Raw genomic sequence first — 41,419 nt, forward strand, 5'->3', positions numbered from 1 at the left:
GAAAATCTCGATCGCTTCATTGCCTGTCTCCTCATCCGAGGAACAGGCTAACCTCAAACCGAGGACATTTCAGGGGAGCACGTCAGCAAGGTTGTTGATGCCGCGTGGAGTACCAACGTGGCCGCGGCGCGGCAAGCGCTCGCCACGCACACGGGAATATTGAAAGCATTGAATGGCGACTACCGTCGCGCCACTGCACTTGTGCGGACTATTTTGGTAGCCCCTAGCGCGCCTGCGGCGGAGATAATGGGTCTCCTCGACATTCTGATGAAGGGCCAGGCGGCCGCAGCAAAAGTGCGCGAAGGCGACGCCTTTGGCCGTTCCGCCTTCGGAGCCGATTGGCGCGGGGAGAGATCGTCTTCGGCACCACTCCAGGCCTTAGTGGAGTGGATGCGCACGCTGAGGGGACTTGGCTCGGAACCGCGAATTATAGCCGGGCGGATGGCGGAGCGCTCTGAAGCGGGCGCGCGTGCGGTCCGAGTTCGTAAGGTGATCGACATCGGTCAGCCGATTATCGAGGGGTTCTGGAACGATTTAGGCCACCTTGCGTCATCCATGCTAGGTGACGTGGCTTCCGCCGAGCGGGCCTCGCTGCAACTGATGGAAGCGAAGGCAAGCACTGTAGCTCAAGCCGATGACGCGTCACGACAGGTTCTGACTGACGTTCCAGATCTGATCAGTGAGCGGGTGGAGATACTGCGCCGACTAGGCAGACTACAAGCGCTTGCTCAAGAGATCGACGACGGGGAAAGCCTTGGCAAGTTCGCATTCGGCTCGTCGTGGCTCGGTCGAGGATCCGATTGGGCCGCTCTCGCGCAAGCCGAACTTTGGCTGAGAGAAAATGGCTCAATCCGGCATTTGGCTGCGCGGTTGCCTGAAAGAAAAGAGATCGCAAACTTGGCGCGTTCAGCGCGTGAAGCGGCCCAAGCGGCAGCGCGGGAATTGAAGGCGCTTGCAGGGGATTTGAAAGCCGATGCTCCCTCCTTGTTTGGAGTAGACGATTTTCCAGACGTCGCGATAGTCGAGGTTGTTTCTCGACTGGCGGGGTGGCTCGATCATCAGGAACAGCTCTCGAAATGGGTTGCCTATGAAGAGCGATCCGAAACGGCCCGAAAGGCTGGACTGGGACAGTTGATAGACGGCCTAGCCGACGGCCAGATTACAACAGGATCGGCGCGATCAGTCTTCGATATGGCCTACTACGAACGAATGTTTCTAGCGATGGCGACCGATGAGCCGGAGCTGGCAAGGTTCGACGGGGAACTGCATTCCAGGGCTGTACGTGACTTCGCGGATCTGGACCGACAGAGGATCAAGGCCGGTGCCATTGAAGTTGTGACGGCTCATCACCGAAAAATTCCCTCAAGAGACGGCGGAGCTGGACCAGTCGGACTGCTTCGTTCTGAGATGGCGCGCAGACGGGGCCACATGCCTATCCGGCAGTTGATGCAGAAGGCAGGGCCTGCCATCCAGGCACTCAAGCCAGTGTTCATGATGAGCCCGCTTTCGGTGGCCCAATTCCTGTCGCCCGGCAGGATGTCCTTCGATCTGCTTGTGATGGACGAGGCGTCTCAGATACAGCCTGTGGACGCGCTTGGCTCGATCGCCAGGGCCAATCAGGTGGTCGTTGTTGGCGACGAACGCCAACTGCCACCCACGACATTCTTCGCGAAGATGACAGGCTCGCAGTCTGAAGATGACGAGGGTGAGGGCGCGCAGGTCGCCGACATCGAAAGCATCCTCGGCCTGTTCACGGCCCGCGGCTTGCCGCAGCGTATGCTCCGCTGGCACTACCGTAGCCGTCACCAATCTCTGATCGCCGTATCGAACAGCCAGTTCTACGAGAACCGGCTTTTCATCGTGCCAAGCCCCTATACCCAAGAGGCAGGCATGGGGTTGCGGTTTCATCATGTGCCGGAGGGGGTCTTCGATTCCGGTGGCACAGGAGCCAATCCGGTAGAGGCGAGAGCAGTAGCCGAAGCGATCATCCGTCATGCGAAGGTGAACCCGCAAGAGACTCTAGGCGTTGCAACATTTTCGGTTAGCCAACGCCGCGCGATCCAGGATGAACTCGAAGCGCTGCGGCGACTAAATCCCGATACGGAGGAGTTCTTTCACGCGCATCCCAGCGAGCCATTCTTTGTCAAGAACCTTGAGAATGTTCAAGGCGATGAGCGCGACGTGATCATGATCTCGGTGGGGTATGCCAAGAATGCGCAGGGATACATGGCCATGCGTTTCGGCCCTCTTGGTGCGGAAGGCGGCGAGCGTCGGCTCAACGTCCTCATAAGCCGAGCCAAGCGCAGCTGCGAAGTATTCGCGTCCATCACAGACGAAGACATCGACCTGGAGCGTGGCAAAGGGAAAGGCATCTTCGCCTTCAAGCTCTTCTTGCACTACGCGAGAACAGGGCGAATTTCGCTTGCCCAGGCCACGGTTCGCGAAATGGATTCGATCTTTGAAGAACAGGTAGCCAACGCGCTGATCGAAAAAGGTTATCAGGTTCATGCTCAGGTGGGCATTGCCGGTTTCTTCATCGACCTCGCGGTTGCGGATCCAGAGAGGCCAGGCCGGTATATACTCGGCATCGAATGCGATGGTGCAGAATATCATTCGTCGCGCTCGGCCAGAGATCGAGACCGGCTACGGCAATCCGTCCTTGAGGATCATGGTTGGATTATTCATCGGATCTGGAGCGCTGACTGGTTCCAACGACCTCATGAGCAGCTGGAGCGAACCATACTAGCGATTGAGGCTGCCAGAAAGGAACTCGATGAGCGGGCCGAATTGGGGGTTCAGAGAAATCGTGCTGTAGCCGTTCAGGTTGTTATGGTCGACCGGGGCAACGTGACGGAAATCGGTCTCGAGAGCACAAACGGATCCGAGACTCCCAATCGAGCCTACGAAGAGACTCAGCTAAGGCGACCGGGATCGTTCGAACTCCACGAGACGCCCAGCGGAATCATGGCCGGGCTGGTCGAGCAGGTCGTGGCTACAGAAACACCAATCCATGTCGACGAAATAGTTTCGCGTATTCGGGACGCGTGGGGTCTGCAGCGGGCCGGTGGCAGGATTCAGGATGCAATCGAGCGAGGTGTAGGCATAGCACAGAGAGGTGGTGCAGTAGCCCGTCGAGGCAACTTCTGCTTCAAGCCGGGTGCTCCTGTTCGTCTTAGAGAACGCAGTGCGGTCGTGTCCCCTGGATTGCGTAAGCCCGAAATGATTGCGCAGGACGAGGTCGCCCAAGGCGCTATGGAAGTCGTGAAATCCAATCTCGGTGCGACAGAGGAAGAAATTGCCACAGGCGTTGCGAGGATGCTGGGCTTCAAAGCCACAAGCGCACAATTGAAGCAGCTAATTTCGGCCGCGGTCGCCGATTCAGTTGCCAAGGGATTGTTACGGTCCCAAGACGGCTTGTTGGTGGTCGGCGACTGCACGAGCGAGAAATTAGCCGAAGTGTAATGGGGCGTTGCAGCGACCTCGCTGCAATTTCAGTCGAGCTCAGAACACCTCTTTCCCTGGCGGAGGCCGAATGGCATTTCGATTCGTACACACGGCCGATATTCATCTCGACTCGCCGCTTCGTTCGCTGGCGATGCGAAATCCCGATCTTGCCGGGCTCGTGGGCGACGCCAGCCGCCAGGCATTCGTTTCGATAGTGGATCTCTGCCTTGAGGAACGAGTCGACGCGTTGGTCATTGCTGGCGACCTATACGATGGCGAGCAGACCTCGATGAAAACTGCGCGGTTTCTGGCATCGCAAATGACACGCCTGCACCAGACCGGCATCAGGGTTTTCAAGATCCGCGGCAATCATGACGCCTTGTCGCGGATTTCCAAACAGCTGGTGTTTCCCGACACCGTTACCATCTTCGGCGGTCGTGCTCAGTCGGTATTGCAGACAGCCGGCGGTCTGGACATCGTTTTCCACGGTTTGAGCTTTGCGAACCCAAAGGCCCCGGACAGCCTGCTGACCAAATATCCGGCTGCTCGTGAAGGGGCCGTCAACATAGGCATCATGCATACCAGTCTGGCTGGATCGCCCGGTCACGACGTTTACGCGCCCTGCAGCATCGCTGACCTGCACGCCCACGGTTTCGACTATTGGGCCCTCGGCCACATTCATGTTCGTCAAGTCTATTCCGGCGCAAGCACCGTGGTGATGCCGGGAATACCTCAGGGGAGGGATATTACCGAGGCGGGTGAGAAATCAGTCACCCTGGTGACGGTGCGCGACGACCGTTCGGTGGAGATCGAGGAACGGCTGACCAGCGTTGCGCAGTTCGAACGGGTGAGCGTCGACCTTACCGGGGCGGTGGAGTGGCCCGAGGCCGTCGCGCGTATTCGTTTCGCGCTCGAAGAGATGCGGGCCACCGTCCGATCGCGTCATGCTGTGGCCCGCGTTGGCCTGAGAGGGACGTCACCATTGTTATGGGCGCTGATCCGCGACAGGGACCTCCTTCTTGCCGAAGCCGAACAGGCTGCGGAACAGCTGGGCCATACGTGGGTGGAGAAGCTCGAGCTTGACCTCGCGCCGCCTCGGACGGAGACCGCCGAGGATATTGCTGATCCGATTTTCGAACTCGGGCAATCAATGCGTGCCGATGCCACCTCGGAGGCCTTCCGCGCTGAGGCGAGGGCGTTCGTCCAAAAGATGGTCGCCGACCTTCCGGCTGACGGACGGGATTTTGCTGGGAAGGACGAAGCCGGGCTGGAGCAGTTCCTCGATCAGGTGCTTTCCAAGGGTGCGGACTTGGTCACTGCCCGCCTTAAGTCCGGTGGATCGTCATGAGGTTGCGGCGACTTGACCTCATTCGCTATGGAAAGTTCACCAATAGTACGATCGACTTCGGACCCAAACCGGAATCCGGACCTGACCTGCATATCGCGTTCGGCCTGAATGAGGCCGGCAAATCGACCGCGCTTTCCGCCTACTTAGACTTGCTGTTCGGCATCGAGGAACGGAGCCGCTACAACTTCCTGCACGAGTACAGCGCCATGCGCATTGGCGGCGTGCTGGAACTGGCCGGCTCCCAGCACACGTTCACGCGTACGAAACAGCGTACTAATTCGCTATTGAACGCGACGGGCCAACCGGTGAGCGACGTGGCGATCACGGCGCATCTCGCCGGACTGTCGCGTGACGCTTACACGACGATGTTCTCACTCGATGACGAGACGCTGGAAGCGGGCGGGAAGTCGATTCTGGAGTCGCGGGGCGACCTCGGCAAGCTCCTCTTCACGGCAAGCGCCGGTCTTGGGAACGCAAGTGATACGTTGAACACCCTCGAGGCCGAAGCAGACGCTCTGTATCGGAAGCAGGCGCATGGCACCGAACTGGCGCTCCTGAAGAAGCGCCTTGTTGACGTGAAGTCGCGCAGGGATGCGATCGATACCCTTGCATCAACCTACGAGGGCCTGGAGGCCGAACGTCTCGATGCAGCGCAGCAATACGACCGGACCATCAGTGACCGAGCGGTGCTGGTGGCCAGGCTGGATACCATTGCTCGTTACGTGCGTGCTGCGCCGATGCGGGCGGATATCCGGCGCAAGATTGCCCGGCTGAATGAGCTGCCGGACATCGCCTCCCCAGCTCGCACGTGGACGGGTAGTGTCACCGGACTCATCGATGACGATGCCAGCCTCAGAACGCGGCTGTCCGCAAACATCGACGAGGTCCAGCGCTTGGCGGCAAAAGTCACTGCGGTCGATGAGGATGAATCGATCCTGTCGATTTCCGAACGAATCCGCGGGCTTGCGGAGAGCAAAGTGCGCCATACCGCGGCTGGCTTTGACTTGCCCACTCGCAGGATGGGGCTGCAAATCCTCAACAACACCGTGGCAAGCTGCCTAGCCGCCTTGGGTCGATCTTCCGAGCCGGATCCTGCCGCGCTGCTTCTGCCTGCCGTCACCGTTGGCGTCGTTCGCGCTATGGTCGAGCAGAGGTCCGGGATTGCTACCGGGGTGCGCGCCGCCCGCGACGAGGCGGCGGCAGCACTCGATGCGCTGCAGGCGGCAAGGCAGCGGGTCGGCGAGGAAAGGGCAGTGCCCGAACCTGCCAGGGCAAGGCTGGGCTCGGCTTTGTCGAAAGCGCGAGCAAGCGGACACCTGGCGGAGATCAGGACGGCTCGCGAGGCAGAAGATGCGGGAACAATTCGATGGGAGGTGTCGCTCACGCGCTTGCGTCCATGGAGAGGAGATGCCCTTGCTCTCGCCAACGTCGCGGTTCCGAGCGCCGGGCACATTGCCGCCTGGAAGACAGTAGCGTCAGAACTGGCAAGAAACACCGCCGTACTTGCCGAACGCCTCGCCGAATACGAGGGCAACCATGCCATGCTCAAGGCTGGATTGGATGCCCTTCGTCCCTCGGTCGACGTTGTCGACGATGATGGGGCTGCCGCGATCCGCCGTGTCCGCGATGATGCGTGGGCAACGCACCGCGCAGCGCTGACCGGTGACACCGCTGACGATTTCGCCGTGGCACTGGCGCGCGATGACATTGCCAGCGCGGGCCGGCTGGCCGGCGCGGCGGATCTTGCCGAGATCCGGGCAACGACTCGCGAACTGGCCGAGGTCGCGGCCAACCTGTCACGCAACGGCATCCAACGCACACAGCTCGGCAAGGATGTGGATACCCAATTGTTGGAAATCCGCGCGGCCGCCAGAGACCTGCTCGGAGACGCCGTGGAACCTTCGTCTGAGCGCCTGATCGAAAGGATCGAGGATCAGATCGAGGCGCGCAGCGATGCGCTCGCTGCCTGGGAGCAGATCGAACTTCTCCGCAGGAAGGCGGAGCGAGCCGCTGACGCCGGCGAGCAGATACGCTTGGAAATGAGAGCAGCGCTGGAAAGCGTCGGCATAGTATCAGAGCCCGGCGACACCCTCGAAGCAATCATGGCCATCGCTGAGCTGTTTCTGGATCGGCAGCGCAAGGTGGACGCAGAGTATGCCGAGGCGCTCAGAATGGTGGGCTCCAAGGAAGAGGATCTAGCGGCCCGACGGGTTGCCGTAGGCGTGGCGGAGCGTCGCGAGGAGGAATGGCTGGCCGGCATTGTCGAAGCACTCAAGGGAACTTGGCTCGAAAGCGGGCTCTCAGCATCCGGCGTCGGCACTGTGCTCGATCAATTGGCCGAACTGTCAAGAAGCCTGCAGGAACGGGACGATCTGCAGCTGCGTATCGACAAGATGGCGGCCGACAGGGCTAATTTTCTGGTCGAGGTCATCGCCGTAGCGGTTGAAGCCGACGAGCCGACGGAGGATGGCGAGCCGGAGCAGTTGGCCATCCGCCTTGCCGAGCGCCTGGAGCGCGCCGAGCGGACACGCGAAACGAAGGCAAGCCTCGGCCACGACCTGAAGCGCCTGAAGGAGGCGCGCGACATCCTCGACAATGAGATTTCGGCGCACGAACGCCGCAAGAACGAAGTGCTGGGCGTTTTTTGCGTCGCCACTTTGTCCGAGGTAGTCGAACGCGATGAGCTGCTGCGCGAGCGGGATGGATTGCGCGCTGCCGTCGCTGACCTTGAGGAACGGGTAGTGGCGGAACTTGCAGTCGACGGATTCGAGGAGGCACGCTCGATCCTGGACGCGATCGATTTCGACAGCCTCACGGTCGAGAAGGCTGAGGGCGAGCAGCGGCTTCGCCAGTTCGATGAGATGATCCAGCAACAGCTGATCCGGCAGACACGCGCGGCCGATAAGCTGGACGCCATCGGCGGCGACAGCGCGGTTGCACACCTGGATGCCGAACGGCGCACAACCCTGTTGGAAATCGAGGAGAAGGCCGTTCGTTACATCGAGCTGAAGCTCGGCATCATGTCGGCTGGAAATGCTTTGCGGATCTACCGTGAGAACCACCGTTCGGGGATGATGGCGCGTGCATCAGACGCATTCAAGCTAATGACCCGTGGGCAGTATTCAGGCCTTACAACCCAGCCCGTGAAAGGCGGGGAGGTTCTCATCGCGGTGCAGCGCGACGGGCAATCCAAGCTCGCTGACGCGCTTTCGAAGGGCGCGCGCTTTCAGCTCTACCTGGCACTGAGGCTCGCCGGTTATTACGAGTTCGCGCAATTCCGGCCCTCGGTTCCCTTCATCGCCGACGACATCATGGAAACCTTTGACCATATTCGCTCGGAGGAGGTTTTCAGATTGTTTGGGGAGATGGCGAACACAGGTCAGGTCATCTATCTCACGCACCACAAGCACCTATGTGAAATCGCCAAGGCTGTTGTGCCACAATCTACCATTCACCAGCTGGATTAGGCTCGATTAGAATTCGCCTCAAAACGGTTCAACTAACCAACTCGTCTGACATAGGAACTTTCGATCGAATCCGTCATGACGTCCCATAGAGGTTGAGAAATGCCTATTTTGTTCTGCAATGTTGCGTGGATGAACGACTACGCCGGGCGGAGCGCGGATGACCCGCCTCTCGGTGGCGGGGCATTTCCGAGAAAGCAGGGTTATTGCGCGGAAGAATGCAACTTTGTTGCAGCCGATGACGGGTACGTTTACGGCTCTTCGAGACGATTAAGGGCGAATTGGATCGGCAGGTGCGCATCCAGAATCTGGGTTCAGGCAAGCACGACGAATTTGTCGACGGGATCGACATCGTTTGGACGGCTCCGGAGGAAGGCAAAGATCCGCGCGTGGTGGTCGGGTGGTATCGCGGTGCGCGACTGTATCGCCACCGCCAGCACTTCAAGGGGCGTAACCCTTCCGCCCAGCATTACAAGGATAAGATCAGGTCGTTCAGGGCTAGGACACTCGCCGAAAATGCATTCGTGCTGCCCCCGGAGGATAGGCACCGTGGCAAAGGGTGGAGTGGCCAGGCAAGCTGGTGGTATGCGAACGATACGACAGATCGATCCGCCAGAGCATTCGTCAAGAGAGTAAAGGCATTTATCGAAGGCGAGCCAGTCGCTCCCGTCGGGGCATCGCCCGATCATGATGGAGGTCGTGGCCGACCGGCTGGAGCGGCAGCGTCCGACGTCTACAAACGGTATGTGCGGAAGTACGAGATCAATGTCCATCCTCAGCATGACAGTCTGCACAAACAGTTCGTAGCGTTTCTCAGCGAGCGATATCCGCGGATTGATTTTCCCGCTTGTTTTCGCGACGACCTTCGGTTGCGGTTGACGCAATGCCGGAAGTGATGGTCGAGATCAAGCCTGCTGATGCGGCTACGATGCGCTTCGCGATTCGCGCCGCGACCGGCCAGTTGCTCGACTACCGCCAGCATCAGCGGTGGACTGGCCGACAGGTAATTCTCGTCGGTGCGAAGGTGACGAGAAAGAACGATCTAAGTCTGGCGTTTGACAGCGGCTTTGGCCTGGCCTGGCCCATTGGAACCGGCGGATTCGAGATCCGCTGGCCCGACGGCGCTGGTTGATTGGCAAGCAAGCGCCGAACGTCCGGAGGCTAAAGCTCAGGGTCGCGATGGATCGGCATTGCTGCTTTCGGTGCCGAACCCAATCTCTCATGTGGGGATATCGCAGTCCTCCAAACGATGCTCAAGTCGGTAGTAATGGTCCCTCATGCTTCGCAATCGTGCAATCAGTCCTTACTCGCCGGCGCGCAGAGCTGTGACGAACTCGTTTTCCTCCGCGAACCTGCTTGGGAGAGATCGTATCGCGTACGTACGACATCGATGTTTTGCGCCAGCTCAGTGCGGCCAATCGGCGAGGCGCTTGCGCTGGTCCATGAGTAGTCGTGCGGAGGACCGCGCCGTGCATCGCATCTCTCGTGCCGCTTGCGCTGCTGAGGCCTCTTCTGTCAGGCGGTCTAGGTTTCGCGCTTCGGGCCGAGCAGGAACACTGTCAGGGCGGCGGCGAACGTGGCAACAGCACTGTAGGCAATGGCACTGGTAATCCCGGCATTGTCCACCAATACTCCGCCGAAAATCGCGCCGGCTGCGATTGCCACTTGGAATGCTACGACCATCAGCACACCGGCGCTTTCGGCCTGCTCGGGAACGGCCCGCCGCACCATCCACGTCTGTAATCCCACCGGCACGGCGCCGAAGGCAAAGCCCCACCCGGCAACCGCAATCGCCGAGGCGAAGGCCGATGCTCCCGCCATCAGCAGCGAAACAGCGGCTATCGCTATGAGCAGCGGTGCAAGGGCCGCGACTGCCTTGAGACTGTACTCGGCCAGAAGCCCGCCGGCCAAATTGCCGAAGAATCCCCCGATGCCAAAAGCAAGCAACACAAGCGAAATCGTTTCGACGTCCAGAGCGGGAACCTTCTCGAGGAAGGCGCGGATATAAGTGATTCCGGCGAAGTGGCCGGAACCGACAAGCAGGACGACCACAAGCGCGACCTTGACCATCGGAATCTTAGCCACATCCAGCAGGCTGCGGAAGCTAGCCACTCCAATCGGAGGCAGTCTCGGAATGGTTATGAGTTGCACCAGCAGTGTAGCCGCGCCGCCGACTGCGGCGAGCATGAAGGCACTTCGCCATCCCCAGATATCGCCGACATAAGCGCCGATTGGAGCTGCGCAAACGGTAGCCACGGAAACGCCGGTGAGGATGATCGCCATAGCGCGCGGCAGGAGGTGGCTTGGAACGAGCCGCATCGCCAGTGCTGCCGACATCGACCAGAAGCCTCCGAGCGCTATGCCGAGCACGACGCGTGCAGTCAGGAGAACCGCCAACGACCACGCGCCGGCCGCCAGAACGTCCGACAGGATCAGCAGCAGCGTCATCGCCCACATGACGAGCCTGCGGTCCAGGCGCTTTGTGATGATAGCCACTGTCGGCGCCGAGATCGCCCCGACGATAGCGGTCGCCGTCATCGCCTGTCCAGCCGCACCCTCGGTGACACCGAGATCATGCGCGAGGGGCGTGAGCAGGCTGACAGGCAGAAACTCTGCGGTCACCAGCCCGAAGGTGCCCAAGGAAAGCGAAATGACCGCACCCCATGCGGGACCAGACGGTGGGACGGGCTTTTCTGGGTCGTGCAGAACAGCGTCCACAACGCCTGCCGCGGATTGGGTCATGAACGAAGTCTCCACTTTGATGCAATGCAACCTGATGTTGGCTGCCTTGACCCAAATTTAAAAACACAAGCGCATTTCCCGGCGGCGTTGCACGGAGGAGGGGATGTTCATTGCTTCGCGATATTTTGTGACGGTGCGGCGCGCAACATCGATGCCGGTTTCCTTCAGCCGGGCAGCGATGTCCTCGTCGGAAAGCACGTCGCCGGGAGATTCTGCGGCAATTATCGCTTTGATCCGATGGCGGACAGCTTCGGCGGAGTGCGCATCGCCGCCTTGGCAGGACGCGATCGCGACGGTGAAAAAATACTTCAGTTCAAAGACGCCGCGCGGGGTAAGCATGTACTTGTTCGAGGTCACCCGGCTTACCGTCGACTCGTGCACGCCGATCGCGTCAGCGACGGTTCTGAGATTGAGAGGCCGCAGGTGGGCGACGCCATGTTCCAAAAAGGCATCCTGCTGACGCACGATTTCAGCCGCAACCTTAACGATGGTCTTGGCGCGCTGATCGAGGCTGCGGATTAGCCAGTTCGCGTTTTGCAAGCATTCGTCGAGAAATGCTTTATCCTTCGCACTTTGGGCAGTTTGACGCGAGACTTCGGCATAGTAGCTTTGGTTGATCAGCAGCTTTGGCAGTGTGGCGGGATCGAGTTCGATCTGCCACCCCCCTTGCGGTGAGGGCGTGACCCAGATGTCGGGTATGATTGATTCAGACGCACCGGATTGGAATCGGTTCCCAGGCTTGGGATCGAGCGCCCGAATCTCATGCATCATGTCGAGAAGGTCTTCTTCATCGACTCCGCAATGCTGCTTCAGTGCCTCAAAATCGCGCCGCGCAAGCATTTCAAGATGGGCAACCAAAGCTGCCATTGCCGGGTCGAGCCGGTTACGCTGGCGCAACTGGATCTCGAGGCATTCTCTGAGACTTCGCGCAAAAACTCCCGGTGGATCAAATTGCTGCAAGGTTCCGAGAACCCGTTCCACAACAGCCTCACGGACATTCAGGCTCTCGGCCAGCTCCAAAAGGTTTGCCCGAATATAGCCAGTGTCTTCCAGATCGGCGGCAAGCTGGCCAGCGATCAGCCGCTCCTGTGGTGTGAACGCAGTGAGGGCGATCTGACGAGCGACATGGTCGTGCAATGTTTCGGCGAGGGTGGCAAACTCGTCGAGGGAAGGGCCATTGCCCGGCGGGTTGTTGGTCGTGTTGCGAAGTGATTTCCATTGCCCGAGCCGTTCAGGCGACCCGCCCCCGGTCGGTCCGTCAACGGCGTTTGCGCGTGGGCCGATAGGCTGATCCGCTCCCGAACTCGAAACATCGCCAAAAGGCCCGCCATCGTTTGACGCAGATTCCAAGAGCGGGTTCTTCTCGATTTCCCGCTCCACGAACTGATGCAGTTCAGTATGCGCCAGTTGCAGCAAGCGAATCGACTCAATGAGTTGAGGCGATGCGACCATGGATTGCTTCTGGCGCTGAAGCAGGCTTGCTGAGGATTGCATGGTGAGCGCGATAATCCTGTCGAGGGAGCCTCTTGGGGCGGGCAATGGCACCAGTGAGACGTTTTCTAGGTCATGCGGCGGCTTTCAGCGTTTCGAGAACGTTTTGCGGGGATGAGACGCCATAGGGGTCGGCCTCGCAGTTGTCGGAGAAACCTTCCTCCTCGAACCACTGCTCCACCACGCCATTGTTGATCAGGGCGGCGTAGCGCCAGGAGCGCATCCCGAAGCCGAGATTGTCCTTTGCGACCAGCATGCCCATCTTGCGTGTGAACTCGCCTGAGCCATCGGGGATGAGCTCGACCTTCTGCAGGCCCAAGGACTTCCCCCACGCATTCATGACGAAGGCATCGTTGACGGAGACGCAGTAAATCGCGTCAATTCCCTCCTTCTCAAACTCATCATAGAGCTCTTCGAAATTGGGCAGTTGGTAGGTCGAGCAGGTCGGAGTGAAGGCGCCAGGCAGCGAGAACAGGATGACGCGCTTGCCGGCAAAGTAGTCGTCAGATGTCTTTTCTTCCCAGCGATATGGATTTGGGCCCTGGACTGACTCATCGCGAACACGCGTGAGAAAGGTGACGAAGGGAACCTTCTTTTGAACGGTCATCAACTTGCTCCTCAGGAAAAAACTGGCGCGCCGGATTCTGGCAGAGGCTGGCGCAATACCGAGCAAAGGCTCGTATGCCGGGCATGAAATGACGCCCTCGCGGCTCGCAACCTCCTCTTTCCATCCCGATGTAGGGGAACGTCTTGGCTGCTGGTCTTCGCCACCCGAACGCCATCGATCTGAGCGAGCTGGAGGCCGTCGAGCCGCTTGGGCAATCTTTCCACGGCTATGGCGCCGGAATCGGCATCGATCACTCGCGCTCGTGCCCGGGAAAAAGTGATAGCGGGCCCGAAGTAGCCAGTATCGGAAGCGTGTGGAGGCCTCACGCAAGAGACCCGCGTTACTGAGCTGCTTCGGCGTTTCGCCGATATTGCCAGTGACCCGCCGACCCTGGCTTCGGTGGCTCTTTGATGGGACTCTTGGGCACTCACATGCTGATCAGAACCGGTAAACGGCAATTGCGCGAGCGCCATGTGTTGGCGTGCCGGCATCGGACCAGCCGTGCGCGAAGCGGCTACCGAGCAGAGGCCTCCGCAGGAGACGATGTACCGATGTTCAGCGGGAACGGGCACCGTCTCCTCAGGCCACGGTCTGAAGCTTCGCGTGTCGGGCATGGCGCAAGTCGCTTTCATCGTGATTTGATGGGCTCTAACCAGGAGCAGCAAGCGGCGTGCCATTTCGAATAAAGATGCTTTTGGACCGCCCCTTTTTCTCGGAGGCCGTGTCTTCGCCAAGATCGGGCGCGCGCTATAACCGCCTCGCCACCACACTCAACAACGGTGCTGTATGGTGCGGATATTCGGCGCTTCCGCCCCGGCTGGGCAAAGACGAACCGGAAGCCGAGCCGATGCACTACCTCACACCGGCGGGCACTGCAGCGATTGCGTAGCGTGTGCCGCTAGCGTGTTCTTGCGTGCTGAGGCACGGCTATCGTGAACACGCGCCTGTGGCAGCAACCATGAGCACGCGCTCTTCGGCAAGCGCCCTGATTCCGTGAGGATCGAATTCTCCAAGCGTGTCCTGTTTGCAACCCTCTTATGTTCGAAACTGGACCAGAATGTCGCAAGCCCGACCGAAAGGTCGCCGAGGCGTACTATCCGACACTGTTCTGTCCCCTTTGTTGGCCCGCGACACCGGCCTATTTCGCCGAGCTCTTGTCTGGCCTCAGGCTAACCCGGTGAAAAGCAATCACAATTTTTCTTCTTCTGCTGGGTCGGCCAAATTGGCACGAGTTTTGAAGCTCCTTCGTTGCGGGCCGGGAGCTGCCGACCGACCTTCCTTTCGTGGATGGCACCGCGATCGATGGAACGAAGAAAGAAAAGCAAAATGTCAAATCCGCATCAGATAGCATTCTATGGGAAGGGGCCTCGGCGAAACCGCCCCCTACCAAACAGGCTCGCCGCCCTTGTCGACCCTTGCGCAGGAAATCTTGATGGCCGGCTGCGACTCAAACGCCCGCCACACTCGCCTTATCCTCAACTCGAAGGCGCAGGATAACGTTCTGCATCTCGCCGCGCGGTATGCCTAGGCAGTTACACGTTGGCCGACCTTGATAATCGAATCGGGCTACGCTGCGGAGGACGTCGTCTACATGCCTTCCTAAGCCATTCGCTGCCCGCAGCGCCTGCCGGTCACCTCCCGCCCTTCCATCGCTTAGAGATCAAGTGCCACCATGTCCGAACAACCCTTGCCGACGCTGCCGATGTGGCGCGTCGATCACATCGAGCCCTCGCCCGAGATGTTGGCGCAACGCGCCAACGGTCCGATCCACCGCGTGCGCTTCCCGTCCGGGCACGAAGGCTGGTGGGTGACAGGCTACGATGAAGCCAAGGCGGTGCTGTCCGACGCGGCGTTCCGGCCCTCGGGAATGCCGCCGGCGACATTCACCCCGGATTCGGTGATTCTCGGATCGCCGGGGTGGTTGGTCTCGCACGAGGGGGGCGAGCATGCCCGGTTACGCACGATCGTGGCGCCGGCCTTCAGCAACAGCAGGGTGAAGCTGCTCGCGCAGCAAGTCGAGGTGATCGCCGCACAGTTGTTCGAGACACTGGCGGCCCAGCCCCAGCCCGCCGACCTGCGGCGCCACCTCTCCTTTCCACTTCCGGCCATGGTCATCAGCGCGCTGATGGGCGTGCTCTACGAGGATCACGCCTTTTTCGCCGGGCTGTCCGACGAGGTGATGACGCACCAGCATGAAAGCGGCCCGCGCAGCGCGTCGCGCTTGGCCTGGGAAGAACTGCGCGCCTACATTCGCGGCAAGATGCGGGACAAGCGCCAGGATCCTGGCGACAACCTGCTGACGGATCTGCTCGCGGCGGTCGACCAGGGCAAGGCGACCGAGGAAGAGGCGATCGGCCTGGCGACGGGCATGCTGGTGGCGGGGCACGAGAGCACCGTCGCGCAGATCGAATTCGGCCTGCTGGCCATGTTCCGCCATCCGCAACAGCGCGAACGCCTGGTCGGCGATCCATCCCTGGTGGACAAGGCGGTGGAGGAAATCCTGCGCATGTACCCGCCGGGCGCGGGCTGGGACGGCATCATGCGCTATCCGAGGACCGACGTGACCATCGCGGGCGTGGATATTCCTGCGGAGAGCAAGGTGCTTGTCGGCCTGCCGGCGACGTCGTTCGATGCGCGCCATTTCGACGACCCGGAAATCTTCGACATCGGACGCGACGAAAACCCGCACCTGGCGTTCTCCCATGGGCCGCACTACTGCATCGGCGCGGCGCTGGCCAGGCTGGAACTCAAGGTGGTGTTCGGTTCGATCTTCCAGCGCTTTCCCGCGCTGCGCCTGGCCGTGGCGCCCGAAGAACTGAAGTTGCGCAAGGAGATCATCACTGGCGGGTTCGAGGAGTTCCCGGTGCTCTGGTGATGCGCGGACGCCGCCTGGAATCGCGATCTTCTCCGCAATTTGCCGGCGCGCCTGGCGCGCGCCGGTCAGATCAGCCAGCCAACAGGTAACCAAGATGGACGTGCAAGAAACCACGGCAGCATGCCGGGACGCCTTCGCCGAACTGGCGTCGCCAGCGTGCATCCACGACCCGTATCCGTTCATGCGGTGGTTGCGCGAGCACGATCCGGTGCATCGCGCGGCCTCGGGCCTCTTTCTGTTGAGCCGCCACGCCGACATCTACTGGGCGCTCAAGGCCACGGGCGATGCTTTTCGGGGACCGGCGCCGGGCGAACTGGCGCGCTATTTCCCGCGTGCGGCGACCAGCCTGTCACTCAATCTGCTGGCGTCCACGCTAGCGATGAAGGAACCACCGACGCATACGCGTCTGCGCCGGCTGATCTCGCGCGATTTCACCATGGGCCAGATCGACAACCTGAGGCCGACCATCGCTCGCATCGTCGCAGCGCGCCTGGACGGCATGGCGCCCTCGCTGGAGCGCGGGGAGGCGGTGGACCTGCATCGGGAATTCGCGCTGGCCTTGCCCATGCTGGTTTTCGGCGAACTGTTCGGCATGCCCCAGGAAGACATGTTGGGGCTCGTCGCCGGCATCAGCGCCATTCTGGAAGGCCTGAGCCCGCACGCCAGCGATCCCCAGCTCGCCGCGGCGGACGCGGCCAGCGCCAGGGTGCAGGCCTACTTCGGCGACCTTATACAGCGCAAGCGCATCGATTCCCGCCACGACATCGTGTCAATGCTGGTCGGCGCACACGACGACGATGCCGACATGCTGTCGGATGCGGAGTTGATCAGCATGCTGTGGGGCATGCTGCTGGGCGGCTTCGCCACCACTGCTGCGGCCATAGACCATGCGGTCCTGGCGATGCTGGCGTATCCTGAACAGCGGCACTGGCTGCAGGGAGATGCCGTGGGGGTGAAGGCGTTCGTCGAAGAAGTCCTGCGCTGCGACGCGCCCGCCATGTTCAGCTCCATTCCGCGTATCGCCCAGCGCGACATCGAACTGGGCGGCGTGGTGATCCCGAAGAACGCGGACGTGCGCGTGCTGATCGCGGCCGGCAATCGCGACCCGGACGCCTTCGCCGATCCCGACCGCTTCGATCCCGTGCGGTTCTACGGCACCAGTCCTGGCATGTCGATCGACGGGAAGATCATGCTGACCTTCGGCCACGGCATCCACTTCTGCCTTGGTGCGCAACTGGCCCGGGTGCAGTTGGCCGAGAGCCTGCCGCGGATCCAGGCGCGCTTCCCCACGCTGGCATTGGCCGAGCAGCCGACCCGGGAGCCCTCCGCGTTCCTTAGGACGTTCCGCGCGCTGCCGGTGCGGCTGCATGGGCAGGGGGGCTGAGATGCGCGTCCTGGTCGATCAGGATCTGTGCGGTACTACCGGGCAGTGCGTGCTGACGCTGCCGGGCACCTTTCGCCAGCGCGAACCGGACGGCGTGGCAGAAGTGTGCGTGGCGACGGTCCCGCAGGCGCTGCACGCCGCCGTGCGGCTTGCGGCCAGCCAGTGCCCGGTCGCCGCCATTCGGATCATCGAAAGCGACGCTGGCGATGACGAGCGCGCCAGCGCCGACCCTGCGCCTTCTCCGGCGGAGGCCGAGCGGCATGCCGCGAAAGACCAATGCAATCCAGGAGACACGATGGGACGGTTTGAAGGCAAGGTGGCTGTGGTGACCGGCGCCGGCGCCGGCATCGGCAAGGCATGCGCTCTCGCCATCGCGCGCGGGGGCGGCAGAGTGGTGGTGGCCGACATTGATGGCTCGGCGGCCATCGCCTGCACCGCGCAGATCGCGGCCGAAGCAGGCCACGCGCTGCCCCTAGCCATGGATATCGCCGATGCGCAGGCGGTGGCAGCGCTGTTCGAGACGGCGGAGCGGCACTTCGGTGGGGTCGACCTGCTGGTGAACAATGCGAGCGCCATGCATCTGACCTCACGCGACCGCGCGATCCTCGACCTGGACCTGGCGGTGTGGGATCAGACCATGGCGACCAATCTGCGCGGCACGCTGCTCTGCTGCCGGCAGGCCATCCCACGGATGATCGCCCGCGGCGGTGGCGCGATCGTCAACATGTCGTCGTGCCAGGGACTCAGCGGTGACACGGCGCAGACGTCCTACGCCGCGTCGAAGGCGGCGATGAACATGCTGTCGGCCTCGCTCGCCACCCAGTATGGTCATGCGCAGATCCGCTGCAACGCCGTTGCGCCGGGTCTCGTCATGACCGAGCGTCTCCTCGCCAAGCTGGACGAGTGCATGCAACGGCATCTGCGCCGGCACCAGCTCCTGCAGCGCGTCGGCCGCCCCGAGGACGTGGCCGCGCTCGTGGCGTTCCTGCTCTCCGACGATGCTGCGTTCATCACTGGCCAGGTCGTGTGCATCGACGGCGGCATGCTGGCGCATGTGCCGACTTACGCCGACGGTGGCAACAGCTGCGCCGCGCGGCCTGCCGGCGACACCGCCGAAGCGGCCGCGGCGGCGCGCTGCTGATGGACATGCTGCTCAACCCGCTCAACCGTCGGCACCGGCTGCGATACGACATCCCGGTCATGCCCGGCGCTTTCCCCCTGGTCGGGCATCTTCCCGCCATCGTCTGCGACCTGCCGCGCCTGCTGCGGCGCGCGGAACGGACGCTGGGCAGCCACTTCTGGCTGGATTTCGGCCCTGCCGGACACCTGATGACCTGCGTGCATCCGGATGCGTTCGCACTGCTCCGGCACAAGGACGTGTCCTCGGCGCTGATCGAAGAGATCGCGCCCGAATTGCTTGGCGGAACGTTGGTTGCCCAGGACGGCCGCGCGCACCGGCAGGCGCGCGATGCGATCAAGGCGGCGTTCCTGCCCAAGGGGCTGACCCAGGCCGGCATCGGCGACCTGTTCGCGCCCATCATCTGGGCGCGGGTGCAGGCGTGGCGCGAGCGCGGCGACGTAACCATCCTGCGCGAAACCGGCGACCTGATGCTCAAGCTCATCTTCAGCCTCATGGGAATCCCCGCGCAGGACCTGCCGGGATGGCATCGCAAATACCGGCAACTGCTGCAGTTGATCGTCGCGCCCCCGGTCGACCTGCCCGGACTGCCCTTGCGGCGAGGCCGCGCCGCCCGCGACTGGATCGACGCGCAGTTGCGCCAGTTCGTCCGCGACGCGCGCGCGCATGCCGCGCGCACCGGGTTGATCAACGACATGGTGAGCGCCTTCGACCGCAGCGACGATGCGCTTTCCGATGACGTCCTGGTCGCCAATATCCGCTTGCTGCTGCTTGCCGGTCACGACACCACTGCCTCGACGATGGCCTGGATGGTGATCGAGCTGGCGCGGCAGCCTGTGCTGTGGGACGCCCTGGTCGAGGAGGCGCAACGCGTGGGCGCGGTGCCGACCCGGCACGCGGACCTGGCGGAGTGTCCGGTCGCCGAGGCGCTGTTCCGCGAGACGCTGCGCCTGCATCCGGCGACCACGCTCCTGCCGCGTCGCGCCCTGCAGGAATTGCAACTCGGCCAACGGCGCCTTCCCGCGGGCACCCATCTGTGCATCCCGCTGCTGCATTTCTCGACCTCGGCGCTGCTGCACGAGGCGCCTGATCAGTTCCGCCTGGCGCGGTGGCTGCAACGCACGGAGCCGATCCGGCCGGTGGACATGCTGCAGTTCGGTACCGGCCCACACGTCTGCATCGGCTACCACCTGGTATGGCTCGAAATGGTGCAGTTCTGCATCGCCTTGGCGCTGACAATGCACAAGGCCGGGGTGCGGCCGCAGTTGCTGAGCGGCGTCGAAAAAGGCCGGCGCTATTACCCGACTGCACATCCGTCCATGGCAATCCGCATAGGCTTCTCATGAGCTGGCAGCGCATGCCCCGTGTGGCGAGGCAGCGGCGCCGGCGAGGCGCGGCATTGCTGCACTCAGCGCACGCGCTCGGTGCGGCGCCGGCAACACCGCTGCGGCTTGGCGCTCGCCGTGGCCATCTCGTGTCAGGTACAAGGACATGAATAACATGCAGACCGGTTCCACGCTACACGACGACCGAACTGGCGTTTCCGCGCTCGGCGGATCGGGTGCGCAGGCGCGCGGCGCATCCGGCAGGCTGCTGCCGGAGATCTGGATGCAGGACGGCGCAAAGCGGGTCGAACAGGCGCTGGCGCGTCTTCTCTGCGCCGAAAACGACGGTGAGACCGAGCTGATGGCGGCGATGCGCTACGCCACCTTGCATGGCGGGAAGCGCACCCGCGCGTTGCTCTGTCTGGCTGCCGGCGGACTGGCCGACACGCCGGCGCACATGCTCGACGACGTCGGCGCCGCCATCGAGATGATGCACGCCTGTACCCTGGTCCACGACGACCTGCCCGCGATGGACGACGACGTGCTTCGCCGCGGCCTTCCGACCGTGCACGTCAAGTTCGGCGAAGCCACTGCGATCCTGGTCGGCGATGCGCTGCAGGCGCACGCCTTCCTGACCCTGGCGAGCCTCGATGCGCCGGGCGACACTCGCATCGCGCTCGTGCGCGAACTGGCGCAGGCCGTGTCCGCCGAGGGTGCCGCAGGCGGGCAGGCCATGGATCTGTCGCTGGTCGGAAAGCACGCCGAGCTGGACAGGATCGTGGCGATGCACCGGATGAAGAGCGGAGCGCTAGTGCGCGCGTCCGTTCGCATGGGCGCGCTATGCTCCATCGCGGAGGATGCCGCGCACGCTGCGCTGTACTGTGCGCTCGATCGGTACACCGCCTGTTTCGGCCTGGCGTTGCAGGTGGTCGACGACATTCTCGACGCGACAGCGGATACCGCGACGCTGGGCAAGACCCCCGGCAAGGACGCGGCGGCGCAGAAGCCGACCTGCGCGTCGATCATGGGGCTGCAGGCAGCGCGCCAATTCGCGCTGGATTTGTTGCGCGACGCCGGGGAGGCCATCGCCCCGCTGGGGCCGCGTGCGGAACGGTTGGCGCAGATGCTGCAGCGGGCCAACGTGTATTTGTCCGCGCCATACGCATGAGCGCGTCCGTCCGCATGGACTCGCCCCTGTGCTGCTGCGATCGGCCGGCGGCAGCGGTGCATGCTGCACTGTGCCCGAGTCCGCGGCGATGTGCGCGGCGTCTGCCGATCCTGGTTCTCGTCAACCGTCTGCAGAAGGAACATCCCGCGTGAACGCGCTGTCCGAACAGATCCTTTCCGAATTGCGCCACCTGCTGAGCGAGATGAGCGACGGCGGCAGCGTCGGTCCGTCCGTCTACGACACGGCGCGAGCTCTGCAGTTCCACGGCAACGTCACCGGTCGGCAGGACGCATACGCGTGGCTCATCGCGCAGCAACAGGCCGATGGCGGATGGGGAAGTGCGGACTTCCCGCTGTTCCGCCATGCGCCCACGTGGGCGGCGTTGCTGGCATTGCAGCGTGCCGATCCTCTTCCCGGCGCTGCCGACGCAGTCCAGGCTGCAACCCGGTTCCTCGAGCGCCAGCCCGATCCCTACGCGCATGCGGTGCCGGAAGATGCGCCGATCGGCGCGGAGCTGATCCTGCCGCAGCTGAGCGGCGAGGCCGCATCCTTGCTGGGCGGCGTGGCGTTTCCGCGCCACCCGGCGCTGTTGCCGTTGCGGCAAGCGTGCCTGGTCAGGCTGGGGGCGGTGGCGACGTTGCCGAGCGGCCATCCGTTGCTGCACTCCTGGGAAGCCTGGGGGACGTCGCCGACCACCGCATGCCCGGATGACGACGGCAGCATCGGCATCAGTCCGGCGGCCACCGCCGCGTGGCGTGCGCACGCCGTGACACAGGGGAGCACGCCGCAGGTCGGGCGCGCCGACGCGTATCTGCAGGCGGCATCGCGGGCGACGCGCAGCGGCATCGAAGGTGTCTTTCCCAACGTCTGGCCGATCAATGTATTCGAGCCATGCTGGTCGCTGTACACCCTGCATCTGGCCGGTCTGTTCGCGCATCCCGCGCTCGCCGAGGCGGTGCAAGTGATCGTCGCGCAGCTCGACGCCCGCCTGGGCGTGCGCGGTCTGGGCCCGGCCTTGCACTTCGCGGCCGATGCGGACGATACCGCCGTTGCGATGTGCGTCCTGCGCCTTGCAGGCCGCGACCCGGCGGTCGATGCCTTGCGCCATTTCGAAATCGGCGAGCTGTTCGTCACCTTCCCCGGCGAGCGCAATGCCTCGGTGTCGACCAACATCCACGCCCTGCATGCGTTGCGAATGTTGGGAAAGCCCGCCGCCGGCACCAGCGCCTACGTCGAGGCCAATCGCAACCCGCACGGTCTATGGGACAACGAAAAATGGCACGTTTCGTGGCTGTATCCCACCGCGCATGCGGTCGCTGCGCTGGCGCAAGGCAAGCCCCAGTGGCGCGACGAGCGCGCGCTGGCGGCGCTGCTGGAGGCGCAGCGCGACGACGGCGGCTGGGGCGCCGGTCGCGCGTCCACATTCGAGGAAAGCGCCTATGCGCTGTTCGCGTTGCACGTGATGGACGGGAGCGAAGAGCCGACAGGGCGCCGGCGCATCGCGCAGGCGGTGGCGCGTGCGCTGAAGTGGATGCTCGCCCGCCACGCGGCGCATGCATTGCCGCAGACGCCGCTGTGGATTGGCAAGGAACTGTATTGCCCCACCCGGGTGGTGCGCGTGGCCGAACTCGCCGGGTTGTGGCTGGGGCTTCGTTGGGGGCGGCGCGTCTCGGCCGAGGGAGCAGGAGCGGCGCCATGATCCAGAACGAACGTGCGCTCCAGCAGGTGCTGGAGTGGGGGCGTTCCCTGACCGGGTTCGCCGACGAGCATGCCGTGGAAGCGGTCAGGGGCGGCCAGTACATCCTGCAGCGCATCCACCAGAGCCTGCGCGACACCAGCGCCCGCACCGGCCGCGATCCGCAGGACGAAACGCTGATCGTGGCGTTCTATCGCGAACTGGCGCTGCTGTTCTGGCTCGACGATTGCAACGACCTTGGCCTGATCGGGCCGGAGCAGCTCGCCGCCGTGGAGCAGGCGCTGGGGCAGGGCGGGCCGTGCGCGCTCCCCGGATTCGGGGGCTGCGCTGTGCTGCGCGCTTCGCTGGCCGCGCTCGCCTACGATCGTCGCGACTATGCTCAGCTTCTCGACGATACCCTGTGCTACTGCGCAGCGCTGCGCGCCGGACACGCGCAGGCGGCAGGGGCGGAACGCTGGTCCTACGCCGAGTACCTGCACAACGGCATCGATTCGATCGCCTACACGAACGTGTTCTGTTGCCTGTCGTTGCTGTGGGGGCTGGACATGGCGACCTTGCGCGCGCGTCCGGCGTTTCGCCAGGTCCTGCGGCTCATCTCGGCGATAGGGCGCCTGCAGAACGATCTACATGGACGCGACAAGGACAGGTCGGCCAGCGAGGCCGACAACGCGGCGATCCTGCTGCTGCAGCGCTATCCGGCTATGCCTGTGGTGGAGTTCCTCAACGACGAGCTGGCCGGCCATACGCGCATGCTGCACCGGGTGATGGCGGAAGAACGCTTTCCCGCGCCGTGGGGACCGTTGATCGAGGCCATGGTGGCCATCCGCGCGCAGTACTACCAGACCTCAACCAGCCGCTACCGCAGCGACGCTGCGGGGGGAGGCCAGCGTGCGCCGGCCTGAACGCGGCGGAGGCGGCGGCGTGCGCGCGCTGCCGTCGGTCCGATCCGACGCAACGCCGTCGCCGACGCGACGGATGGAGCGAGCATGAGCGACACCAACCTGAGCCGGCGCAAGAACGACCACCTGGACATCGTGCTGGATCGGCGAACGGCGCTGGCCAAGGCCGCCGCCGGCTGGCAGTACATCCGTTTCGAACACTGCGCATTGCCCGAGTTGGACCTGACGCAGATCGACCTGCGCGCCTCGCTGCTGGGCAAGACCATGGGCGCGCCGCTGCTGATCAGCTCCATGACCGGCGGCATGCCACGCGCCGAGGCCATCAACCGGCATCTGAGCGAGGCAGCGCAAGCCTTGGGGATCGCAATGTGCGTCGGTTCGCAGCGCGTGAGCCTGCAATCCCGCAACTCCCAGGGGCTGACGCGCGCGCTGCGCCGCCTGGCCCCAGACATTCCCTTGCTGGCCAATGTCGGCGCCGCGCAACTGCGCGAGGCTGACGGCCTGGACTTGGCGCGCCGGGCGGTGGATGCGCTGGAAGCCGATGGACTCATCGTCCATCTCAATCCGCTGCAGGAAGCGGTACAGCCGGAGGGCGACCGCGACTGGCGCGGCGTCCTGGCGCAGATCGCTCGCGCCGCGCGCAGCGTGGGCGTGCCGATCGTGGCCAAGGAAGTGGGGTCGGGCCTGTCCGCCTCGGTGGCCTGTGCGCTAGTCGAGGCGGGCGTGGCGGTGATCGATGTCGCCGGCGCCGGCGGCACCAGTTGGGCCGCGGTGGAGGGCGAGCGCGCCCGCGATGCCGCCGACCGTGCAGTGGCGATGGCGTTCGCCGATTGGGGGATTCCGACCCCCGCCAGCGTGCAGGCGGTACGTCGGGCGCTGCCAACGGTGAAGCTGATCGCGTCGGGCGGGATCCGCGACGGCGTCGACGTGGCCAAGGCCATCCGCCTGGGCGCGGACATCGCCGGGCAGGCGGCCGGCGTGCTGCGCGCGGCTACGGTATCCACCGAGGCGGTTGTCGCGCATTTCGAGATCGTCATCCGCCAGTTGGCCGTCGCCTGCTTCTGCACCGGCTCGGCTGATCTGGCGTCGTTGCGTCAGGCGCGCTTGTTGCCCTCGGCACATCTGCCCGCCGGTTGATGCCGGGGTCGCGTCTCTTTCGCATTCATAGGGCCAGCGTCGGGCGCATCGGCGCTGAGGTTAAACTAGCCATTCGCTGAAGTGGCGGTGGCCATGGCAGCTGTTCTCGGAGGAACGCCATTCGCTGTGCGGGCCTGGGAGATCCTCGAAATGAAGGAATGATCTCTTTGCATACCATTATCTTCATATACGATACGCGAACAGATCATTAAGATTTGACTTGCTCGTCGGATGAGATACGTTTCCGTATCATCGGGCATTGAATGGATCGTATAAGTATCATGGTGGAGTCTGAATCGGATATTCTGCGCGAAATCGGTGGGCTTTTCAGGCAGGCGAGGCTGGCCGCTGCCATGACGCAGGAGCAGGTCGCTGATTTGGCGGGTATATCCCGTCCCCGCTATCGCGACATTGAAAAGGGAGGCGCGGCCGCGCGTGCGACGACGCTCATGAATATCGCTCGCGCGCTCGGTCTGGAAATGATGCTGGTTCCGCAAGTCATGGTGCCGGCTGTCCAGGCTCTATTGCGTCCGCATGATGACGATCGCCCCGCCTTTGTTCCTCAACCTGACGATGACGATCATGGCTCCAGTCGTTCGCGCACCTAAGACGATCCAGTCCCTGGACGTGCTCTTGAACGCACTGAAGATCGGCACAATCGTTAGGACGCCGGGCGATTTCAATGCATTCAACTTCGATGAGCCTTACCGCGCGACGGGCGGCTTTCCGGTTGTCAGCCTGTCGTTCCGGGCAGCGACGGGAGGATTGCGGAAAGATCCAAAGCCTCTGGCGGGCGCCTTGCCCGCTTTTTTCGCGAACCTTCTGCCGGAAGAGAAGTTGCGCGAGGCGATGGAAAAGCACCATGAAGGCAATGTGCGGCCAGGCAATGATTTCGATCTCTTAGCGGCGCTGGGCGCCGATCTGCCGGGAGCCGTACGGGCGTTGCCCAGTGACGGCGCGATAGCGGTTTCGCAGGATGCTTCAAAGGATAAGCCCAAGGCACGGTTCTCACTTGCCGGCGTGCAGATGAAGCTGTCGGTCATGAAGAACACTGGAAAAGGCGGTGGCCTTACCTTGCCGATGGACGACGAGCAGGGCCGGTACGTCGCCAAGTTCCCTTCGACGGCGTTTCCGGGCGTTTCCGAAAATGAATTCGCCAACCTGGCGTTGGCTGCAGCGATCGGCATGGAGGTGCCTGAACGCGAACTTGTCGAGAAGTCCGATTTCGAGGATATTCCCGAGGAATTCAATACGCTGTCAGAGGGCAAGGTCCTTCTCGTCAAACGCTTCGATCGCGGCGCTGAGGGGGAGAGGATTCACATCGAGGATTTCGCTCAGGTCTTCGGTGTCTATCCCTCGCGCAAATATGAGGGGGCCGCTTATCACGACATAGCCTTGGCCCTTGGCGTGGCCGTCTCCCCTACGGCGGCTCTCGAATTCGTCCGCCGCCTGGCGCTGACGGTCATCACTGGCAATGGCGACATGCACCTCAAGAACTGGTCTTTGATTTATCCCGGCAACGGCGACAAGCCGGTGCTTGCACCAATCTACGACGTCCTGTCGACCGTGCCATATATTCCCGCCGACGCCATGGCGCTGTCCCTTGGAGGGGAGCGCTCGTTCAAGGCGCTAGCAGCACAGCGATGGAAAGCATTTGCGAACCGTGCAAGGCTTCCGGAGCCGGCAGTCCTGAAGGCAGTGGTCGAGACCGTCGAACTCGTCAATGAGCACTGGTGGCATCTGCCTGAGCGCGACGTTGTCGCGGCGAAAGTGCTTGAGCGGATTGACGAACATGTCAAGGCGATGACGCCGATACTGAAGTCCTGCGCCGATAAGTGAGCCGAGCTCCCTTGAGTTGGTGATATGGCGGAATTATCGCCCGCGGCCCCGGATGGATGGCCGTGGATAGATGGTATGCCAGCGTGGCGCGCAAGACTCCGCGCAGTGTCGATGAGGATACGCGAGACCAAGCACGTCAGCTCGCCGGAACAGAAGAGCTCGCCCATCCCGCAATTAACGTTAGAGGGTCGAGAAGCTGTTCGCTCACCTCAACACAACGATGCGGTTCGAACGAATGCGCTGACTGAGGATCGAGATCCGACGCTTTATGTCGCCATTGTCGGGTCCGCTACACGGCTTGTTCCGCCGATCCTTTCTTTGGCCTCAAGCTAAATCCCTGAAAAGCAACCATGAAAACATTCTTCGGTTCGATCAGCCAAATTGGCACGAGTCTTGAGATCCTTGGGTGCGAGGCGGCGACAGCTGCCCGACGGCATTCATGTCGCGGCAGCCGCGATGAATGGAACGAAGGAAGGAAAGCTACATGTCAGGTTTGCGTCAGATCGCCTTTTACGGCAAGGGCGGCATCGGCAAGTCCACCACCTCTCAAAATACGCTCGCCGCCCTCGTCGATCTCGGGCAGAGAATCCTCATCGTCGGCTGCGACCCCAAAGCCGACTCCACCCGCCTGATCCTGAACGCGAAGGCGCAGGATACGGTCCTGCACCTCGCGGCCGAGGAAGGTTCGGTGGAAGACCTGGAACTCGCGGACGTGCTCAAGGTCGGCTACAAAGGCATTAAATGCGTGGAGTCGGGCGGCCCCGAGCCGGGTGTCGGCTGCGCCGGCCGCGGCGTAATCACCTCGATCAACTTCCTCGAGGAGAACGGCGCCTACGACGATGTCGACTATGTCTCCTACGACGTGCTCGGGGATGTGGTGTGTGGCGGTTTCGCGATGCCGATCCGCGAGAACAAGGCCCAGGAAATCTATATCGTCATGTCCGGCGAGATGATGGCGCTCTATGCCGCCAACAACATCGCCAAGGGCATCCTGAAATACGCCCATTCGGGCGGCGTGCGGCTCGGCGGCCTGATCTGCAACGAGCGCCAAACCGATCGCGAGCTCGACCTCGCCGAAGCGCTGGCTTCCAGGCTCAATTCCAAGCTTATCCACTTCGTGCCGCGCGACAACATCGTCCAGCACGCCGAACTCAGGAAGATGTCTGTCATTCAATATGCGCCGGACTCCAAGCAGGCCGGGGAATACCGGGCGTTGGCCGAGAAGATCCATGCCAATTCGGGCCAGGGCACCATCCCCACCCCTATCACCATGGAGGAGCTCGAGGACATGCTGCTCGACTTCGGCATCATGAAGACTGACGAGCAGATGCTTGCCGAGCTTCAGGTCAAGGAAGCGGCCAAGGCGGCCGCACAGTAACGACCGCTGCCGAACGAGGCGCGGCCTTGACCTGGCGCGCCTTTCAAAGAACGGCGCCTCGTTGGTGAGGCGTCACCCTGAACCTTGAAAGGGGTCCCATGAGCCTGGAATACGAGAATGACGGCGCCCTCCATGCGAAGCTTATCGAGGAGGTGCTGTCGCAATATCCTGACAAGGCGGCGAAGCGCCGCAAAAAGCACCTGAGCGTCGCAAAGAGCGGCGACGAGGCTTGCGAGGAAAGCGAGGTCCTTTCCGAATGCGAGGTCAAATCGAACATCAAGTCAATCCCCGGAGTGATGACGATTCGCGGCTGCGCCTATGCCGGCTCGAAAGGCGTGGTGTGGGGTCCAGTCAAGGATATGGTCCATATCTCGCACGGCCCGGTCGGCTGCGGGCAATATTCCTGGTCGCAACGCCGCAACTACTACGTCGGCACGACCGGCATCGACACGTTCGTGACGATGCAGTTCACCTCCGATTTCCAGGAGAAGGACATTGTTTTCGGCGGCGACAAGAAGCTGGAACGGATCATCGACGAGATCGAGGAACTGTTTCCGCTGAACAAGGGCATGAGCGTGCAATCCGAATGCCCGATCGGCCTGATTGGCGACGACACCGAAGCGGTGTCCCGCAACAAGGCCAAGGAGCACGAAAAGACGATAGTGCCGGTGCGCTGCGAGGGCTTCCGCGGCGTCTCGCAATCGCTCGGCCACCACATCGCCAACGATGCGATCCGCGACTGGGTGTTCGAGAAAAAAGACGTCGAGTTCGAGGCCAGCCCGTACGATGTCAATGTGATCGGCGACTACAACATCGGCGGCGACGCCTGGGCTTCGCGCATCCTGCTCGAGGAGATGGGCCTGCGCGTGGTCGGCAACTGGTCCGGCGACGCTACGCTGGCCGAAATAGAGCGCGCGCCGAAGGCCAAGCTCAATCTCATCCATTGCTACAGGTCGATGAACTACATCTGCCGGCACATGGAGGAAAAGTATGGCATCGACTGGATGGAGTATAATTTCTTCGGCCCCTCCCAGACCGAAGCCTCTCTGCGCAAGATAGCCAAGCATTTCGGGCCGGAAATCGAGGCCAAGGCCGAGGCGGTCATCGCCAAATACCGGCCGTTGGTCGATGCCGTCATCGCTAAATACCGGCCGCGCCTCGAAGGCAGGACGGTGATGCTCTATGTCGGCGGGCTGCGCCCCCGTCACGTCGTCACGGCATATGAGGATCTGGGCATGGTGATCGTCGGCACTGGCTATGAATTTGGCCATAACGACGACTATCAGCGTACCGGCCATTACGTGAAGAAGGGCACGCTGATCTATGACGACGTGACTGGTTACGAGCTGGAGAAGTTCATCGAGGGGATCCGTCCTGATCTCGTTGGCTCCGGCATCAAAGAAAAGTACCCGGTCCAGAAGATGGGCATACCGTTCCGTCAAATGCATTCCTGGGATTATTCCGGCCCGTATCACGGCTACGACGGCTTCGCCATCTTCGCCCGCGACATGGATCTGGCCATCAACAACCCGGTCTGGGGCCTCTACGACGCTCCCTGGAAGAAAAAGGCCGAGCCGTCGGCGGCGATCGCTGCGGAATGAAAAACCTGGCCTCCCGGAAGCCGGGAAGGCCGATGAACGCCTGCGGCCCCTTGTCCGCGGGAGACCTGAAACGTTTCGACGTCCCTGTGCCGCCGTATGGCGCGGCCAGATGGAGAAGAGGTAACCATCCATGCCGCAGTCGGCTGAAAAAGTTCTCGACCATGCGCCCCTGTTCCGCGAGCCGGAATATAGGCAGATGCTCGCCGAGAAGAGGCTGAATTTCGAATGTCCGCACCCGGACCAGATCGTTACCGACCAACGCGAATTCACCAAGACGTGGGAATACCGCGAAAAGAACCTCGCTCGCGAAGCGCTTGTCGTGAACCCCGCCAAGGCCTGCCAGCCGCTCGGCGCGGTGTTCGCGGCCGCAGGCTTCGAGCGAACCATGTCCTTCGTCCACGGCAGCCAGGGCTGCGTGGCCTATTACCGCTCGCACCTGTCGCGCCATTTCAAGGAACCTGCTTCGGCAGTTTCCTCCTCGATGACCGAGGACGCGGCAGTGTTCGGTGGCCTGAAGAACATGGTCGACGGGCTCGCCAACACGTACCAACTCTACGACCCGAAGATGATCGCCGTCTCGACCACTTGTATGGCGGAGGTCATTGGCGACGACCTGCACAGCTTTATCGAGAACGCCAAGGACGAAGGCTCGGTCCCGCGCGACTTCGACGTGCCCTTCGCCCACACGCCGGCCTTCGTCGGCAGCCATGTCGACGGCTATGACGTCGCGGTCAAGGGCATTTTGGAGCATTTCTGGAAAGGCGAGGAGCGAACGGAAGCCGAGGGAACCATCAACATCATTCCGGGCTTCGACGGCTTCTGTGTCGGCAACAACAGGGAACTCAAGCACCTGCTCGATCTGATAGGCGTGTCCTATACCTTTATCCAAGACGCCTCTGACCAGTTCGACACGCCGTCGGACGGCGAATATCGCATGTATGACGGCGGCACGAAGATCGAAGACGTGAGGAAGGCACTCAACGCCGAGGCGACACTTTCGCTACAGCATTACAACACCCGAAAAACACTGGAGTATTGCGAGGGGGTAGGGCAGGCGACTGCCTCGTTTCATTACCCGCTCGGAGTCCAGGCGACCGACGACTTCCTGATGGAGGTCTCCGCGATTTCCGGCAAGCAAATCCCCGAGGCAATCCGCCTGGAGCGCGGCCGACTTGTTGACGCCATGGCGGACAGCCAATCCTGGCTGCACGGTAAGAAATATGCCATCTACGGCGATCCGGACTTTGTCTACGCCATGGCCCGCTTCATCATGGAGACGGGCGGCGAGCCGACCCATTGCCTCGCCACCAACGGCACCTCGGCATGGGAAGCGGAGTTGAAGGAACTGCTTGCATCATCGCCCTTCGGCAAGGACGCTCAAGTCTGGGCGGGCAAGGACCTCTGGGCCATGCGCTCGCTGCTCTTCACCGAGCCGGTGGACCTGCTGATCGGCAACTCCTATGGCAAGTATCTGGAGCGCGACACCGGCACGCCGCTGATCCGGCTGACGTTTCCGATCTTCGACCGGCACCATCACCATCGCTTTGCGCTCATGGGCTACCAAGGCGGGTTGCGCGTCCTGACGACGATCCTCGACAAGATCTTCGACAAGCTCGATCGCGAGACAAGCGAGACGGGCGTGACGGACTATTCGTATGACCTCACCCGCTAAGGGTGGCGGCCGGCTCTTCGGTGGGGCCGGTCGTCTTCCCGAAGGGACTTCGGAGACCAACGCAATGTCCTCGCTCAGAGCCAAAATCCAGGATGTCTTCAACGAGCCTGCCTGCGAGCAGAACCGCGGCAAGGATGCCAAGGCGCGCAAGGAGGGCTGTTCGAAGCCACTGACCCCTGGGACGGCGGCCGGCGGCTGTGCCTTCGATGGCGCCAAGATCGTGCTGCAGCCGATCACCGACGTCGCGCACCTGATCCATGCGCCGCTCGCCTGCGAGGGCAATTCCTGGGACAACCGCGGTGCGGCTTCGTCCGGGCCAACGCTGTGGCGCACGAGCTTCACGACCGATCTCACCGAACTCGACGTGGTGATGGGGCGGGGCGAGCGGAAGCTCTTCAAAGCGATCCGCGAGATCAAGGAAGCGTATGGGCCGCCGGCTATCTTCGTCTATCCGACCTGCGTGACGGCGCTGATCGGCGACGACATCGAGGCCGTCTGCAAGCGCGCGGCGGAAAAGTTCGGCCTACCGGTGGTGCCGGTCAATGCGCCAGGCTTCGTCGGCTCCAAGAATCTCGGCAACAAGCTTGCCGGCGAGGCGTTGCTCGAGCATGTCATCGGCACGGTAGAACCGGACGACGCCGGACCCTATGACATCAACATTCTTGGCGAATTCAACCTCTCGGGTGAATTTTGGCTGGTGAAGCCGCTGCTGGATCGGCTCGGCATCCGGGTGCGCGCCTGCATTCCGGGCGACGCGCGTTACTTCGACATTGCCTGCGCGCACCGCGCCCGGGCGGCTATGATGGTGTGCTCGACCGCGCTCATCAATCTCGCCCGCAAGATGGAGCGGCGCTGGGACATCCCGTTTTTCGAGGGCTCCTTCTACGGCATCACCGACACCTCGGAAGCGCTCCGACAGATATCTCAGCTGCTCGTAAAGAAGGGTTCCGATCCGGAGATCCTCGGCCGCACCGAGGCATTGATTGCAGAGGAGGAGGCGATTGCTTGGAAGAAGCTCGCGGCCTACCGGCCGAGGCTCGAAGGCAAGCGCGTTCTGCTCAACACCGGCGGTGTGAAGTCCTGGTCGGTCGTCCATGCGCTGATGGAGATCGGCATCGAGATCGTCGGCACCTCTGTCAAGAAGTCGACGGTCGAAGACAAGGAGCGCATCAAGCAGATACTCAAGGACGACAACCACATATTCGAGCAGATGGCGCCGCGCGAGCTTTACGCCATGCTCTCAGAACACAAGGCCGATATCATGCTGTCAGGCGGGCGCACGCAGTTCATCGCGCTGAAGGCCAAGACACCCTGGCTCGATATCAACCAGGAGCGCCAACATCCTTACGCCGGCTATGACGGCATGGTGGAACTCGTACGCCAGATCGACCTCGCCATTCATAACCCGATCTGGCGCCAGGTGCGGGAGCCGGCACCATGGGATTGCCAGCCTGCGGTGAGGGAGGAACTGCCGAGCACGAAAAGCGAGACCGCGACCTTGCATGTTGTCCAGGAATTCGCCGGCACGACGACAGACGATTTCGGCGGGTGTTGAGGAAAGCCGATGGTCCGCATCCTTCCCCAGACCAAAGCGGCGGCGATCAATCCGCTGAAGTCATCGCAGCCGCTGGGTGCCGCCTTGGCCTTTCTTGGCGTCGACGGCGCGATGCCGTTGTTCCACGGCAGCCAGGGGTGCACCAGCTTTGCGCTCGTGCTGTTCGTGCGGCATTTCAAGGAAGCCATCCCCTTGCAGACGACGGCGATAGACGAGGTGGCGACGATCCTCGGCGGGGCAGACCATCTGGAAGAGGCGATCCTCAACCTCAAGGCCCGCACAAAGCCAACGCTGATCGGGGTCTGCACCACGGCGCTGGTGGAAACCCGGGGCGAAGACTGCGCAGGAGATATCGCCAATATCAGGCTGAAGCGCAGGGAAGAACTCGCGGGTACGGAGGTGGTGCTAGCCAACACACCGGATTTCGACGGCGCGATCGAAGAGGGCTGGGCCAAGGCTGTCACCGCGATGATCGAAAGGATTACACGGCCCGGCGAGCAGGCGCGGCAGTCGAAGAAGATCGTGATCCTGCCTGGCTGGAACCTCACTGTGGCTGATATCGAGCATTTACGTGAGATGGTTGAAAGCTTTGGACTGAAGCCCGTGATTCTGCCGGACGTCTCCGGCTCGCTCGACGGTACGGTGCCCGACCGCTGGGTCACGACCACCTATGGCGGCACCAGCGTCGAGGATATCCGCGAGCTTGGCACGGCCGAGCAATGCATCGTCATCGGTGAGCATATGCGCCGCCCGGCCGAGCTGCTGCAGAGGTTGACCAGCGTGCCTTACGTGCTGTTCCGGTCGCTGACTGGATTGAAGGACGCCGACCGGTTCGTCTCGCTGCTGTCCGCGGTTTCGGGCGCGGCGGCGCCGGCTGAGGTGCGCCGTCGCCGCGCGCAGTTGCAGGACGCGTTGCTCGACGGACATTTCCACTTTGGAGGCAAGAAAATTGCGATCGCTGCTGAACCAGACCAACTCTACCAACTCGCGAGCTTCTTCATCGGAATGGGCTCCGAAATCGCGGCGGCGGTCACCACGACCGACATGTCGAAAATTTTGGAGGAAGTACCGGCGCAGTCGGTTCAAATCGGCGATCTCGGCGATTTGGAAGCTCTTGGCGCTGGCGCTGATCTTCTCGTCACCCATTCCCACGGCCGCCAGGCGGCGCAGCGCCTCGGCATTCCGCTCATGCGGGTCGGCTTCCCGATCTTCGACCGGCTCGGCAGCCAGCACAAGCTCACAATCCTCTACCAGGGGACCCGCGACCTGATCTTCGAGGTCGCCAACATTTTTGAAGCCAACCGGCACGCGCCGACGCCTGAGGCGCTTGATCCACTCCCTAACCGAGAAATGCCAGATGAGCTCCGTTCGTCGCCTCTCGCTCGTCACTGACGAGGTTCACGCACCGACGCCGGAACGCCAAGCCGGCGCATTGCGCGTGGCGATCGCCACCCAGGACATGAAGAACCTCAACGCCCATTTCGGTTCGGCCAGGCGCTTTGCTGTCTACGACGTGGGACGCGAGGAGTGGAATCTCGTTGAAGCCGTAGCCTTCGATGACGTTTTCGACGAGAGCGGGGAGCACCGAACTGAGGGCGATGACCGCATCACCCCGAAGGTGGAGGCGCTGAAGGGGTGTCATCTGCTGTTTTGTCTGGCCATCGGCGGACCTTCGGCGGCCAAGGTTGTTTCGGCAAAAATTCATCCGATAAAAGTGCCGCACCCCCAAACCATCCAAGAGGTGCTGTTGCGCACGCAGATGATGCTCAGGAAGGCTCCTCCGCCTTGGCTGCGCAAAATGCTGGCGAAGGCAGATGCTCCTCCAAAGAAACCGTCGTTCGAGGACGAGGGCTGAAATGAGGAGAAGACGAAATGTCTGATGCCACGGTTACTTCCGCAGTCAGCGAGAACGAGGCGGCCTTTGCAACCCCCTTTGTCAAATGCCTCCTGCGGCTCATCCGCGCGCAGGATTCCTATGGGTTATGGGAAGGCAAAACAGACGCCGAACTGCTGGCTGACTTCATCGTCACCAGGGAACAGCGCCGTGCGATCCCGATCATCGGCGATCCCGATCCCGACGTGCTGTGGAGGCTTGATATGTTTTACACCGCCGTTGGGCTTGCGATCGAGGAGCGCTGCGGCCTCATGGCATCGCCGATGATGGAGCTGAGCCATGAAGGCTTCGGGCGCGTGCTTTTCACGGCGGGGCGGTTAGTCGCTCTATCGAAGACGCTGCGCGACGTCCACAGGTTCGGCTTCGAGACGTTCCGGAAGCTCGCTCAGGCCGGCACGAAACTGGTCGGCGACGCAATCGCTACCATCGAGACCTATCCCGAGGTGGCGCGTGCGTGATGAAGCGGATCTTCGAGCAAGGGGGGCCATGACAATCTTGAGCGAGCGCGATAGCCAGCCCACGGAAGCCGAGGCGGGCCAGGTCGATGAGCGGGCTCTTGGGGTAGCGCCGATGAAGCCACTCGTCCTGATCTGTTCGCAAGATGCGGAGTTCTATCTGAATTATAGCCACATTCTGGAGGCGGACCGCTTCGCGAGTGAGCAGGCAGGCTGCGCGAAGGAAGCATTTGTATTGGCCGAACAACGGGAGTTCCACGCCGTCGTGCTGGACTGCGTGCCAGCAAGCGCGACGGGAGCCACAATCTGCGCCCGCCTCAAGGAGGAGCCGCGGACGGCCGACCTGCCCGTTATTGCCCTGATCGCGCGCGGCGCCGAGGACCAGCACCTCGATCTCCTGAAAGCTGGCATTAACGAGATCTTTGTGCGGCCGATCGACCCGGCCAAGCTGCTCGACTGTCTACGGGCGAGGCTGGCGCTGCCGAAGCGGGGTTCAAACGGGATCGAAAACGGCAGCTGGCTCTGCTGCGGCAGCCTTGAAATGAAGCGCGATGCCCGCCGGATTCGCGGCAATGGCCACGAGATTCACCTCGGACTCATCGAGTTCAACGTGCTGCGGGTTATGATTGAAGCTCCCGGCAAGGTCTTCAGCCGGGAGGAGCTTATCGGCAGGGCCTGGGGGAACAACATCCATGTCGAACCACGCACCGTCGACGTCCATATCAGCCGGATTAGAAAGGCGCTGAAGGCGGCCTCCCCAGGTAGCGTCATTCGCACCGTCAGGTCGGCCGGCTACTCGCTCGAGGAGCCGGACGACTGAAAGCGAACGGATGGAGTGCCACTCCCCATTTCCGTCGGGCTGAGGGCAAGTCTTGCGGCTTCGAAACGCGCCGGCAGGTACGACATATTCAGAAAGAAGCAGTCAAATGGATTTCAGAAGCGTACTCAGTGTGACGGGAGCTGACCACTCCGATCAGGATGTCAGAACAGCTGCCAGCTTGTATGCCGAAGTCGGCGCTATCTTTCCGTACTGGTGATGTCGCCTCCGCCGCTCATTATGCCGTCTCCGCTACTCGGCGATGGCATCCCCGAGTGGCCTGGACAACGCGCACAGGCCATCGCCAGACTGGACAAACGGTTTTAGGCAGATCGAGAGATTTTCACAGGACATGGCGAACCTGGAAAAGATATCCAGGGAAATTCACAAACAGCTGAGAGGCAGGTGGCGCTGCTATGAAGTCGATATCGAACACTGCGATAAGGCTAGCGTCGGTGACGCGGTACGACAGCGGGCGCTTTGCACCGACCTGACAATCATCGGCCCCGGACTTCTCAACGACACACGTCTCGGACCTCTTGTTATTAACGGCAGCTTGTTCGATACGGGAAAGCCGTTGCTTGTCGTGCCGGAGGGCGCTGAGGCGACTCTGTCGCCACGGCGCGTGCTGGTCGGCTGGGATTCGCGAGTCGAGGCGTCCCGTTCGGTTCGGGAAGCGCTGGATCTGCTAGCCGGTGCTGAGGAAGTTCGTGTCGCCCTCGTCGATCCTGAGGCGACCTGCAGCGGAAGCGGCGCCGAGCCGGGAGCCGACATCGCTGCCTATCTCACTCGGCATGGTGCTCGAGTGTTGGTCGACCGGCTGCCGAGCGCCGGCAAACCGGTGCCCACGGTCCTCGCGCAGCACGCAATCGACACGTGTGCCAACATGATTGTCATGGGTGCCTATGGCAGCCGCCGGATGCGCGAGCGGCTCTTCGGTGGCGTGACAAGATGGATAGTTGGCAAGCCGCCATTGCCGCTGTTTTTGGCCCGCTGACGGGTTTTGAAGTAGCGCCGATGCTGTTCGAGGCTCTACTCCCCTGGTCACCTACCCTGATGGCGAAGTCGGAGAAAGGTCGCGGCAAAGCGCAACTTTCGCGAGCTCGAATCTGCAAGCGCCGTCGCCGAGACATCCCGGACGTCTCTAACGCGCGCTCGGGGGTTCTCCTCGCCCGAGATGATCCGTAACGCGGAGCTCAAAGGCCGCGCAGAGGTACAGGCGCTCCTCAATGCGCTCAAAACACCGATGCTTGGGTCGGCGTCAGGTCGAGAAAGAAAGTCGTTTCAGCGCGGCAGGCCGCGTTCGGACCGTAGCCGCATCGTATTGGCGTTATCACGATTTCCCTCACCACTGGCCGGGAGCTGAACACCGCAACGACCGTGCAGCGGCGAAGGCACCGACCTTCGAGTCGGATGGTCGGGCTCTTGCCGGCCTCGGCGCGAACGATGACATCAGTCACGTTGTCATCGGCTGGGATGGTAGCCGGGTCAGCGGCGAGGGCGGCCGCATCTTCAGCGTTTTCTGTCTGCCCGGCCCATCGCGTGGCGACCGAGCGGCCTTGAGGCTGGTCAAAATTCCGACAACGCTCACATTCGCACCAGGCGATCCGTGTAGCGCCTGAGCACAGGGAACACAGAAAATATCGGCACAAAGCAGGAACCCCGGAGAGCTCACCGGCCGCACATGCCGGCACTTATCCTGGCCTTTTTCGCCACGATCATAATCGTCGAGCTGACGATGGCGGTATTGGCGAGCCGAAGCTGGACCGGCTTCGTCGTGAAAAATTCCCATGTCGCCAGCCAGTTCAATCGCAAGGCGGGCGAGGGGGGCACAGGCCGCGCTCGGATGGAGCAGCCCTTTGCAATCGCAAATGGCGAGATCCGCTAACGCCTCCGGACCGGGACGGCAACCGGCGGCGTGAAGCGGACCATGATGACGAGTCCGGCGGTAGCCAACGCAGTCATGATGTCCACGGCCTCGTCCCTCGGCCCGAATGCATATTGAGTCGTCGGGCCACGCTTTTCTGCCCGGCGCGAAGCGGTCATGCGTGTCCAAAAACTGACAGCGGCAGAAAACATGTCGGGTTCAATACAACCGGCCATCTTGGCAGATCGAGCTTTTGAAAGCGAATTCATGGGGTTAGTGCGCGCTGAGTGCGCTGGCACGGCCTTTGCGAAATGTGATGCGGCAACACTGAGTGAAGGCCGGCTGCACGCAGACGTGCGAGACGAGCGATGCTCTCCTTTGCTTGAACCCGTGTGCCCCTCCCTGAGGGAGAAACAAGCTCATGGCAATAGCTTTGGAGAGCAACATGGTACTGCAGATGGGGTCACCGGCTCCTTCGATCAAAGTGGAGAACTGGCTGCGTGGCGAGCCCCTCACGAACTTCCAGCCCGGCAAAGTGTATATCGTCGAATTTTGGGCAACTTGGTGCGGACCATGTGTGGCGGCGATGCCCCATCTGGTGCAGCTCCAGGAGAAATACAAGGACAGCGGACTTGAGGTCGTCGGCATCGCGGCTGATGAAAACGCTCCAACGGCCGTTGAGGCCCGAACCAGGTTGGACGCGTGGTTGACCGAAAAGTGCTCAAACCTGAACTTTCGGATCGCGTTCGACTACACAGGCGAAATGAACAAGCTTTGGATGGAACCCAGCTTTTCTGTCGGGATTCCGACCTCGTTCGTGGTCGACCGAGACGGCCACATCGCCTTTATCGGTCATCCGACGGAACTCGATGAGGTCTTGCCGAAAGTGCTTAGCGGCAGCTGGCGCACCAGCGATCAAGCGAAATCCGCCGATACGGAGCGGATCGCCAAAAACGAACCCATGGCGCGCGAACAAGCGTTGAAGAAGCCGATTAATGACAGATTTTGGGCGGCGGTGAAGACAGAGGATTGGAAGACGGCGCTCTCGGCGATCGAAGAGGGCATTGCCCTGTTGCCGGACAACCTCAATTTCCGCCTGGCTCATGCGAATCTGGTGCTTCACAAAATGCACGACATGTGGACCGGCTTGCCCCTCATGCACCAATTGGTTCGCGACGCGATCGACAGAAACTCCGAGGACTGGATGATCGCGGCGCTAAACCAACTCTTCCATCCGAACCTTGACCATTCGCGCTTTCCGTCTGCTGAGCGCTTCGCGATAGGCAAAGAGCTGTCCGAACACGTGCTGGCACTGAATCCCCCGCAAGGCGACAGCCCAAAGTTCTGGTCTTATCCGGCGGTCGCTCGGTATTATCATGAGAGCGGCAACAAAAATCGCGCGATCGAGTTGGTGGAGCTGGCACTGAAGTCGCTGGACGGTCCGGAGCCTATCCCTGACGAACTGAAAGAGCACCTTCTACCGGAGTTGCTACAGGCCTTGGCCAAATCGTCCATTTCCTTGGCGCGGCCGCAGCAAGTCGGTTCCATGCAGCACAGTATGGATCGCTTGCAGCGGGTTCGAGGCTCCAATCTTGCGATGACCTCCGGCCGCATCACGGCGGAAGCGATGCTCGACGCGAATTCCGGCCGGGGTGGAAGACCTCGCAGTCGAGGACGTGTTCAAGGTCGGCCACTGGGACATCGATTGCGTGGAATCGGCCGCCCCGAGCCGGGCGCCGGCTGCGCAATTGTGGCCGAAGTAGGCGTCCCCGAAAAAAGAAATCGTCCATCGAGGAAGAGGACTGCAATGAGGAGAATATGAAATGCCTGAAGCCGCGGTCAGCCCTGCTGTCAACGAGGACGAAGCGGCGCTTGCCACCCCGTTCGTAAAATGCCTCGTGCGGCTGATCCGTGCTCAGGAGTCCTACGGCTCATGGGGAGGCAAATCGGACGCCACGCTGCTGGCCGACTTCATCGTCACGAAGGAACAACGTCGTGCACTCCCCACCATAGGGGATCCCGATCCGGCCGTGCTGTGGAGGCTCGATATGTTCTACACCGCCGTGGGGCTTGCGATCGAGGAGCGCTCCGGCCCGGTGACATCGCCAATGATGGAGATGAAACCCATGGGGGCTTCGGACGATTGCTTTTCACGGCCGGGCGGTTGGTCGCTCTGTCGAGACATCTACCGGTTCGGCTTCGAGACGTTCAGGAAGCTCGCGGAGGCCGGTACGAAACTGGTCGACGATGCGACTGCCGCCATTGAAGCCTATCCCGACGTGGCACGGGCGTGAAGAAACCGATTTCGAGGAAGGATCTATGTCAAAGCTAGATGAGATGGGGAAGAAAGTCCGAAAGCTTCAGCTGCGCGCGGCAATTGCCAAGATGAAATTGCGCGACCTTGCAGAGAATCTGCCGGGAAAATGGACGGAGTTAGAGGAAGTTGCCGAGGAAACGTCGGCCGTTTTTGCCGAGTTGGATGGTGCCAAGAGAGCGCTCGCTGCAATGAAGAAGTTACGATGACGAGCACATTCGCCACCCGCGACGGCTCCGGATGGGTGCCGGAATATCTCACCGCTATAGACGGCACGACCTGCATCGGCTGCGGCCGCTGTTTCAAAGTCTGCTCGCGCGAGGTCATGCATCTTTACGGCGTCGATGACGCGGGTGAAATCCTCGGCGCCTGCGACGAGGATGACGATTTCGACGGTGAGCTCAATCGCATGATCATGGTCGTCGATCATGCCGGCCGCTGCATTGGCTGCGGAGCCTGCGCCCGCGTCTGCCCGAAGAACTGCCAGACCCATGTTGCGGCCGACAAGGTCGCTGCGTGACATGGCCGACAAACCAGGAGAACGGCGTTGCCCTATAGAATCTTCTGTCTCGCCCTGTGGCTGGTCCTGTGCGCCAACGCTCTGACTGTTTACGTTGCTTCGCATTCCATCCGCGCGGTGGTGGTCACAACACTTGCTTGGTCTCTGCTCCTTCAGCTGGGCTATTTCGCAAGCGTGCTCTTTCTGATCTGGCGGTCCGGCAGCGCTAGCAGACCTTGCAAGAACGGAGCATTTCGGTCGTTGCCAAAAAATCGGTTAGCGCCAGACGATAATGAGCTGGGCGATGGATGCTCAGATTTGCCTCAGCGTGTTGCAATGGGCCGCATGTTACGGCTTCGTTGAGGTGGCAAGATCAACATTTTTGGTCATTCCCATCCCCACAGAATGCGGCCTTTCAGTTCGATGTCCAGTGGCAGTCGATCGCAGCAGTCGCATGCCGACCGCTTGGTTTCGTTGGGCCAACGAGACGCTGGATACAATGATGGGCCTTTCTGGCACATCGGACAACGCTGCTTACCGCGACGCAAACACACCTCTTTGGAGGATCGTGCAAGCTAGGTTTTTGCCGGAGAGAACATGCTTCAAAAGTTCGAGCGCTATCGGCTCACCTTTGGACCCACGCCCATCGAGAAACTCGACCGCCTTGGCAGGCATCTTGGGGGAAGGTGGAAATCTACGTCAAACGTGAGGACTGCAACTCCGAACGTAAGCGCGAATTTCCCCGCACCTTTTGCTGTTGAGTGCTCTGATGCATGAGGTGTCCACCAAAATAGGTGGACACCTTGTGAT

The 41,419-nt window shown here is 62.0% G+C and carries 32 protein-coding genes and 4 pseudogenes; 33 read left to right on the forward strand and 3 right to left on the reverse strand.

What is annotated here, in order from left to right:
• Positions 1–117 precede the first annotated feature (117 nt).
• From NKH70_RS31695 to NKH70_RS31715, 5 genes are all read left to right on the forward strand, one after another.
• On the forward strand, positions 118–3,462 hold the full coding sequence (locus tag NKH70_RS31695; RefSeq protein WP_353027166.1) for a DUF3320 domain-containing protein: 3,345 nt from the start codon (positions 118–120) through the stop codon (positions 3,460–3,462).
• Between the two features lie 70 nt (positions 3,463–3,532).
• Positions 3,533–4,792 (forward strand): metallophosphoesterase family protein, encoded by a 1,260-nt coding sequence (locus NKH70_RS31700; protein ID WP_353027167.1) that lies wholly within the window; start codon positions 3,533–3,535, stop codon positions 4,790–4,792.
• On the forward strand, positions 4,789–8,259 hold the full coding sequence (locus tag NKH70_RS31705; protein WP_353027168.1) for an ATP-binding protein: 3,471 nt from the start codon (positions 4,789–4,791) through the stop codon (positions 8,257–8,259). The genes NKH70_RS31700 and NKH70_RS31705 overlap by 4 nt, the downstream gene beginning before the upstream one ends.
• Before the next feature lie 290 nt (positions 8,260–8,549).
• Entirely contained in the window at positions 8,550–9,152 is a 603-nt protein-coding gene (locus NKH70_RS31710; protein ID WP_352491457.1) for a hypothetical protein, read from the forward strand.
• Entirely contained in the window at positions 9,140–9,388 is a 249-nt protein-coding gene (locus NKH70_RS31715) for a hypothetical protein (RefSeq protein ID WP_352591419.1), read from the forward strand. Before NKH70_RS31710 ends, NKH70_RS31715 begins: the two co-directional genes overlap by 13 nt.
• Before the next feature lie 392 nt (positions 9,389–9,780).
• Here NKH70_RS31715 and NKH70_RS31720 read toward each other — a convergent pair whose 3' ends face one another.
• The 3 genes from NKH70_RS31720 to NKH70_RS31730 all read right to left on the reverse strand — a co-directional run bounded on the left by NKH70_RS31720 (position 9,781) and on the right by NKH70_RS31730 (position 13,096).
• The gene (locus tag NKH70_RS31720; RefSeq protein WP_352591422.1) at positions 9,781–10,998 is read right to left on the reverse strand and encodes an MFS transporter; all 1,218 of its coding nucleotides are present in this window, start codon (positions 10,996–10,998) and stop codon (positions 9,781–9,783) included.
• 57 nt (positions 10,999–11,055) lie between these two features.
• Positions 11,056–12,492, reverse strand: a complete 1,437-nt coding sequence (gene rpoN, locus NKH70_RS31725; protein ID WP_352591425.1) for an RNA polymerase factor sigma-54 — start codon at positions 12,490–12,492, stop codon at positions 11,056–11,058.
• 70 nt (positions 12,493–12,562) lie between these two features.
• Positions 12,563–13,096 (reverse strand): peroxiredoxin, encoded by a 534-nt coding sequence (locus tag NKH70_RS31730; RefSeq protein ID WP_352466644.1) that lies wholly within the window; start codon positions 13,094–13,096, stop codon positions 12,563–12,565.
• Positions 13,097–14,422: 1,326 nt separating this feature from the next.
• On the opposite strand from NKH70_RS31730, the pseudogene nifH (NKH70_RS31735) reads away from it, so the two are divergent.
• From nifH (NKH70_RS31735) to NKH70_RS31875, 28 genes and pseudogenes are all read left to right on the forward strand, one after another.
• Positions 14,423–14,615, forward strand: a pseudogene (gene nifH, locus NKH70_RS31735) (nitrogenase reductase); the annotation flags it as partial.
• A gap of 153 nt (positions 14,616–14,768) precedes the next feature.
• Positions 14,769–15,971, forward strand: coding sequence for a cytochrome P450 (locus tag NKH70_RS31740; RefSeq protein WP_353027169.1), 1,203 nt, complete (start codon positions 14,769–14,771; stop codon positions 15,969–15,971).
• 94 nt (positions 15,972–16,065) lie between these two features.
• Positions 16,066–17,355, forward strand: coding sequence for a cytochrome P450 (locus NKH70_RS31745; RefSeq protein WP_353027170.1), 1,290 nt, complete (start codon positions 16,066–16,068; stop codon positions 17,353–17,355).
• Position 17,356: 1 nt separating this feature from the next.
• A pseudogene (locus NKH70_RS31750) lies at positions 17,357–17,482 on the forward strand (ferredoxin); the annotation flags it as partial.
• 168 nt (positions 17,483–17,650) lie between these two features.
• Positions 17,651–18,496 (forward strand): SDR family oxidoreductase, encoded by an 846-nt coding sequence (locus NKH70_RS31755; protein ID WP_352785146.1) that lies wholly within the window; start codon positions 17,651–17,653, stop codon positions 18,494–18,496.
• Entirely contained in the window at positions 18,496–19,839 is a 1,344-nt protein-coding gene (locus NKH70_RS31760; RefSeq protein WP_353027171.1) for a cytochrome P450, read from the forward strand. Before NKH70_RS31755 ends, NKH70_RS31760 begins: the two co-directional genes overlap by 1 nt.
• Positions 19,840–19,993: 154 nt before the next feature.
• On the forward strand, positions 19,994–20,986 hold the full coding sequence (locus NKH70_RS31765; protein WP_353027184.1) for a polyprenyl synthetase family protein: 993 nt from the start codon (positions 19,994–19,996) through the stop codon (positions 20,984–20,986).
• Positions 20,987–21,134: 148 nt separating this feature from the next.
• Positions 21,135–22,685, forward strand: a complete 1,551-nt coding sequence (locus NKH70_RS31770) for a hypothetical protein (RefSeq protein WP_353027172.1) — start codon at positions 21,135–21,137, stop codon at positions 22,683–22,685.
• Positions 22,682–23,584 carry a terpene synthase family protein gene (locus tag NKH70_RS31775; protein WP_353027173.1) on the forward strand — a complete coding sequence of 301 codons (903 nt, stop codon included), beginning with the start codon at positions 22,682–22,684 and terminating at the stop codon, positions 23,582–23,584. Before NKH70_RS31770 ends, NKH70_RS31775 begins: the two co-directional genes overlap by 4 nt.
• Before the next feature lie 84 nt (positions 23,585–23,668).
• A complete protein-coding gene (gene fni / locus NKH70_RS31780) occupies positions 23,669–24,718 on the forward strand; it encodes a type 2 isopentenyl-diphosphate Delta-isomerase (RefSeq protein ID WP_353027174.1) in 1,050 nt (349 codons plus the stop codon).
• Positions 24,719–24,999: 281 nt separating this feature from the next.
• Entirely contained in the window at positions 25,000–25,326 is a 327-nt protein-coding gene (locus tag NKH70_RS31785; protein ID WP_502904538.1) for a helix-turn-helix domain-containing protein, read from the forward strand.
• Positions 25,301–26,557, forward strand: a complete 1,257-nt coding sequence (locus tag NKH70_RS31790; protein WP_352517732.1) for a type II toxin-antitoxin system HipA family toxin — start codon at positions 25,301–25,303, stop codon at positions 26,555–26,557. Before NKH70_RS31785 ends, NKH70_RS31790 begins: the two co-directional genes overlap by 26 nt.
• A 484-nt stretch (positions 26,558–27,041) precedes the next feature.
• Positions 27,042–27,935, forward strand: a complete 894-nt coding sequence (nifH, locus tag NKH70_RS31795; RefSeq protein ID WP_023801970.1) for a nitrogenase iron protein — start codon at positions 27,042–27,044, stop codon at positions 27,933–27,935.
• 98 nt (positions 27,936–28,033) lie between these two features.
• Positions 28,034–29,536, forward strand: coding sequence for a nitrogenase molybdenum-iron protein alpha chain (gene nifD, locus NKH70_RS31800; protein WP_352811440.1), 1,503 nt, complete (start codon positions 28,034–28,036; stop codon positions 29,534–29,536).
• Positions 29,537–29,666: 130 nt separating this feature from the next.
• The gene (gene nifK, locus NKH70_RS31805) at positions 29,667–31,208 is read left to right on the forward strand and encodes a nitrogenase molybdenum-iron protein subunit beta (RefSeq protein WP_353027175.1); all 1,542 of its coding nucleotides are present in this window, start codon (positions 29,667–29,669) and stop codon (positions 31,206–31,208) included.
• 64 nt (positions 31,209–31,272) lie between these two features.
• Positions 31,273–32,763, forward strand: a complete 1,491-nt coding sequence (gene nifE, locus NKH70_RS31810) for a nitrogenase iron-molybdenum cofactor biosynthesis protein NifE (protein ID WP_353027176.1) — start codon at positions 31,273–31,275, stop codon at positions 32,761–32,763.
• Between the two features lie 9 nt (positions 32,764–32,772).
• Positions 32,773–34,155, forward strand: a complete 1,383-nt coding sequence (gene nifN, locus NKH70_RS31815) for a nitrogenase iron-molybdenum cofactor biosynthesis protein NifN (protein ID WP_353027177.1) — start codon at positions 32,773–32,775, stop codon at positions 34,153–34,155.
• Positions 34,121–34,618 (forward strand): nitrogen fixation protein NifX, encoded by a 498-nt coding sequence (gene nifX, locus NKH70_RS31820; RefSeq protein ID WP_353027178.1) that lies wholly within the window; start codon positions 34,121–34,123, stop codon positions 34,616–34,618. The genes nifN and nifX overlap by 35 nt, the downstream gene beginning before the upstream one ends.
• Positions 34,619–34,635: 17 nt before the next feature.
• Positions 34,636–35,115, forward strand: coding sequence for a NifX-associated nitrogen fixation protein (locus tag NKH70_RS31825; protein WP_023722638.1), 480 nt, complete (start codon positions 34,636–34,638; stop codon positions 35,113–35,115).
• Positions 35,116–35,143: 28 nt separating this feature from the next.
• The gene (locus NKH70_RS31830; protein WP_502908444.1) at positions 35,144–35,932 is read left to right on the forward strand and encodes a response regulator transcription factor; all 789 of its coding nucleotides are present in this window, start codon (positions 35,144–35,146) and stop codon (positions 35,930–35,932) included.
• 349 nt (positions 35,933–36,281) lie between these two features.
• Positions 36,282–36,926, forward strand: coding sequence for a universal stress protein (locus NKH70_RS31835; RefSeq protein WP_353027180.1), 645 nt, complete (start codon positions 36,282–36,284; stop codon positions 36,924–36,926).
• A gap of 687 nt (positions 36,927–37,613) precedes the next feature.
• Complete coding sequence (locus NKH70_RS31840) at positions 37,614–37,817, forward strand: FixH family protein (protein ID WP_502908443.1); 204 nt, start codon at positions 37,614–37,616, stop codon at positions 37,815–37,817.
• Between the two features lie 424 nt (positions 37,818–38,241).
• A pseudogene (locus tag NKH70_RS31845) lies at positions 38,242–39,300 on the forward strand (TlpA disulfide reductase family protein); the annotation flags it as partial.
• Between the two features lie 319 nt (positions 39,301–39,619).
• Positions 39,620–40,090 carry a DUF269 domain-containing protein gene (locus NKH70_RS31855; RefSeq protein ID WP_353027181.1) on the forward strand — a complete coding sequence of 157 codons (471 nt, stop codon included), beginning with the start codon at positions 39,620–39,622 and terminating at the stop codon, positions 40,088–40,090.
• 25 nt (positions 40,091–40,115) lie between these two features.
• Positions 40,116–40,319, forward strand: a complete 204-nt coding sequence (locus NKH70_RS31860; RefSeq protein ID WP_353027182.1) for a CCE_0567 family metalloprotein — start codon at positions 40,116–40,118, stop codon at positions 40,317–40,319.
• On the forward strand, positions 40,316–40,630 hold the full coding sequence (fdxB, locus tag NKH70_RS31865) for a ferredoxin III, nif-specific (RefSeq protein WP_353027183.1): 315 nt from the start codon (positions 40,316–40,318) through the stop codon (positions 40,628–40,630). The genes NKH70_RS31860 and fdxB overlap by 4 nt, the downstream gene beginning before the upstream one ends.
• 120 nt (positions 40,631–40,750) lie before the next feature.
• Positions 40,751–40,972 carry an exopolysaccharide production repressor protein gene (locus tag NKH70_RS31870; protein ID WP_353027185.1) on the forward strand — a complete coding sequence of 74 codons (222 nt, stop codon included), beginning with the start codon at positions 40,751–40,753 and terminating at the stop codon, positions 40,970–40,972.
• 234 nt (positions 40,973–41,206) lie between these two features.
• A pseudogene (locus tag NKH70_RS31875) lies at positions 41,207–41,331 on the forward strand (1-aminocyclopropane-1-carboxylate deaminase); the annotation flags it as partial.
• Positions 41,332–41,419: the final 88 nt, after the last annotated feature.

This window comes from Mesorhizobium sp. M0991, from assembly GCF_040318915.1.
GTDB lineage: Bacteria > Pseudomonadota > Alphaproteobacteria > Rhizobiales > Rhizobiaceae > Mesorhizobium.

Bases quoted from the DNA above. Each gene is read 5' to 3' on its own strand.
- NKH70_RS31700 (WP_353027167.1), top strand. From the start codon at position 3,533: ATGGCATTTCGATTCGTACACACGGCCGATATTCATCTCGACTCGCCG.
- NKH70_RS31705 (WP_353027168.1), top strand. From the start codon at position 4,789: ATGAGGTTGCGGCGACTTGACCTCATTCGCTATGGAAAGTTCACCAAT.
- NKH70_RS31715 (WP_352591419.1), top strand. From the start codon at position 9,140: ATGCCGGAAGTGATGGTCGAGATCAAGCCTGCTGATGCGGCTACGATG.
- NKH70_RS31720 (WP_352591422.1), bottom strand. From the start codon at position 10,998: ATGACCCAATCCGCGGCAGGCGTTGTGGACGCTGTTCTGCACGACCCA.
- rpoN (WP_352591425.1), bottom strand. From the start codon at position 12,492: ATGCAATCCTCAGCAAGCCTGCTTCAGCGCCAGAAGCAATCCATGGTC.
- NKH70_RS31730 (WP_352466644.1), bottom strand. From the start codon at position 13,096: ATGACCGTTCAAAAGAAGGTTCCCTTCGTCACCTTTCTCACGCGTGTT.
- NKH70_RS31740 (WP_353027169.1), top strand. From the start codon at position 14,769: ATGTCCGAACAACCCTTGCCGACGCTGCCGATGTGGCGCGTCGATCAC.
- NKH70_RS31745 (WP_353027170.1), top strand. From the start codon at position 16,066: ATGGACGTGCAAGAAACCACGGCAGCATGCCGGGACGCCTTCGCCGAA.
- NKH70_RS31755 (WP_352785146.1), top strand. From the start codon at position 17,651: ATGGGACGGTTTGAAGGCAAGGTGGCTGTGGTGACCGGCGCCGGCGCC.
- NKH70_RS31760 (WP_353027171.1), top strand. From the start codon at position 18,496: ATGGACATGCTGCTCAACCCGCTCAACCGTCGGCACCGGCTGCGATAC.
- NKH70_RS31765 (WP_353027184.1), top strand. From the start codon at position 19,994: ATGCAGACCGGTTCCACGCTACACGACGACCGAACTGGCGTTTCCGCG.
- NKH70_RS31775 (WP_353027173.1), top strand. From the start codon at position 22,682: ATGATCCAGAACGAACGTGCGCTCCAGCAGGTGCTGGAGTGGGGGCGT.
- fni (WP_353027174.1), top strand. From the start codon at position 23,669: ATGAGCGACACCAACCTGAGCCGGCGCAAGAACGACCACCTGGACATC.
- NKH70_RS31785 (WP_502904538.1), top strand. From the start codon at position 25,000: ATGGTGGAGTCTGAATCGGATATTCTGCGCGAAATCGGTGGGCTTTTC.
- NKH70_RS31790 (WP_352517732.1), top strand. From the start codon at position 25,301: ATGGCTCCAGTCGTTCGCGCACCTAAGACGATCCAGTCCCTGGACGTG.
- nifH (WP_023801970.1), top strand. From the start codon at position 27,042: ATGTCAGGTTTGCGTCAGATCGCCTTTTACGGCAAGGGCGGCATCGGC.
- nifD (WP_352811440.1), top strand. From the start codon at position 28,034: ATGAGCCTGGAATACGAGAATGACGGCGCCCTCCATGCGAAGCTTATC.
- nifK (WP_353027175.1), top strand. From the start codon at position 29,667: ATGCCGCAGTCGGCTGAAAAAGTTCTCGACCATGCGCCCCTGTTCCGC.
- nifE (WP_353027176.1), top strand. From the start codon at position 31,273: ATGTCCTCGCTCAGAGCCAAAATCCAGGATGTCTTCAACGAGCCTGCC.
- nifN (WP_353027177.1), top strand. From the start codon at position 32,773: ATGGTCCGCATCCTTCCCCAGACCAAAGCGGCGGCGATCAATCCGCTG.
- nifX (WP_353027178.1), top strand. From the start codon at position 34,121: ATGAGCTCCGTTCGTCGCCTCTCGCTCGTCACTGACGAGGTTCACGCA.
- NKH70_RS31825 (WP_023722638.1), top strand. From the start codon at position 34,636: ATGTCTGATGCCACGGTTACTTCCGCAGTCAGCGAGAACGAGGCGGCC.
- NKH70_RS31830 (WP_502908444.1), top strand. From the start codon at position 35,144: ATGACAATCTTGAGCGAGCGCGATAGCCAGCCCACGGAAGCCGAGGCG.
- NKH70_RS31835 (WP_353027180.1), top strand. From the start codon at position 36,282: ATGGCGAACCTGGAAAAGATATCCAGGGAAATTCACAAACAGCTGAGA.
- NKH70_RS31840 (WP_502908443.1), top strand. From the start codon at position 37,614: ATGCCGGCACTTATCCTGGCCTTTTTCGCCACGATCATAATCGTCGAG.
- NKH70_RS31855 (WP_353027181.1), top strand. From the start codon at position 39,620: ATGCCTGAAGCCGCGGTCAGCCCTGCTGTCAACGAGGACGAAGCGGCG.
- NKH70_RS31860 (WP_353027182.1), top strand. From the start codon at position 40,116: ATGTCAAAGCTAGATGAGATGGGGAAGAAAGTCCGAAAGCTTCAGCTG.
- fdxB (WP_353027183.1), top strand. From the start codon at position 40,316: ATGACGAGCACATTCGCCACCCGCGACGGCTCCGGATGGGTGCCGGAA.